Annotated in this window: 51 protein-coding genes and 1 tRNA gene (1 of these 52 running past the window's edge); 13 read left to right on the forward strand and 39 right to left on the reverse strand. The window is 70.0% G+C overall.

The features are described from left to right. On the forward strand, window positions 1-671 hold a 671-nt coding region (locus ACYVGD_RS07265), incomplete at its 5' end, for a transposase (protein WP_460742499.1). A 71-nt stretch (window positions 672-742) separates the two neighbouring features. Here the strand turns inward: ACYVGD_RS07265 and ACYVGD_RS07270 are convergent. The 4 genes from ACYVGD_RS07270 to rpsA form a co-directional block, all read right to left on the reverse strand. Then, a complete protein-coding gene (locus ACYVGD_RS07270) occupies window positions 743-1,681 on the reverse strand; it encodes a hypothetical protein (protein WP_460742501.1) in 939 nt (312 codons plus the stop codon). Next, entirely contained in the window at window positions 1,678-3,111 is a 1,434-nt protein-coding gene (locus tag ACYVGD_RS07275) for a PrsW family glutamic-type intramembrane protease (protein WP_460742503.1), read from the reverse strand. The genes ACYVGD_RS07270 and ACYVGD_RS07275 overlap by 4 nt, the downstream gene beginning before the upstream one ends. Before the next feature lie 97 nt (window positions 3,112-3,208). Beyond that, on the reverse strand, window positions 3,209-3,802 hold the full coding sequence (gene coaE / locus ACYVGD_RS07280) for a dephospho-CoA kinase (protein ID WP_460742505.1): 594 nt from the start codon (window positions 3,800-3,802) through the stop codon (window positions 3,209-3,211). An 86-nt stretch (window positions 3,803-3,888) separates the two neighbouring features. Further along, window positions 3,889-5,355, reverse strand: coding sequence for a 30S ribosomal protein S1 (gene rpsA / locus ACYVGD_RS07285; protein WP_460742507.1), 1,467 nt, complete (start codon window positions 5,353-5,355; stop codon window positions 3,889-3,891). A 242-nt stretch (window positions 5,356-5,597) separates the two neighbouring features. Here rpsA and ACYVGD_RS07290 point away from each other — a divergent pair, with 242 nt between their 5' ends. Genes ACYVGD_RS07290 through ACYVGD_RS07300 form a run of 3 tightly spaced genes read left to right on the forward strand, consistent with a single transcriptional unit; the run spans window position 5,598 to window position 7,455 of the window. Next, the gene (locus ACYVGD_RS07290) at window positions 5,598-6,011 is read left to right on the forward strand and encodes a hypothetical protein (protein WP_460742509.1); all 414 of its coding nucleotides are present in this window, start codon (window positions 5,598-5,600) and stop codon (window positions 6,009-6,011) included. Further along, entirely contained in the window at window positions 6,008-6,961 is a 954-nt protein-coding gene (locus tag ACYVGD_RS07295; protein WP_460742511.1) for a hypothetical protein, read from the forward strand. Before ACYVGD_RS07290 ends, ACYVGD_RS07295 begins: the two co-directional genes overlap by 4 nt. Continuing rightward, window positions 6,958-7,455, forward strand: a complete 498-nt coding sequence (locus tag ACYVGD_RS07300) for a WXG100-like domain-containing protein (protein WP_460742513.1) — start codon at window positions 6,958-6,960, stop codon at window positions 7,453-7,455. The genes ACYVGD_RS07295 and ACYVGD_RS07300 overlap by 4 nt, the downstream gene beginning before the upstream one ends. Before the next feature lie 327 nt (window positions 7,456-7,782). Here the strand turns inward: ACYVGD_RS07300 and ACYVGD_RS07305 are convergent, their stop codons facing one another. Beyond that, window positions 7,783-9,777 (reverse strand): acyl-CoA dehydrogenase family protein, encoded by a 1,995-nt coding sequence (locus tag ACYVGD_RS07305; protein WP_460742515.1) that lies wholly within the window; start codon window positions 9,775-9,777, stop codon window positions 7,783-7,785. A gap of 66 nt (window positions 9,778-9,843) precedes the next feature. Next, complete coding sequence (locus ACYVGD_RS07310) at window positions 9,844-10,476, reverse strand: TetR family transcriptional regulator (protein ID WP_460742517.1); 633 nt, start codon at window positions 10,474-10,476, stop codon at window positions 9,844-9,846. A gap of 110 nt (window positions 10,477-10,586) precedes the next feature. Between ACYVGD_RS07310 and ACYVGD_RS07315 the strand changes: the two genes are divergently transcribed. The 4 genes from ACYVGD_RS07315 to ACYVGD_RS07330 all read left to right on the forward strand — a co-directional run bounded on the left by ACYVGD_RS07315 (window position 10,587) and on the right by ACYVGD_RS07330 (window position 14,336). Continuing rightward, window positions 10,587-11,858: an acetyl-CoA C-acetyltransferase gene (locus tag ACYVGD_RS07315; protein ID WP_460742519.1), complete on the forward strand. Its 1,272-nt coding sequence runs from the start codon at window positions 10,587-10,589 to the stop codon at window positions 11,856-11,858. A 2-nt stretch (window positions 11,859-11,860) separates the two neighbouring features. Further along, window positions 11,861-13,207: a 3-oxoacyl-ACP reductase gene (locus tag ACYVGD_RS07320; RefSeq protein WP_460742521.1), complete on the forward strand. Its 1,347-nt coding sequence runs from the start codon at window positions 11,861-11,863 to the stop codon at window positions 13,205-13,207. A 4-nt stretch (window positions 13,208-13,211) separates the two neighbouring features. Beyond that, window positions 13,212-14,087: a MaoC/PaaZ C-terminal domain-containing protein gene (locus ACYVGD_RS07325; protein ID WP_460742523.1), complete on the forward strand. Its 876-nt coding sequence runs from the start codon at window positions 13,212-13,214 to the stop codon at window positions 14,085-14,087. Between the two features lie 114 nt (window positions 14,088-14,201). Continuing rightward, on the forward strand, window positions 14,202-14,336 hold the full coding sequence (locus ACYVGD_RS07330) for a hypothetical protein (protein WP_460742525.1): 135 nt from the start codon (window positions 14,202-14,204) through the stop codon (window positions 14,334-14,336). 43 nt (window positions 14,337-14,379) lie between these two features. On the opposite strand, the gene polA is transcribed toward ACYVGD_RS07330, so the two are convergent. Together polA and ACYVGD_RS07340 are read right to left on the reverse strand one after the other, a co-directional pair. Further along, a complete protein-coding gene (gene polA, locus ACYVGD_RS07335) occupies window positions 14,380-17,112 on the reverse strand; it encodes a DNA polymerase I (RefSeq protein WP_460742527.1) in 2,733 nt (910 codons plus the stop codon). Window positions 17,113-17,162: 50 nt separating this feature from the next. Further along, window positions 17,163-18,470, reverse strand: a complete 1,308-nt coding sequence (locus ACYVGD_RS07340) for a S1C family serine protease (protein WP_460742529.1) — start codon at window positions 18,468-18,470, stop codon at window positions 17,163-17,165. Window positions 18,471-18,554: 84 nt separating this feature from the next. Here ACYVGD_RS07340 and ACYVGD_RS07345 point away from each other — a divergent pair, with 84 nt between their 5' ends. Then, window positions 18,555-18,941 (forward strand): DUF6394 family protein, encoded by a 387-nt coding sequence (locus tag ACYVGD_RS07345; protein WP_460742531.1) that lies wholly within the window; start codon window positions 18,555-18,557, stop codon window positions 18,939-18,941. Window positions 18,942-18,948: 7 nt separating this feature from the next. Then, window positions 18,949-20,691 (forward strand): NAD-binding protein, encoded by a 1,743-nt coding sequence (locus ACYVGD_RS07350; RefSeq protein WP_460742533.1) that lies wholly within the window; start codon window positions 18,949-18,951, stop codon window positions 20,689-20,691. A gap of 84 nt (window positions 20,692-20,775) precedes the next feature. Here ACYVGD_RS07350 and ACYVGD_RS07355 read toward each other — a convergent pair whose 3' ends face one another. The 28 genes from ACYVGD_RS07355 to mraZ all read right to left on the reverse strand — a co-directional run bounded on the left by ACYVGD_RS07355 (window position 20,776) and on the right by mraZ (window position 50,342). Beyond that, complete coding sequence (locus ACYVGD_RS07355; RefSeq protein ID WP_460742535.1) at window positions 20,776-21,483, reverse strand: ABC transporter ATP-binding protein; 708 nt, start codon at window positions 21,481-21,483, stop codon at window positions 20,776-20,778. Next, window positions 21,476-22,510 carry an ABC transporter ATP-binding protein gene (locus ACYVGD_RS07360; protein WP_460742537.1) on the reverse strand — a complete coding sequence of 345 codons (1,035 nt, stop codon included), beginning with the start codon at window positions 22,508-22,510 and terminating at the stop codon, window positions 21,476-21,478. Before ACYVGD_RS07360 ends, ACYVGD_RS07355 begins: the two co-directional genes overlap by 8 nt. Beyond that, complete coding sequence (locus ACYVGD_RS07365; RefSeq protein ID WP_460742539.1) at window positions 22,507-24,249, reverse strand: branched-chain amino acid ABC transporter permease; 1,743 nt, start codon at window positions 24,247-24,249, stop codon at window positions 22,507-22,509. The genes ACYVGD_RS07360 and ACYVGD_RS07365 overlap by 4 nt, the downstream gene beginning before the upstream one ends. Then, window positions 24,246-25,202: a branched-chain amino acid ABC transporter permease gene (locus ACYVGD_RS07370; protein WP_460742541.1), complete on the reverse strand. Its 957-nt coding sequence runs from the start codon at window positions 25,200-25,202 to the stop codon at window positions 24,246-24,248. The genes ACYVGD_RS07365 and ACYVGD_RS07370 overlap by 4 nt, the downstream gene beginning before the upstream one ends. A 117-nt stretch (window positions 25,203-25,319) precedes the next feature. Beyond that, complete coding sequence (locus ACYVGD_RS07375) at window positions 25,320-26,540, reverse strand: branched-chain amino acid ABC transporter substrate-binding protein (RefSeq protein ID WP_460742543.1); 1,221 nt, start codon at window positions 26,538-26,540, stop codon at window positions 25,320-25,322. 175 nt (window positions 26,541-26,715) lie between these two features. After that, window positions 26,716-27,369: an ANTAR domain-containing response regulator gene (locus ACYVGD_RS07380; protein WP_460742545.1), complete on the reverse strand. Its 654-nt coding sequence runs from the start codon at window positions 27,367-27,369 to the stop codon at window positions 26,716-26,718. Window positions 27,370-27,429: 60 nt separating this feature from the next. Further along, window positions 27,430-27,512: transfer RNA gene (locus ACYVGD_RS07385), tRNA-Leu, on the reverse strand. A 150-nt stretch (window positions 27,513-27,662) separates the two neighbouring features. Next, a complete protein-coding gene (pyk, locus tag ACYVGD_RS07390; protein ID WP_460742547.1) occupies window positions 27,663-29,072 on the reverse strand; it encodes a pyruvate kinase in 1,410 nt (469 codons plus the stop codon). Window positions 29,073-29,143: 71 nt separating this feature from the next. Then, on the reverse strand, window positions 29,144-30,070 hold the full coding sequence (locus tag ACYVGD_RS07395) for an RluA family pseudouridine synthase (protein WP_460742549.1): 927 nt from the start codon (window positions 30,068-30,070) through the stop codon (window positions 29,144-29,146). Continuing rightward, window positions 30,067-30,630, reverse strand: a complete 564-nt coding sequence (lspA, locus tag ACYVGD_RS07400) for a signal peptidase II (RefSeq protein WP_460742551.1) — start codon at window positions 30,628-30,630, stop codon at window positions 30,067-30,069. The genes ACYVGD_RS07395 and lspA overlap by 4 nt, the downstream gene beginning before the upstream one ends. Continuing rightward, complete coding sequence (locus ACYVGD_RS07405) at window positions 30,627-31,094, reverse strand: TraR/DksA family transcriptional regulator (protein WP_460742553.1); 468 nt, start codon at window positions 31,092-31,094, stop codon at window positions 30,627-30,629. The genes lspA and ACYVGD_RS07405 overlap by 4 nt, the downstream gene beginning before the upstream one ends. Window positions 31,095-31,208: 114 nt before the next feature. Continuing rightward, window positions 31,209-32,102 (reverse strand): DivIVA domain-containing protein, encoded by an 894-nt coding sequence (locus ACYVGD_RS07410; protein ID WP_460742555.1) that lies wholly within the window; start codon window positions 32,100-32,102, stop codon window positions 31,209-31,211. Between the two features lie 131 nt (window positions 32,103-32,233). Next, complete coding sequence (locus tag ACYVGD_RS07415; RefSeq protein WP_460742557.1) at window positions 32,234-32,527, reverse strand: YggT family protein; 294 nt, start codon at window positions 32,525-32,527, stop codon at window positions 32,234-32,236. 30 nt (window positions 32,528-32,557) lie between these two features. Next, window positions 32,558-33,097: a cell division protein SepF gene (locus ACYVGD_RS07420; protein WP_460742559.1), complete on the reverse strand. Its 540-nt coding sequence runs from the start codon at window positions 33,095-33,097 to the stop codon at window positions 32,558-32,560. Between the two features lie 121 nt (window positions 33,098-33,218). After that, complete coding sequence (locus ACYVGD_RS07425) at window positions 33,219-33,986, reverse strand: polyphenol oxidase family protein (RefSeq protein ID WP_460742561.1); 768 nt, start codon at window positions 33,984-33,986, stop codon at window positions 33,219-33,221. A 337-nt stretch (window positions 33,987-34,323) separates the two neighbouring features. Then, window positions 34,324-35,625 carry a cell division protein FtsZ gene (gene ftsZ / locus ACYVGD_RS07430; RefSeq protein WP_460742563.1) on the reverse strand — a complete coding sequence of 434 codons (1,302 nt, stop codon included), beginning with the start codon at window positions 35,623-35,625 and terminating at the stop codon, window positions 34,324-34,326. 203 nt (window positions 35,626-35,828) lie between these two features. After that, complete coding sequence (locus ACYVGD_RS07435; protein ID WP_460742565.1) at window positions 35,829-36,548, reverse strand: cell division protein FtsQ/DivIB; 720 nt, start codon at window positions 36,546-36,548, stop codon at window positions 35,829-35,831. Continuing rightward, window positions 36,545-37,945: a UDP-N-acetylmuramate--L-alanine ligase gene (murC, locus tag ACYVGD_RS07440; protein ID WP_460742567.1), complete on the reverse strand. Its 1,401-nt coding sequence runs from the start codon at window positions 37,943-37,945 to the stop codon at window positions 36,545-36,547. Before murC ends, ACYVGD_RS07435 begins: the two co-directional genes overlap by 4 nt. A 12-nt stretch (window positions 37,946-37,957) precedes the next feature. After that, window positions 37,958-39,058, reverse strand: a complete 1,101-nt coding sequence (gene murG, locus ACYVGD_RS07445; protein ID WP_460742569.1) for an undecaprenyldiphospho-muramoylpentapeptide beta-N-acetylglucosaminyltransferase — start codon at window positions 39,056-39,058, stop codon at window positions 37,958-37,960. A gap of 20 nt (window positions 39,059-39,078) precedes the next feature. Next, window positions 39,079-40,362, reverse strand: coding sequence for a putative lipid II flippase FtsW (ftsW, locus tag ACYVGD_RS07450; protein WP_460742571.1), 1,284 nt, complete (start codon window positions 40,360-40,362; stop codon window positions 39,079-39,081). A 27-nt stretch (window positions 40,363-40,389) separates the two neighbouring features. Continuing rightward, a complete protein-coding gene (murD, locus tag ACYVGD_RS07455; RefSeq protein WP_460742573.1) occupies window positions 40,390-41,889 on the reverse strand; it encodes a UDP-N-acetylmuramoyl-L-alanine--D-glutamate ligase in 1,500 nt (499 codons plus the stop codon). After that, window positions 41,886-42,956 carry a phospho-N-acetylmuramoyl-pentapeptide-transferase gene (mraY, locus tag ACYVGD_RS07460; protein ID WP_460742575.1) on the reverse strand — a complete coding sequence of 357 codons (1,071 nt, stop codon included), beginning with the start codon at window positions 42,954-42,956 and terminating at the stop codon, window positions 41,886-41,888. Before mraY ends, murD begins: the two co-directional genes overlap by 4 nt. Continuing rightward, window positions 42,953-44,497, reverse strand: coding sequence for a UDP-N-acetylmuramoyl-tripeptide--D-alanyl-D-alanine ligase (locus tag ACYVGD_RS07465; protein ID WP_460742577.1), 1,545 nt, complete (start codon window positions 44,495-44,497; stop codon window positions 42,953-42,955). Before ACYVGD_RS07465 ends, mraY begins: the two co-directional genes overlap by 4 nt. Beyond that, the gene (locus ACYVGD_RS07470) at window positions 44,485-46,062 is read right to left on the reverse strand and encodes a UDP-N-acetylmuramoyl-L-alanyl-D-glutamate--2,6-diaminopimelate ligase (protein WP_460742579.1); all 1,578 of its coding nucleotides are present in this window, start codon (window positions 46,060-46,062) and stop codon (window positions 44,485-44,487) included. The genes ACYVGD_RS07465 and ACYVGD_RS07470 overlap by 13 nt, the downstream gene beginning before the upstream one ends. A 57-nt stretch (window positions 46,063-46,119) precedes the next feature. Further along, window positions 46,120-48,051: a peptidoglycan D,D-transpeptidase FtsI family protein gene (locus tag ACYVGD_RS07475; protein ID WP_460742581.1), complete on the reverse strand. Its 1,932-nt coding sequence runs from the start codon at window positions 48,049-48,051 to the stop codon at window positions 46,120-46,122. Further along, a complete protein-coding gene (locus ACYVGD_RS07480) occupies window positions 48,051-48,731 on the reverse strand; it encodes a hypothetical protein (RefSeq protein ID WP_460742583.1) in 681 nt (226 codons plus the stop codon). The genes ACYVGD_RS07475 and ACYVGD_RS07480 overlap by 1 nt, the downstream gene beginning before the upstream one ends. Next, window positions 48,731-49,693, reverse strand: coding sequence for a 16S rRNA (cytosine(1402)-N(4))-methyltransferase RsmH (rsmH, locus tag ACYVGD_RS07485; RefSeq protein WP_460742585.1), 963 nt, complete (start codon window positions 49,691-49,693; stop codon window positions 48,731-48,733). Before rsmH ends, ACYVGD_RS07480 begins: the two co-directional genes overlap by 1 nt. 208 nt (window positions 49,694-49,901) lie before the next feature. Further along, entirely contained in the window at window positions 49,902-50,342 is a 441-nt protein-coding gene (gene mraZ / locus ACYVGD_RS07490) for a division/cell wall cluster transcriptional repressor MraZ (protein WP_460742896.1), read from the reverse strand. Window positions 50,343-50,907: 565 nt separating this feature from the next. Between mraZ and ACYVGD_RS07495 the strand changes: the two genes are divergently transcribed. Genes ACYVGD_RS07495 through ACYVGD_RS07505 form a run of 3 tightly spaced genes read left to right on the forward strand, consistent with a single transcriptional unit; the run spans window position 50,908 to window position 55,323 of the window. Further along, a complete protein-coding gene (locus ACYVGD_RS07495) occupies window positions 50,908-51,825 on the forward strand; it encodes an AAA family ATPase (protein ID WP_460742898.1) in 918 nt (305 codons plus the stop codon). Window positions 51,826-51,832: 7 nt separating this feature from the next. Further along, the gene (locus ACYVGD_RS07500; RefSeq protein ID WP_460742587.1) at window positions 51,833-53,092 is read left to right on the forward strand and encodes a DUF58 domain-containing protein; all 1,260 of its coding nucleotides are present in this window, start codon (window positions 51,833-51,835) and stop codon (window positions 53,090-53,092) included. Beyond that, complete coding sequence (locus ACYVGD_RS07505) at window positions 53,092-55,323, forward strand: transglutaminase family protein (protein WP_460742589.1); 2,232 nt, start codon at window positions 53,092-53,094, stop codon at window positions 55,321-55,323. The genes ACYVGD_RS07500 and ACYVGD_RS07505 overlap by 1 nt, the downstream gene beginning before the upstream one ends. A 281-nt stretch (window positions 55,324-55,604) precedes the next feature. Here ACYVGD_RS07505 and ACYVGD_RS07510 read toward each other — a convergent pair whose 3' ends face one another. From ACYVGD_RS07510 to ACYVGD_RS07520, 3 genes are all read right to left on the reverse strand, one after another. Then, window positions 55,605-55,940: a hypothetical protein gene (locus ACYVGD_RS07510; protein ID WP_460742591.1), complete on the reverse strand. Its 336-nt coding sequence runs from the start codon at window positions 55,938-55,940 to the stop codon at window positions 55,605-55,607. A gap of 155 nt (window positions 55,941-56,095) precedes the next feature. After that, window positions 56,096-57,379, reverse strand: a complete 1,284-nt coding sequence (locus ACYVGD_RS07515) for a thymidine phosphorylase (RefSeq protein ID WP_460742593.1) — start codon at window positions 57,377-57,379, stop codon at window positions 56,096-56,098. Beyond that, on the reverse strand, window positions 57,376-57,671 hold the end of the coding sequence (locus ACYVGD_RS07520) for a methylenetetrahydrofolate reductase (RefSeq protein ID WP_460742595.1). Its footprint extends 607 nt past the window's final position; only the last 296 of its 903 coding nucleotides appear in the window; its start codon lies beyond the right edge, outside the window; the stop codon is at window positions 57,376-57,378. The genes ACYVGD_RS07515 and ACYVGD_RS07520 overlap by 4 nt, the downstream gene beginning before the upstream one ends.

Raw genomic sequence — 57,671 nt, forward strand, 5'->3', positions numbered from 1 at the left:
GGTTTGGAGGTCACCGATCACGAGTTCGCCACCACCACCGTCGGCTACCGCAAAGCCGTGGCCTGGCCCGACGCCACCAGTTCCTGCGCGCCGAACTCGACGACCTCGACGCGCAACTCGACACCCACACCACGGCAAGGAATCCCGGGCTGCGCGCCATCCATGGCATCGGCCCAGCCCTGGCAGCAGTCCTGCTCATCACTGCCGGAGACAACCCCGACCGGCTGCGCAGCCCCGCTTCCTTCGCCGCGCTCTGCGGAACCAGCCCCATCCCCGTCTCATCCGGCAAGACCCAACGCCACCGCCTCTCCCGCGGCGGCGACCGGCAGGCCAACTGGGCCCTCCACCAAGCCATCAAGGTCCGCATGAGCCACGACCAACGCACCCGCGACTACCGCGACAAGCACCTCGACGCCGGCTGGACCCTCGCAGCCGTCTACCGTTCCCTCAAACGAGCACTCGCCCAAGAGGTCTACCGCGCCCTGACCGGCCACTGCGAGATCCCGAACTACACCGACCTACGACCCGCCCGCCAAGCCAAGAACATCACCCTCACCAACGCCGCCGAAGCCTGCGGCACCTGGCCCGCACGAATCTCCGAGATCGAACTCGGCAAGAGACGCAGCGACGACCTCGCCCACCGCTACCGAGAATGGCTCACAGCAGCTTGACACCAGATAGGAGCATCAGATCCTGATCGCGGAGGGTGCGCCTGGTCTCGGCCGGCAGGCCGATCAGGACGTCACAGCGTGCCGACCGCGTCCGACAGCATCTCGTCGGCGTCCTTCACGGCCGACTCGTTCCAGACCCGCGAGGCGCCGATGAGCTCCGAGGCCAACGCCAGGTCGTCCGAGGTGCGCCGCGCGACAACCGCCGACAGCTTCATGTCGGTCGAGCCGTTACCGTCGGAGAAGGTCATCGAGGCCGACTGGACGGCACCCTCGATCTTTGACGACTTCATGTCGACCGACTTGGCTGGCGACTTCTGGACGTTGCTGCCCTTCTTCGTCATGCCGTCGACGAGGGTCGAGACGTCGGTGCGGGCATCGCCACGGCTGCGGCCCGTCGACATCGCGACGATGACGCCGTCGTCGTTGCGCAGGATGACGGAATTTGACGTCGAGGTGACCTTCGTCCACCCCGGAGCGATGTTGAAGCTCACCCCGTTGCCGAGCGAGACCGATCCGCCGCTCGATCCCGTGGGACGGGGCGACGACGAGCTCGACGGACGCGACGACGAGCTCGGGCGCGGCGAGCTGCTGCTCGACGGTTCGTTCGAGGGGGCGGCCGTGGACGGCGGCAGGGTCGGCGGCGGGATGTCGCCGCCGACCTCGTCCTTGCCGCCGAGCATCATCACGCCGCCCGCGATCAGGGCCAGCACGAGGATCGCCCCGACCACGATGCCGATGATCTTGCCGGCACCGCCCCCGGACGGCTGGCCGCCCCACTGGGGCTGCGGCTGACCACCCCGCTGCTGCTGCGGCCCTCCGAACTGCTGCTGGGCTCCGAACTGCTGCTGCGGCTGGCCCCACGGCTGCTGGGGCTGCTGCGGGGCCTGCGGCTGCTGACCACCCCACTGCGGCAGGGCCTGCTGGGGCTGGCCCCAGCCCTGCTGCTGGGGGCCTCCCCACTGGGGCTGTTGGGGCGGCTGGTTCCAGCCACCCGGGTACTGGTTGCTCATCGCTGCTCCCCCTCGGCGTCCTGGCCCGAGCTCGGCAGCAGCGTCGTTCGGCCCTCCGGCTGGTCCTGGGCGGTCTGGGCCGGCCGCGGCAGGAGCGTGGTCATGTCCTTCGGATCCGCCGGCTGGGGCTCGAACGTCTGGGCCGGCTGGTCCTGCGGCGCGTACCTCTGGTCCTGCGGCGCCATCGGGGCCGCCGCCTGCTCACCCTGCTCGGCGCCGGACGCAGCGGCCATCGCGTGCTCGCGGCGGAGCGTCACGCTGCTGGGCTCACGCCCGTGCTTGCTGCGCGTACGCGCCGCGGTGCCGCACGCATTGCAGAAGGACGCGCCGACCAGCAGCGGCATCTCGCAGCCCGGGCAGAACTCGATGCGCCCGTCCCCCGCGCCGGCGTGGTCGCCGATGCCCTGACGTGCGTGCGACTCGAGAGCGGCCTCCATGAGCCCGTGGTGCAGGACGTTGCGCACACGGATGATGAGCACGCCGAGGATGGCGAGGGCCCACAGCACCTGCACCATCACGCGCAGCGTGGCATCGGGCACGGCGACGAGCAGCTGCATGCCCAGGGCGTACGCCGCGTTGGCGGCGATCGCCTCGCCGACGCCGCGCAGCCAACGACCGCTGAAGCCGTCGTAGCCCTCGCCGAGCCCGGAGAACTCGGCGCAGGCGATGCCGGTGGCCGTGCCCATGATGAGGGGCTTCACGAAGCCCTCGAGGAAGATCAGGGACGCCCACAGGCCGGGATCGTTCTCGCTGACGAAGCCGCCGGTGAACAGCGCCCAGTGACGCACCATCGTGTCGGCGGTCGCGAACGCGACCCCCGAGACGATGCCGAACGTCAGCCCGTCCATCAGGTCGTCGAACGCCGGGCGCGAGGCCAGCACGAGCGGACCGATCTGACGGATCGCCTCCCCCACCACTGGCACGAGCAGCACCGCGACGAGCAGCGGGGCGGGCGCGGGCGCCCACGAGCCGACGCCGTCGAGACCGCCCGTGGGCGTCATCGCCACCTGGGGCAGGAAGGCGCGCACCGCCCAGAGGAACAGTGCCCCGAGGGCAGCGGTGAGCACGAAGGCCAGGGCCGTCACCGCGACCGGCTCGTCCTCCCACAGGTTCACGTCGTACAGGTAGACGATGTAGACGATCGGGATGGCGAAGGCCGCGAGGAGCACCGCGATCGGCAGGGCGCCGAAGATGGCCGCCAGAAGCGCCGCCGTCAGGGAGATCATCAGCGCGAGCCGATAGGTCTGGGGGCGATCGGACGCCCCGCGGGGCATGATCGTCGACACCAGGGCGAACGACGCCACCGGTTCGTCGGGCTTCACGGCGAAGGTCTTGCGGCGGGCCAGGTCCGGGGAGCGCAGGTCGTTGCCACATCGCTGGCAGAAGTGCGCCACCTCCGGGGTCGAGGCCCCGCAGCGCGGGCAGTCCATGGGTCCTCCTCGGTCGGGTCTTCACCAAGGGTTCCCGAAGAAGGGCCCACTACGCCATCGCAGACGGGAAGGTTCCCGTTGCGATTCGGTAAATCCGTCAGTCCGCGGTGATCTCGGCCCACACGCGGTCGGCCTCGGCCAGCAGCGTCTCGAGGTCGCCGTCGTTGTCGATCACGCGTGTGGCCGCGGCGAGACGCTCCTCGCGGTTGGCCTGCGCGCGCAGCCTGGCGTACGCCTCGTCCGCGGTGAATCCGTCCCGCGTACGCATGCGCGCGACCTGCGTCTTCGGCGGCACGTCGACCACCACGACCTCATCGAAGTCGCCGGCCCGACCGGTCTCGACCAGGAGCGGGATGACGTGGACCACCACCGCACCCGGATCGGCTGCCCGCTCGAGCTCGGCCGAACGCGTACGCACCGCCGGGTGGACTATCGCGTTCAACGCGTTGCGGGCCTCGTCGTCGCCGAACACCAGCCGGCCCAGCGCTGGCCGGTCGAGGCCTCCGTCGCCGTCGACCACCCCGTCACCGAAGCGGGCGCGGATCGCCTGCAGCGCCGGCGTCCCCGGCTCGACGACCTCCCTGGCCAGCACGTCGGCGTCGATGATCACCGCCCCGTGCTCGGCCCATCGTCGGGCCACGGTCGTCTTGCCCGAGGCGATGCCCCCGGTGAGTCCCACGCGTCGTCGCATGGGTCCATCCAAGCAAGAGTCCGGGTACGCAGCGACCCCCGCGCTCCGGGGAGCGAGGGGGTCGTCGCGTGGTCAGCGGTTGTGGATCAGCTCGCGCCGCCGGTCAGCTTGTCACGGAGCGCCTGCAGCGCCTCGTCTGAGGCGAGCGAGCCCTCGACGGCGTCCGACGCGGTGTCGTCGTCGCCACCCGAGGAGTAGGAAGTCCCGGCCGAGACCTCGGCCTGGGCATCGGCGTGCTCGGCCTGCTCGACCTGCTTCTTGTGTGCCTCCCAGCGGGCGTGGGCCTCGGCGTACTGCTGCTCCCAGGCCAGACGCTGCTCCTCGTAGCCTTCCTTCCACTCCTGTGTCTCCGGATCGAAGCCCTCGGGGTAGAGGTAGTTGCCCTGGTCGTCGTAGGACGCGGCCATGCCGTACAGCGTGGGGTCGAAGTCATCAGCGGCGACGTCGACACCCTCGTTGGCCTGCTTGAGCGACAGCGAGATGCGGCGACGCTCGAGGTCGATGTCGATGATCTTGACCATGACGTCGTCGTTGACCGTGACGACCTGCTCGGGGATCTCGACGTGACGCTCGGCGAGCTCGGAGACGTGGACCAGGCCCTCGATGCCCTCCTCGACGCGGACGAAAGCGCCGAACGGGACGAGCTTGGTGACCTTGCCCGGGACGATCTGACCGATCGCGTGGAGGCGGGCGAACGCCTGCCACGGATCTTCCTGGGTCGCCTTCAGCGACAGCGAGACGCGCTCGCGGTCCATGTCGACGTCGAGGATCTCGACGGTGACCTCGTCACCGACGGCGACGACCTCGGACGGGTGGTCGATGTGCTTCCAGGACAGTTCGGAGACGTGCACGAGGCCGTCCACGCCGCCCAGGTCGACGAACGCACCGAAGTTGACGATCGACGAGACGACGCCCTTGCGGATCTGGCCCTTCTGGAGCTGGGTGAGGAAGTTCTGGCGGACTTCCGACTGGGTCTGCTCGAGCCACGCACGCCGGGACAGGACCACGTTGTTGCGGTTCTTGTCGAGCTCGATGATCTTGGCCTCGAGCTCCATGCCCACGTAGGGCTGGAGGTCGCGGACACGACGCATCTCGACAAGCGACGCCGGGAGGAAGCCGCGGAGGCCGATGTCGATGATCAGGCCGCCCTTGACGACCTCGATGACGTGGCCGGTGACGACGCCGTCCTCTTCCTTGACCTTCTCGATCGTGCCCCAGGCGCGCTCGTACTGAGCACGCTTCTTGGACAAGATGAGGCGCCCTTCCTTGTCCTCCTTCTGCTGGACCAGAGCCTCGATCTCATCACCGACGGACACGACCTCGAAGGGGTCGACGTCGTGCTTGATCGAAAGCTCCTTGGAAGGGATGACACCTTCGGTCTTGTAACCGATGTCGAGGAGGACCTCGTCACGGTCGACCTTCACGACGGTGCCGGTGACCAGGTCGCCGTCGTTGAAGTACTTGATGGTCTTGTCGATGGCCTCGAGGAAGGCTTCGGGCGAACCGAGGTCGTCGACTGCAACCTGCGGGGTGGCCTCAAGGGAGGACGTCATGTAGTAGGGCTCCGATGGATGGATATGGTCTCTGCACGCAGCGACCCTGACGAACTCGAGATGGTGATCCGACCCCGCCCACGGCTCCTGCTCCGTCCGAGGAGCACGCAGGCCACAGCGCTGGTCAAGACTAGCCGCGCGGCGGGGCGAGGGTCAACCGGGATCGTGCACGCAAGGGTTCACCTCCCGTTCACGCGAACCATGTGACGCAGCCCACCATGGATTCACTATCCTCAGGCTCCATGAGCACGATTTCCCAGTCGCTCGACGCGCTCTCCGAGGCCGTCCGCACAGCGACTGAGCCCCAGAAGGTTCCACCCACCCGCCCCGACGTCACCGTCACGGGTGCATCCCCCACCCCCGGCGTCTCCGTACGCATCACGCGTGGCCGCGTCTCGGCCGTCGACCTCCGCGACTCCGTCCTCGACCGGGACCCCGCCGACATCGGCGGGTTGGTCGCAGAGGCGGTCAATGCGGCACTGGACGCGTACGACGCCGCCGTCGTCGCCCACCTCAAGGCGCAGGAGCAGACCGACACCAACAAGCTGGCCCGCGAGCTCGAGCAGATCGGCACCCAGGCCCAGCGCACCCTCGACGAATACCTGTGGACCATGCAGAACATGCTCCGCCGTGCCTCCGACGAGGCGAACGGATGAGCCCCGCCGACACCCATGTGGCCGATGACGTCACCGATGTCGAGGCCTACCGACGCGGCGCGCAGGACACCGGCGCCGCCGCCGGGACCCTGACCGAGCAGGTCGAGGACTTCCTGGCACACTGCTCCGACCCCGGCGTGCTCGGGACCAACGACCTGGTCGGCCGGTGCGCCAATCCGATGTACGCGGTGGCCATCACCTGGGTGGGCAAGTGCCTGCGCGAGCTGGCCGGCGCGTACGACGACCACGCCCAGGCGCTCCGGCAGACCGCAGAGCAACACGCCGAGACGGAGGCCCGCAACACCGCCACCGCCCGCCGCATCGACACCTCCGGCGGGCCCGGGGAGGTGGGCGAGTTCGAGGCGCCCCAGGTGTCCCGCACCACGGCCCCCGACCCCCAGATCACCGACCGGCCCGGCCCGGGCGAGGCTCCCGACGAGCTGCCCGATCCCTTCGCCGACGACAACGCCGCGGACGGCTACGACGAGGCAGACGGAACCGACGGATTTGACGGGACCGACGAGACCAGCTCGATCGACGGGACGGACGACCCGTCGGCCACGAAGGACACCGACGCCTCCGTCGACCCCGGCACCGGGGCCGCGGGCATGGATGCCGCACCGATGACCGGCCCGCCCCCCACCGGACCGCTCTCCACCGGCCCCGGCTCCACCGCGCCGACCGCAGCACCAGCCGGCGCGACGCCCACCCCCCTCAACGGGGCGCTGCGTACGTTGAGCCTCGGCGCCCCCACGTGGGCGACACCGGCGACGGAGACGGGCTCGGCCGCGGGCCCGATGGGCATGCCGATGTCCGGAGCCGGCCGCGACGACCGCCGTGCCGCCGGCACGGTCGTGGTCAAGGAGGCGGCGGACGAGGACACCGACGAGGAGCAGGAGAAGTCGGTGTGGGCCGGGCTCGCCCCCGCCGCGAAGGAGGACGACCGATGAGCATCATGCTTCCCGACGCCCTGGTGACGTTGCTGAACCAGCTGAACATCAAGTGGCCCGAGGGCGACGAAGGCAAGGTCTTCGAATACGCCAGACGCTGGCAGCAGATGGGTGAGCAGGTGCGCGACGTGAGCAACGAAGCCGATGCGAGCGCGCGCCGCGTCTTGGAGGCCAACTCCGGCGAGAGCGCGGAGGCCTACCGCAAGAACGTCGTCGCGCTCGACGGCCCCTCCCGGACCGCCTCGCGCACGGCGACGGGCCTGCAGATCGGCGGCGGCGTCCTCGTCGTCGCGGCGGCGGCCATTTTGGCCCTCAAGGTCTACGCGATCATCCAGCTCGTCATCGAACTGGTGAAGGAGATCCAGGCGTACGCGGCGGCCGCGGCCACCTTCGGGGCATCCCTCGCACAGATCCCCATCTGGCGGGCCCTGACGAAGGCGGCCATCGAGGCCTTCATCGCCAAGACCATCAGCACCGTGGAGGGCAACGAGTGACCACGCAGCAGGGCAACCCCATGTACGGCCTGTTCGGCAAGCGCATCCAGGGTCTGGTCGCGCCGCCGCGGCGCCTGAGGCCAGACCGACCGGCGCCGACAAATTCGGAGCGTCCATCTTCCGATCACCCACGCGTCTCCTGACGGTGGTTGGTCTCGTCGATCCTCCTCCGGGTCGACAAGACCCACCACAGAAAAGGGCACGTACGCACCGTCTGTGCACGGCGGGATTGGCCGTCGCCGCCGCTGCCCGGTGCGCGTGGGCTGGATGGCATCCACCACGGCGATCCCCACCCCGACCGGGGCGGCCCTCGCCGTCCCAGCCCGCTCAGGCCTGCGGGATCTCCACTCGCAGCCAGCCGTCGGGGATGCCGAAGCCCTCGACGAGGTCGAGCGCGTGCGGTCGCAGGTCGGCGCACAGCTGGTTGACCAGCGTGATCAGACGCTTGGAGCGGTCGGGGCTGAGACGGTCGTGCTCCATGTACCAGGCGCGGTGCTTCTCGATGGTCGACAGCGCGTACAGGTCACACAGGCGGCCGAGCATCTCCTTGGCCTCCGGGTCCCCGCACCGCTCGATGCCCTCGACGAACGACTCGAGGACGACGCGCTCGACATGGGCGGTGGCAGTGTCGACGAGGTGGTCCTGGGCGCCGTTGAAGACGGCGAACGCGTCGGACTTCTGGTCACCGGCGCGGCGCATCCGACGGACGAGCGTCTCGAGGAGGTGGGTCTCACGCTCGGTGATGAGGCGGACCTGCTCGGAGCGGTCGGTGAGGGCGTGCTCCGACTGCCAGGTGTCGCGCAGACGCTGGACGAGCCCGCGCGCCGACGTGACCTCGACCACGGTCTCGGCGACCATGCGTGAGCCGAAGCGCACCATTTCGACGGGGTCCATCGAGCCGAACGCCCGCTGGAAGTTCGTCAGCAGCGACTTGGCCACGAGCTGGAGCAGGACCGTGTTGTCGCCCTCGAACGTGGTGAACACGTCGGTGTCGGCCTTCAGCGCGACGATGCGGTTCGCCGACAGGTAGCCCGCGCCGCCGCAAGCCTCGCGACACATCTGGATCGTGTCGGTCGCCCAGCGCGTCGTGTAGGCCTTCAGCCCCGCGGCGAGCGTCTCGAGCTGACGCTGGGCGTCCTCGCCGGCCGCCGGGTGGTCGTCCTCTCGCGGCGGTGCGGCCGGGTCGTCGACCTCGCTCTGGCGCGTCTGCACGTCGTGCATGTCGGAGACCAGGTCGTTCTGGGCGAACATCAGCGCGTACGCTGTGGCGATCTCGGGCATCAGCTTGCGCTGGTGGGTCCGATAGTCGAGCAGGGTCACCTCGGTGTCGGTGCCCGGTGCGTCGAACTGGGTACGGGTCAGCGCGTACTTCGTCGTGATCTCGAGCGCGGACCGGGTGGCGGCGCCGGCACCGGCGGCGACGGAGACACGGCCGCGGACGAGCGTGCCGAGCATGGTGAAGAAGCGGCGGGAACGCGACTCGATGGGCGAGTGGTAGGTGCCGTCCACGTCGAGGTCGCCGTAGCGGCCGAGCAGGTTCTCGCGCGGGACGCGCACCTGGTCGAACATGATGCGGCCGTTGTCGACACCGAGCAGGCCGCCCTTGGAGCCGCAGTCGGACAACGTGACGCCGGGCAGCGCCTCACCGGAGTCGTCACGGATGGGCACGAGCACGCAGTGGACGCCGTGGTGCTCACCCTCCCCCCCGTCGGCCCCGGGCACGACCAGCTGGGCGAACACGGCGGCCATGCGGGCCGAGGCACCGGCACCGCCGATGTAGTCCTTGCGTGCCGACGGGGTCGGCGAGTGGACGACGATCTCGTCGGTCTCGCGGTCGTAGGTCGCGGTCGTCTGGAGCGACTGGACGTCGGAACCGTGACCCGTCTCGGTCATGGCGAAGCAGCCCGGCAGCGACGCGTCGATGATCGACGGCACGAGGTGGGCGTGGCGCTCGAGGCCGAGGTTGGCGACGGCTCCGCCGAACAGGCCCCAGTGGACGCCGGCCTTGACCATGAGCGACAGGTCACCGTGGCCGAGCATCTCGAAGCCGGTCACCGACGCACCGACGTCACCGGTGCCGCCGAGTCGAGTCGGGAAACCGTCGGCGGCCAGACCGGTGGAGGCGATCCAGTCGATGCCCTCGTCGACCCAGGCGCGGTGCTCGGCCAACGACAGCTGCTCACGGGGCGTTGCGGGTGCCTCGTCGCCGAGCTCGCGGAGCCGCTCGCGGGTGGCGGCCCAGCGACCACCCGTGGCGGCGATGAGGGCGTCGGCGAGTGGCGTGTTGGGCAGCGACGTGCGGGGCAGTTGGGTCTCGGTCATCGGAGTTCCTTTCACTTCGTCGTGCGGCGGCTCTGCAGGATCGGGATCTTCAGGGTGGTGTCGGGGTCAGGTGCGGGCGGCGCCGGCGAGGCCGCCCCAGGCCAGCTCCGTGAGCTGTTCGATGAGGCGCGGGCGGGTGGTGGAGGCGGGGTGGGCCATCCACTGGTTGGCGCAGGCGTGGACCGAGCCGACGACGGCGGTCGCCCAGGTGGGCGCGCGGGCGGCACCGATCACGGGTTCGAGCCGTTCGGCGAGCACCTCGGCGACGCGACCGGTGATGCCGAAGACCTCGGCGTCCGCGACCGGCCCCTCGACCAGCGGCGGCCTCAGGACGAACCGGTAGACCTCGGGGTCAGCCTCGACCAGCGAGAGGTATGCGTCGGTGACGGCGGCGATGAGGGCGCGCGTGTCGTCGTGCTCGTCCAGCGCGGCACGGATCTGGCGGGTGATGCGCCGCTCGACCTTCGCCGCGACGGCGCGGTAGAGGCCGGCGCGGTCGCCGAAGTGGCGATAGACCACGGTCTTCGACGTCTGGGCCTCGGCGGCGATCTCGTCCATGCCGACGCCCGCACCGTGGGCCCGGATGGCGCGCAGGGCGGAGTCAGCGAGCTCCTTGCGCCGCGCCTCGTTGTGCTCGGCCCAGCGCAGGGCACGTCCGTCGGCGCGGGGCCCCTCTGCGGTGGTGTCGGCGTCGACCATGACAGCCAATTTATCAGGTACGCAGGGTTCCGGCTACTGCCCGTATCAGATACATTGGTCCCGGATCGGTGCACAGGAGCACCGGCGACCTCGACCCAGGGAGCACTCTGATGACGAACCGCGTGGCCATCCTCGGTGGCAACCGCATCCCGTTCGCCCGTTCGAACGGCAAGTACGCGAAAGCGTCCAACCAGGACATGATGACCGCGGCACTCGACGGCCTGGTCGCCCGCTTCGGCCTCGGTGGCGAGCGCCTCGGCGAGGTCGTCGGCGGCGCTGTGATGAAGCACAGCCGCGACTTCAACCTCGTGCGCGAGTCGGTGCTCGGCACCGCACTCGACCCCCATACCCCCGCCTGCGACCTCCAACAGGCATGCGCGACCGGCCTCCAGTCGGCCAACTACGTCGCCAACAAGATCAAGGTCGGTCAGATCGAATCGGGTATCGCCGGCGGCACCGACACCGCCTCCGACGCCCCGATCGCCGTCAGCGAGGGCCTGCGCCAGGTCCTGCTGGAGCTCAGCCGGGCCAAGACGCCGCGCGACCGCGCGATGGCCCTGCTGAAGCTGCGCCCGAAGGACATCGCCCCGCTGGTCCCCCAGACCTCGGAGCCCCGCACGGGCCTGTCGATGGGCGAGCACATGGCGATCACCGCCAAGCAGTGGGGCATCAGCCGCGAGGAGCAGGACGAGATCGCGATGAACTCCCACAACAACCTCGCCGCCGCCTGGGAGCGCGGGTTCTTCGACGACCTCGTCACGCCTTACCTCGGCCTGACGACCGACGGCAACATGCGCCCCGGCTCCTCGATGGAGAAGCTCGGCAAGCTCAAGCCCGTCTTCGGCAAGGGCGAGGACGCCACCATGACCGCCGGCAACTCCACGCCGCTGACCGACGGCGCGTCCGCCGTGCTGATGTCGAGCGAGAAGTGGGCCTCCGACCACAACATCGAGCCGTTGGCCTGGTTCGTCGACGCCGAGACCGCCGCGGTCGACTTCGTCCACGGCGCCGAGGGCCTGCTCATGGCCCCGACGTACGCCGCCGCGCGCCTGCTCGAGCGCAACGGCCTCACCCTGCAGGACTTCGACTTCTACGAGATCCACGAGGCCTTCGCGTCGACCGTGGCCTGCACGCTGAAGGCCTGGGAGTCCGAGGAGTTCTGCCGCGAGAAGCTCGGCCTGCCGGGCGCACTCGGCCCGATCGACCGTTCGAAGCTCAACGTGAACGGCTCCTCGCTCGCCGCCGGCCACCCGTTCGCGGCGACCGGCGGCCGCATCGTCGCCTCGCTGGCGAAGATGCTGAAGGAGAAGGGCTCGGGCCGCGGCCTGATCTCGATCTGCGCCGCCGGCGGCCAGGGCGTCGTCGCGATCGTGGAGGCGTGATCATGGCGACCGATCCGTACACCCAGTTCGTGTCCGAGGGCTTCGGCAAGAAGCTCGCCACGCAGCTCGGGCTGCCCTCCCCCGTCGAGCTGCGCCGCCATACCCCCGGCGCGCCGCTGTGCGACGGCCCGGTGCTCGTCGCCGGGTCGGGCCACCACGTCGAGGGCATCGCCTCGATGGTCCGCGGCCACGGCGTCGAGGTCGTCGCGACTGCTGACGAGGCCGGCGACAGGCGCCTCGGCGCGGTCGTGCTCGACATGTCGGCGCTGCGTGACCCGGCCCAGCTCGAGGAGCTTCGCGCCCTCGGCGCGCCGGCGGTCAAGAAGCTCGGCCGCAACGGTCGGGTCGTGCTGGTCGGCACCGATCCCGACCTGCTGACCGCGCCAGCCGAGGTCGCCACCCAGCGCGCGCTCGACGGCATCGTCCGCTCGATCGCCAAGGAGCTCCGCGCCGGCGCCACGGGCAACCTCGTCTACGGCCCCCTTGACGGCGGCACCGACTCGGTCGTCCACGCCGTGGAGTGGTTCTGCTCGGGTCACTCGGCGTTCGTGGACGGCCAGAACGTTCGCATCGACGAGAACCCGTCGCCGGCCGCGACGGGCGATCCCGAGAAGCCGCTCGCCGGCAAGGTGGCAGTCGTGACCGGTGCCGCCCGCGGCATCGGCCGTGCCATCGTCGAGGTGCTGGCCCGGGACGGTGCGACGGTCGTCGGCCTCGACATCCCCGCCGCGGGTGACGCGCTGGCCAAGGTCGTCAACGGGGTCAACGGCTCGGCCCTCATGGTCGACGTGACCGCCCCCGACGCGGGGGCGAGGATCCTCGCCCACGCGCGCCGCCGTCACGGTGGGCTCGACATCGTCGTCCACAACGCGGGCATCACCCGCGACAAGCTGTTCGTCAACACCGATGAGCAGCGCTGGGGCTCGGTCATTGACGTCAACCTGCGCTCGATCCTGCAGATGAACGAGACGTTCCTCGGCCCCGACGGCCTCGGCGAGGGTGGCCGCGTGGTCTGCCTTTCGTCGCAGTCGGGTTTCGCGGGCAACCGCGGACAGGCGAACTACTCGGCGACGAAGGCAGGAATCATCGGCATGGTCGACGCACTCGCCGACGAGGTCGCCGACCGCGGCATCACCGTCAACGCGGTGGCGCCCGGCCTGATCGAGACCGAGATGACCGGCAAGATGCCGTTCGCCACCCGTGAGGCAGCCCGCCGCCTGAGCTCGCTGCAGCAGGGTGGTCAGCCCGTCGACGTCGCCGAACTCATCGCGTTCCTGGCGCGCCCGACCTCCGCCGCGATCACGGGCCAGACGATCCGCGTCTGCGGCCAGAACATGATCGGCGCGTGAGCCGATGACCGACACCGCGAAGTCGCCGGAATTCCAGACGCCGAGCCTCGCCCGCGAGTTCGGCCGTGCGGTCCTCACCTCGCGCGGCCGGGCGGGCGGGAAGGGCACGCTGCCCGACACCCATGTCACCCAGTCGAAGGTGCGCGTCGACACCGACCACCTGGCGCGCTACCAGCGCCTGTGCGGTTATCCCCTGTCGCACACGCTGCCGCACACCTACCCCCACCTGCTGGGGTTCCCGCTGCAGGCGAAGCTGATGGCAGCCCGGGCGTTCCCCCTGCCACTGGCGGGTCTGGTCCACGTCCGCAACGAGACGACGCTCCACGCGACGATGACCGCCGATGAGCGCTTCGACGTGGAGGTGTGGGCCGAACGGCTCGTGCCGCACACCAAGGGCACGACGGTCGACCTGTGCGCCCGCGTGACGCTCGGGGGCCAGCCCCAGTGGGAGTCGCGCTCGACCTACCTCCACCGCGGCAAGCCAGCCGGTGACGCGGCACCCGAGGTGGAGGCGCCCGCCGTCCCGACCGGCCACCCGTCGGCGCAGTGGCGCCTGCCCGGGGACCTGGGGCGGGCGTACGCGGCGGTCTCGGGCGACATCAACCCGATCCACCTCCACCCGTGGACGGCGAAGGCGATGGGCTTCCCGACCGCGATCGCGCACGGCATGTGGACGTATGCCCGAACGCTCGCCGCGCTCGGCCCGGCCGTCAACGAGCCGTGCACGTCGCGGGTGTGGTTCCGCAAGCCGGTGCTGCTGCCGGGCAAGGTCGCGCTGGTGGTCGACAAGGGGGCGAAGCCCGGTGTGACCACCGCCGCGCTCGTCTCGCCGAAGGACCCGTCGAAGGTCCACCTGGTGCTCGATCTGACGACCGCCTGACGAGCTTGACCACCGGACACCCGCCCAGCCTGCTGGGCGGGTGTTCTGTCATGTGGAACCCACCGCAGTTGGTCGACAAGGTCCACAGCGCGCGAGCGCGCCGAGTCCGGCGAGGTGGCGGAGGCACGCGCCGCCACAGTGTCGTGGGGCCGACTCGGCGAGCTCCACGGGCTGACCAAGCAGGGAGCCCAGCAGCGCTTCACGTCGCGCACCGCCAGGACGGCCGTTCCCGCGACCGAGGACGCCTGACCCACCGGTCGCCCTGTGACCGGCCGCTCTGTGTAGCAGTCACTCAGTGAGCGGCGTCGTGCCAGCTGTGGCCCACACCGACGGAGACGTCGAGCGGCACCATGAGGTCGACGGCATGGCCCATCTTGTCGCGCACCAGCGCCTCCAGCGCCTCGCGCTCCCCCGCCGCCACCTCGAACACGAGCTCGTCGTGCACCTGGAGCAGCATGCGCGAGCGCAGCCCCCCCTCGGCCAGCGCCGACTCGACGTCGAGCATGGCGACCTTGATGATGTCGGCCGCCGAGCCCTGGATGGGTGCGTTCAGCGCCATGCGCTCGGCCATCTCCCGGCGCTGACGGTTCGACGACATCAGGTCAGGCAGGTAGCGGCGACGACCGAGGATCGTCTCGGTGTATTCGGTGCGCCGCGCCTCCTTCACGATGCCCTGCAGATAGTCGCGCACGCCGCCGAACGACTCGAAGTAGTCGTCCATCAGCACCTTGGCCTCGGAGGTTTCGATGCCCAGCTGGTTGGACAGGCCGAACGCCGACAGACCGTACGCCAGCCCGTAGTTCATGGCCTTGATCTTGGCGCGCATCGCCTGGTCGACGTCGCCGGGTTCTACCTCGAAGACCTTGGCCGCGGTGACGGTGTGGAAGTCGATGCCCGAGCGGAACGACTCGATGAGCGCCTCGTCGGCCGAGACGTGGGCCATGATCCGCATCTCGATCTGGGAGTAGTCGGCCGTCATGATCGACTCGAACCCCGAGCCCGCGACGAAGGCCTCGCGGATGCGGCGACCCTCCTCGGTGCGGATCGGGATGTTCTGGAGGTTCGGCTCGGTCGAGCTCAGGCGGCCGGTCGCCGCGATCGTCTGGAGATAGGTCGTGTGGAGGCGGCCGTCGTCCTGGACGGCGGCCAGCAACCCGTCGACGGTCTGGCGCAGGCGGATCGAGTCGCGATGGGCCAGGAGGTGTTCGAGGAACGGGTGGCCGGTCTTCGCGTACAGCCCCTGCAGCGCGTCGGCGTCGGTCGTGTAGCCGGACTTCGTCCTGCGCGTCTTGGGCATCTCCAGCTCGTCGAACAGCACGACCTGAAGCTGTTTGGGTGAGCCGAGGTTGATCTGCTTGCCGAGCACCGCGTACGCCGCGTCGGCCGCCGCCTGGACCTTCGTGTCGAACTCGTCGCGCAGCCTGTCGAGAACGTCGGTGTCGACGGCGATGCCGGAGGCCTCCATGCGGGCCAGCGTGCGCTGCAGGGGCAGCTCGATGTCGGACAGCAGGTGGAGCTGGTGGCGGTGGATGAGCTCGGCGTCGAGCGCCTCGGCGAGGTCGGTGACGGCGCGGGCGCGCACCATGGCGGCCTCGTCGGCGGTCGGACCGGCCGCGGGGTCGTCGAACAGGGCGAGCTGGTCGTCGCCGTCGCCCTCGGCGCCGGACTCCTCGACGCGCAGCTCACGCTTGAGGTGGCGGATCGCCAGGTCACCGAGGTCGAACGTGCGCTGGTCGGGGCGCAGGATATAGGCGGCCAGCTGGGTGTCGCAGTCGAGGCCGCGCAGGTCCCACCCACGTGACCAGGCGGCGAGCAGCGGACCCTTCGCGTCGTGGAGCGCCTTGAGCGCCTCGGGGTCGGCGAGCCAGTCGGCGAGGATCTTCTCGTCGGCCGGCTCGAGGTCGGCGACGTTGATCCAGGCCGCGGAGCCGTCGGACGACGCCAGGGCCAGACCGGTGACGTCTCCTGCGCCGGACGACCAGTGGCCGACCACGTCGAGGCCAGTGCGCTTGTCGCCAGTGGTGTGGTCAGCCAGCCACGACTCGAGCTCGCCCGCGCCGAGCACGGCACCTTCGACCTGGAACCCGCCCTCGGGCTCGGTCTCCTCGGGCGGGAGGGTCTCGAGCAGGCGGTCGCGGAGCACGCGGAACTCGAGCGCGTCGAACAGCTCGTGGGTCTTCTCGCGGTCCCACGGGACACGCGTCAGGTCGCTGATCGATACCGGCAGTTCGAGGTTGCGCACCAGCGCGTTGACCTCGCGGTTGAGACGCACCTGGTCGAGGTGGTTGCGCAGGTTCTGTCCGGCAACGCCCTTCACCCCGTCGGCGTTGTCGAGGAGGTTCTCGAGGCCGTCGTATTCCGTCAGCCACTTGGCGGCGGTCTTGGGGCCCCACTTGGGGACACCGGGCAGGTTGTCGGAGGTCTCCCCGACGAGCGCGGCCAGCTCGGGGTAGCGCGCGGGCGGCACGAGGTATTTCTCCTCGACCGCCGTGGGCGTCATGCGGGCCAGGTCGGAGACGCCCTTGCGGGGGTAGAGCACCGTCACCTGGTCGGTGACCAGCTGCATGGCGTCGCGATCGCCGGTGCAGATCAGCACGTCGATGTCCTGCTGGGGGGCCTGGGTCGCCAGCGTGGCGATGACGTCGTCGGCTTCCCACCCGTCGAGCTCGACGTGCTGGATGTTCAGCGCGTCCAGCACCTCCTTGATGAGCTGGACCTGGCCCTTGAACTCGTCGGGCGACGCCGAACGGTTGGCCTTGTAGTCGGCGTACTTCTCGGTGCGGAACGTCTGACGAGACACGTCGAACGCGACGCCGACATGGGTCGGCTGCTCGTCGCGCAGGACGTTGATCAGCATCGAGGTGAACCCGAACACCGCATTGGTGTGCTGGCCCGTCCGCGTCGTGAAGTTCTCCACGGGCAGCGCGAAGAACGCACGGTAGGCCACGGAGTGTCCGTCGATCAGGAGCAGTCGCGGGCGCTGCTCGGTCTCGGGCACGGCAGGGGTCGTCGTCGGTTTCGCCACGAAGCCACCCTATCGACCACCTCTGACAGGCCCGCTCACGGACGAGGTGCTCAGCCCGGCTGGTTCGCCAAAGTGACCTCGGTCTCGACGCGCTTGCCGTCCCGGATGTACGCCACCTTCACCGCGTCGCCCACGGCGTGGTCACGGATCTGGGCCATGAGCGACTCCGAGCTGGTGACGGGGTCGCCGTCGAGCCCGACCACGACGTCGCCGGTGCGCAGCCCCGCCTGCATGGCGGGTGTGCCGCCGGAGACGCTGCGTACCTGGGCGCCGAGCACGGTCGTCCCGTCGACGGTGCCCGTGCCGTCCGCGGTGGCCACGCCGAGGTACGCGTGCGTCGCGGTCCCTTTGGTCACGAGCTCCTCGGCCACGCGCTGGACCTCGTTGGCGGGGATGGCGAATCCGATGCCGATGTTGCCCGACTCCCCGCTCGACGACGACCCGAGCGTCGCGATCGACGACGTGATGCCGATGAGTCGGCCGTCGGCGTCGAGCAGCGCGCCGCCCGAGTTGCCGGGGTTGATCGCGGCGTTGGTCTGGATGGCGTTGGCCACGGCCTGCTGGGACTGGGAGGCCGTGGAACGGGCGTTGCCGCCGGACTGCTGGGTGATGACCGGGCGGTCGAGGGCCGAGATGATGCCGGTGGTGACCGTCTGCGACAAGCCGAGCGGGTTGCCGAGGGCCATGACGGGCTGGCCCACCTTCAGCTTCGTCACGTCACCCATGGCGATGGGATGCAGATCGGCGGGCGGGTCAACGAGACGGATGACGGCGAGGTCGGTCGCCGGGTCGGCTCCGATCAACTTCGCGGCGTACACCTGGCCGCCCGACAGCGTCACCTGCAGCGCGCCGCCGGTTCCGAGGGCGGTGGCGACGTGGTTGTTCGTGACGACGTTGCCGGCCGTGTCGAGCACGACGCCCGAGCCCTCGGCCTCGCCCTGCGAGCCGGTGACGCGGATCGACACCACCGACGGGCCGGCCGCCTGCGCGGTGACCGTCCAGTCGGGGGCGGAGGTCTCGCCCTGCACCACCCGCGTGGTGGTCGTCGCCGTCTGGCCGGCGGCGGCAGGGTGGGTCGCGGTCACGGCGGCGGCGGACACGCCACCGCCCGCCAGCGCCGCGACGAGCGCGACCGCGGCCAGCCGGACGACCCCGTTGCTCCGGCGTGCGGGCGACGCGGGCGCGACGGTCGGGGCCGGGTGGGCGGTGTACTGCTCGCGCGGCGCACCGTAGGAGGCGTACGCGTCGTTCACCTCGCCAGCGGGCTGGTGCACCCACTGGTTGGGCGCGGTGTAGCCGCTCGGCTGGTCGAAGCTGGCGCGCTGGAAGGGGAACTCCTGCGAGGGGGGGTGGCTCATGATGGCTCCTATGTGGGTCTCGTTACGTGACCCAGTCGACTGTGGAAGCCTGTGCCCACACTGTGGGGGCGTTAGGGTCGTGGTGTGAACCTTGAGAAGGTGGTTTTCGGATTCTTCGTGCTGCTCGCCGCGACGCTGAACTTCGGCTTCGTCATCGGCGACCTCACCGATCCGGCCCAGCACAACGTCTACGAGCTGTACGCGGCCGTGGTGGTCAACGTCATCGCCACGATCCTCAAGTTCGGTGACCGCACCCAGATCGGCGCGATCCACCTGGCGACGAGCCTCGTGGCTTGCATGCAACTCATCGCCGCGACGGTCGTGTGGGTGTGGGCCGAGCAGGGCACCCGGGCCGGCCTGACCCCCCACATGATGTCGAGCGTGGTGTCGCTGGCCGCCGGAGCATGCCTGGCCAACGTCGTCTCCGTCGTCCTCATGGTGATCGAGACCGTCTCCTACCAGCGTCGCTGATCCGCCGATGGTCAACCCCCTGCAGCTGCTCGCCCACCACACGCGCGCGCAGCGCCATGTGGCCACCACCCTGCGCCGGGTGGAGGTCGAGGTGCCCACCCAGGTCGCCGGCACGGACGCGATCTTCCTGGTGCTGCGGCGCATGCGTACGCCGCTCATCATCGTGGTGGCCATCTTCGCCTTCTGCGTGGCCGGCCTGAGCCTCATGCCCGGCACGGACAGTGACGGCAACCCCCACCACCTCTCTCTGTTCGACGCGTTCTACGTGATGTCCTACACGGCGACCACGATCGGCTTCGGCGAGATCCCCTACTCGTTCTCGTACGCGCAGCGCATGTGGGTCACGCTGTCGATCTACCTGACGGTCACGGGCTGGGCGTACGCGATCTCGGCGCTGTTCGGGCTGCTGCAGGACTCCGGCTTCCAAACCGCCATCGCCGCGCAACGGTTCCGACGCAAGGTGTGCGGCATCGGCGAGCCGTTCTGGATCGTGGCCGGCTACGGCGACGCCGGGCGCATGGTGGCGGCCAGGCTCGACGCGCTGGGGCGCCGCTTCGTCGTGCTCGACGACGACGCGCAGCGCATCGACAAGCTCGCCATCGACCAGCTCACCACCGAGGTGCCGGCCCTCGACGGAGATGTCCACAACCCGTCGCTGCTCGGCATGGCGGGCCTCGACAACCCCCGCTGCCAGGGCGTCATCGCGCTGACGACCGACGAGGCGAACCTGGCGGTGGTGATGGCCGTGAACCTGCTCAGGCCCGACGTGCCCGTGATCGCCCGCGCCGACGACCGGCAGGTGATGCGCCGCATGCGCAACTTCTCACCCGAGGCGATCATCAACCCCTACGACCGCTACGGCGCCTACCTTTCGCGCTCGATGGAGAGCCCTAAGTCGTTCCAGCTGACGCAGTGGCTGATGGCTGCCGACGGGTCGGAGTTCCGGCCCCGGCCCGAGGGGCTCGACGACGGCACGTGGCTGGTGCTCGGCGACGACAGGTTCGGCGAGGAGGTCGCCCACGACCTGCGCGAAAACGGTCTGGAGGTCGTCCAGCTCGACCCGGCCGACGGCGACCCCGACGTCTCCGAGGCCGTCGGGCTGGTGGCGGGCTCCCACAACGACGTGGTGAACCTCGCCCTCGCCGCGCACGCCCGGCTGGAGAACCCCGACATCTTCATCGCCGTCCGCCAGCGGGAGAACCGCCAGGCCTCCGCGATGCGGGCCTTCGACGCCGACTCGGTGTTCGTGCCCAGCGAGCTCGTCGCCCGCGAAGTCATCGCCCGCATCATGGCCCCGGCGTTCTGGGACTTCATCGAGCATGTGTTCTCGACCGACGACGAGCGCTGGTCGGGGCAGGTCCTCCACGACCTGCACGAGCGCGTCGGGCTCCTGTCCCCCACCGCGCGACGGGTCCCCGTCGACCATGCCCAGGCACCCGCGATCGCCCGCTGGCTCGCTCGCGGCCGCGAGCTGACGCTCCACGACGTGCTGCGCGACCCGCTCGACCGCGAGCGGCCGCTGCAGGTGTACTGCCTGTCGCTCATCCGGGCCGGAGAGTCCACCCACGCCCCCGCGGAAGACACCAAGATCGAGGCCGGTGACGAGCTGGTGCTCGTCGGAACCCCGGAGGCCCTCCGCCAGCTCCACGGAGCGCTCGACGAGGACCCGACGCTCGAGCACCTCGTCACAGGCGAGAAGGTCCCGGCCACCTGGCTGTGGCGTGAGCTCACCCGGCACAGGAGGGCCTAGCTGTGCCCGGCCGTCCGGACGCACCGAGGGGCCGCCCGCACCGGCGATGGTGTGGACGGCCCCTCGTCGCCGCCGGCGTACGGCTCAGTCGGCGCCCAGATAAGCGCGCTTGACGCGGTCGTCGCCGAGCAGCGCCTGACCGGTGTCGGAGAACGCGATCGACCCGACCTCGAGCACGTGGCCCTGGTCGGCCAGCGAGAGCGCGGCCTGGGCATTCTGCTCGACCAGCAGGATCGTGACCCCCTCGCGCTGGAGCTCGGAGATGGTGTCCATGATCTTCGTCGTCATCAGCGGCGACAGGCCCATCGACGGCTCGTCGAGCATCAGCATGCTCGGCCGGCTCATCATGGCCCGCCCGATGGCGAGCATCTGCTGCTCACCACCGGAGAACAGGCCGGCCGGCTGATTGCGTCGCTCGCGGAGGATGTCGAACAGGCCGAAGACCCGGTCGAGGTCCTCCTTGATGCCCGTCTGGTCCTTGCGGGCGAACGCGCCCAGACGCAGGTTGTCCTCCACCGTCATGCGCGGGAAGATCCGGCGCCCCTCCGGGGAGTGGGCCAGTCCGCGCGTCACGATCTCGTGGGCGGGCCGGCCGTCGATGCGCTCGCCGTCGAACCAGATCTCGCCCTTGACGGGCGTGATGAGGCCCGAGATGGTGCGCAGCGTCGTCGTCTTGCCGGCACCGTTGGTGCCCAGCAGGGAGACGACCTGCCCCTTCTCCACAGTGAAGGAGATGCCCTTGACGGCCTTCACGCGGCCGTACGCCACCTCCAGGTCCTTGACCTCAAGCATCGCTGTCCTTCCGGGGATCGAGGCTATCGACGTGGTCGTCCTGGCGCGTGTCGTCGGGTTCGGATCGCCCATCGGTCGGGTCGACCGGCTGGACGCCCTCCGCGTTGACCCCGGCCGCGGCGGAGGCGGAGGCGCCGCTGCGGCCGCCCGTGCCGGTGGCCGTCTCGAGGTGTTCCGGCGGGGCGCCGATGTAGGCCTCGATGACGCGCGGGTCCGACTGGACCTCGTGGGCGGTGCCCTCGACGAGGACCTCGCCGCGCACGAGGCAGCACACGCGGTCGCACAGGTTGAAGATGAAGCGCATGTCGTGCTCGATCACGAGGATCGCCATGCCGAGGTCGCGGATCCTGAAGATCAGGTCCTCGGCCTCCTTCGTCTCCTGCGGGTTCATGCCGGCCGTGGGCTCGTCGAGCAGCAGCAGCTTCGGATCAGTCGCCAGGGCGCGGGCGATCTCGAGGCGGCGCTGGTCGCCGTAGGGCAGGTTGCGCGCCAGGTGGTCGGCCGTGCCGCCGAGCCCGACGAAGTCGAGCAGCTCCTGCGCCCGCTCGCGCGACTCCCGCTCCTCGCGCCGGTGGCGCGGGAGCCGGAAGATCGCATCGAACGCGTTGGTGTGCGTCCGCGAGTAGGTGCCCACCATGACGTTCTCGAGCGCCGTCATGTTCTGGAACAGGCGGATGTTCTGGAACGTACGTGCCATGCCGGCCAGTACGACCCTGCGAGGTTTCGGCGGCAAGACCGAGCCGTTGAAGACGACCTCTCCCGAGGTCGGCTGGTAGAGGCCGGTCAGGCAGTTGAAGAACGTCGTCTTGCCGGCGCCGTTGGGGCCGATGAGCCCCATGATCTCGCCGCCGTTGACGTGCATGTTGACCTTGTTGACGGCCGTGAGGCCGCCGAACTGCATGGTCACGTCACGTGCCTCGAGCAGCTTCTCGCCCTTGGCGACAGTGTCGAACTGCGGGACGCGCTCGGTGGCACCGTCGGTGCGGGCAGTCGGGTCGGTGTGGGAGTCGTTCACCGCGTGGCTCATGCGGTCCCCCTCTTCGGGTCGGGGCTGAGGTGGTTGTGGAACACCGTGAGTTCGTCGTCGACCTTCTCGGCCAGCTCGTCGTCATCGTCGTGGAACTCGAGCTGACGGCGCTCGTCGGCGATGAGGCCCTCCGGCTTGAAGCGCATCATGACGACGAGCAGCAGGCCGAACAGCAGCAGGCGGTAGTCCTGGAAGAAGCGCAGCTTCTCAGGCAGGAGCTTGAGGATCGTCGCGCCGGCCAGGACACCGAGGATGGTGCCCATGCCGCCCAGCACGATCGCGGCGAGCAGGAACGCCGACTCGAGGAACAGGTACTGGTCGGGGGTGACGGAGACGTCCTGGTGGGCCTTGACCGTACCGGCGACACCGGCGAGGAACGCGCCGCCAGCGAAAGCCAGCAGCTTCAGACCGAACACGTTGACGCCCATGGCCTCGGCAGCCTTCTCGTCCTCGCGGATCGCGACCCACCCGCGGCCGATGCGTGAGTTGTTGAGGTTCGCGAACACCAGGATGATCAGGCCCATCACCAGCAGCATCAGCCAGTAGTAGTTGCCGAACTTGCCAACTTCGATGCCGAAGAACTCGTGGGCCTCGCCGAAGTCGAACGAGCCGACCTTGAGGTCGGGGATCGACGGGATGCCGTTCGATCCGTGCGTGATGTCGGGACCGTCGTTGCCGTCGAGGTTGTTCATGCCGATGCGGAAGATCTCACCGAACGCCAGCGTCACGATGGCCAGGTAGTCACCGGAGACGCGAAGCGTCGGAGAGCCGATGATGAGACCCATGATCGCCGAGACGATGCCGGCGATCAGCACGATCACCAGGAACGGCGGCTTGAATCCGGGCAGGAACGTCGCGAAGGCCGACTTCGACAGCACGGCGGCGGTGAAGGCACCGGCACCGAGGAACGCGATGTAGCCCAGGTCGAGCAGGCCGGCGAGGCCGACGACGATGTTCAGGCCCATGGCTGTCGCGGCGAAGATCAGCACCTGCGAGGCGATCGACATGTTCGCGTCCGAGCCGTTCTGGGTGAACGGGAACAGGTACGCCACGACGAACGCCGACAGGATCAAGACGGTCTTGTTGTCGTTGGCCGCGACCCGCAGCCAGTTGGCGAGCCCGGTGCGGACGAAGACCGCGATGACGCCGGCGACGAAGACGCAGAACACCAGGAAGGCGCCGCCCTCGTCCTGGGCGAGGCCGAACGCCGCCGCGACCAGAGCCAGACCCATGGCCACCACGATGGCGAGGATCTGGATCCACCGGCGCGTACGCAGGACGCCGAGGACCGGCTCGGTGCCGGCCGGCAGCATGCGGGTGCCCAGCCATGCCACCAGCGCGGCTGCCACGGCGACCCAGCCACCCGGCTCGACGTTGATGAGGCCACCGAGCTCGAGGGCGATGGAGACGACCGCGGCCAGCACGTACAGCAAGGCGAAGCTGGCCGCCGCCTTGGCGCCGCGGTTGGGGCTGAACCGCCGACCGAAGCGGCCCGAGAAAGCCATCTTGAACGCCAGCGGTGCGATCAGGAGCAGGAGCAAGATGACGCCGAGGGCGAGGAACAGGAACTGCAGGGGCGACGGACCGCCCATGTAGGTCATGTCGTCGAGGGCCGAGGCGGCGTACGCCCACTTCAGGTAGGGCGCCGCGATGATGGCGACCGCACCCACGAGTGCGACGATGCGCCCCGTGCCCTGCAGGCGGTTCTGCTGCTCTTCCGAGAAGATGTGGAGGTTCATGCGCGGTCGACCACCCTTGCACCGAGGAGACCCTGCGGGCGGAAGACCAGCACGAGGATCAGGATGACGAAGGCCCAGACGTCCTTCCAGGCCGAGGAACCGAACTGGCCGGGGATGTAGGTCGTGGCGAAGACCTCCACGATACCCAGCACGAGGCCACCGAGGACGGCACCGTTGATGTTGCCGATGCCGCCGAGCACGGCCGCGGAGAACGCCTTGAGGCCCGAGATGAAGCCCATCTTGAAGTCGATGTTCGAGTAGCGCAGGCCGTGGGCCACGCCCGCGACGGCCGCGAGCGAGGCGCCGACGGCGAAGGCGACCATGATGACCCGGTCGACGTTGATGCCCATCAGGCGGGCGGTGTCCGGGTCCTGGGACGTCGCCTGCATGGCGCGGCCCATCTTCGTGCGGTTGACGAAGAACCACAGGAACGCGGTGCACACGGCCAGCGCGATCAGGGTGAACAGCGCCGAGTTCTCGATGTGCACGTTGCCGAGGGTGACGGCCTTGCCCGAGATCCCGTCGATGGCCGGGAACGGGATGGCGCGCTTGGCGTCCGGGAAGCCGGGGATGTGGCCGTAGAACAGGCGGACGAGCTCTTGCAGGAAGATCGAGATGCCGATGGCCGAGATGAGCGGTGCCAGGCGTGGCGCGCTGCGCAGCGGCCGGTAGGCCAGCCGCTCGGTCAGCAGCGCGGTGCCCACTGCCGCCAGGACGCCGCCGACGATCATCGCGAGGAGCACGAGGATCGCGATCGGGATCGACATCTTGTCGGGCTTGCCCATGAGCAACCACGTGGTGAACGCCCCGAAGGCGCCGACCATGAAGATCTCGCCGTGAGCGAAGTTGATGAGCTGGACGATGCCGTACACGACGGTGTAGCCGACCGCGATGAGGGCGTACAACGCCCCCAGCGACAAGCCGTTGATCAGCTGTTGGAAGAACAGGTCCACAAGGTCCTCCTGCCATGGCGACACGGGGCGGGGGATCTCCCCTGCCCCGTGTCGACGTCACGGGCGGTAGGTCACGGGCGGTTACCCATGAGCCGGGTGGTCAGACGTGCTGTCGGGTCACTTGAAGTCTTCGGTCTTGTCGGCGGCCCACTTGCCGCCGGTGACCTTGTAGACGGTGAGGACGCGCGACTTGGAGTCGCCGTACTCGTCGAAGCCCACCGAGCCGGTCGCGCCCTCGAACGACACCGAGCCCAGGGCCTTGAGCGTGTCCTTGCGGGCCGACTTGACGTCCTTGGCGTCCTTGAGCGAGGTCTTGGCGGCCTCGATGATCGCCTTGGCACCGTCGTAGGCGTAGGCGCCGTACGCGCCGTACGGGTCCTTGTAGCCACCCTTGTTGTAGGCCTCGACGAACTTGGCACCCGAGGGCAGCTTCTCCGGCGGCGCACCGACCGACGTCGACAGGTCGTTGTCGGACTGCGGGCCGGCGAGCTGGATGAAGCCCGGGTCGTACAGGCCGTCGCCGCCCATGAGCGGCACGTTGAGGCCGGCGTTCTTCATCTGTTGCGACATGGGACCGCCCTGCGGGAACTCACCGCCGTAGTAGACGGCCTTGGGGTTGGCGGCCTTCACCTTGGAGATGACGGCCGAGAAGTCCTTGTCCTCGGGGTTGATGGTCTCGGCCGAGGTGATCTTGCCGCCACCAGCCGTGAACGCCTCAGAGAAGGCCGAGACGAGGCCCTGACCGTAGGACTTCTTGTCGTGGATCGTCGCGACTTCCTTGATGCCCTTGTCAAGGAGGTATTTCGCCGCGAACGGGCCCTGGACCGCGTCGGTGGTGCAGGTACGGAAGTAGTTGTCGTACGTGCGCTTCGGGTTCTTGAGGTCTGCGCCCTTGGTCAGCGTCGGGTTGGTGTTGGCCGGCGAGATCAGTGCGACGTTCGCCGACTGGAAGATCGGCTGGACGGCCTGGCCGACCGAGGAGTTGAGGGGGCCCACCACGCCGAGGACGTCGTCGTCACCGGTCAGCTTGGTGGCGGCGTTCTTGCCAGAGTCGGGCTTGGCCTCGTCATCGGTGGCGACGATCTCGAACTTCCAGCCGGCGACGGCGTTCGACTCGTTGGCCTCCTTGACGGCGAGGTCGACACCGTTGCGGATGCCGACGCCGAGGGCGGACAGATCGCCCGACAGCGGGGCGACGACACCGATCTTGACGGTCTTGGTGGAGCTACCACTCTGGCCGCCGTTGTTGCTGCCGCTCTCGGCGCGCGAGCCGCACGCGGTGAGAGCGAGGGACGTGGCCAGGACCGAGGCCCCTGCGATCACGAATCGACGATTCACTGATTCCTCCTGGATCAACTCCCGCGTGGCGGGTGCCCGCGGTGCTGCGAGCATGCTGAACAGTAGGCCCTCAATGGGGTTGAGGTGTGAGCGAAGACACACACCTGTGATGAGGTCGTAACATTCGTGTTCGATCCGGCGTCATCGAGCCGCCCCGCCGACGTTGTGGATCGTCCTATCTCTTGTTCTTTTTGGCGTGGTCGATCACGCCGTCGGCCACCTCGCGCATCGACTTGCGCATGTCCATCGCGCTCTTCTGGATCCAGCGGAAGGCCTCGGGCTCGCTCATCTTGAACTGCTGCTGGAGGATTCCCTTGGCCTGGTCGATCGCCTTGCGGGACTCGAGGCGCTCCGTCAGGTCGGTGACCTCCGACTCGACGGCCCGCAGCTCCGCGTACAGCGCCATCGCGATCTCGATCGCCGGCACGACGTCGGAGGCGTCGAACGGCTTCACCACGTAGGCCATCGCCCCGGCCTCACGGGCCTGTTCGACGAGCTCACGCTGGCTGAACGCGGTGAGCATGACCACGGGCGCTATGCGCTCCTCCGCGATGACCTTGGCAGCCGAGATGCCGTCGCGTCGGGGCATCTTCACGTCCATCACGACCAGGTCGGGGGCGTGCTCGCGGGCCAGCTCGATCGCCTGCTCGCCATCAGCGGCCTCGGCCACGATCTCGTAGCCCTCATCAGTGAGGAGCTCGACGAGGTCGAGACGGATCAGCGCCTCGTCCTCGGCCACGAGGACGCGGGGGCGCGTGCGCTCCGGGCTGGTCTGGGTGTCGTTCTCCGGGACTTCGTCGGCCTTGGGGTCACTCACAGGAATCACCATAGTGGGTCGACAAAGCGTGGTGGAACGTGATGTGTCGCGCAACGGACGATGCGGTCGCAGTACCGGGAAGGGGATTCGAACCCCTACGGCCGTGAGGCCAGACGGGTTTGAGCCGTCCGCGTATACCGTTCCGCCACCCCGGCAGGTGTGTAGTGGAGTGTACGCGCGGTGCACGTCCGGGCGAAACCGTCCGTACGACGGCTCCACACACGGGGACGCCGCGCGGGCCCGGTGACGTTCTCCCGGGCTCCGCGCGGCGTCTGTGCGGTGCTGCTGTGCGGCGTACAGCGCTGCTAGACCGGCTTGATCTTGTGGACGCGCAGGGCGTTCGTCTTGCCCGGGATGCCGACCGGCGAGCCGGACACGATGACGACACGGTCACCCACGGCGACCCGGCCCGACTCGACGAGCGACTTGTCCACGATGCCGACCATCTCGTCGGTGGTGTCGACCTCGGGGATCTTGAACGTCTCGACGCCCCACACGAGGGTGAGGGTCTTGCTGGTCTTCTCCTCGGGGGTGAACACCAGGATCGGCGTCTCGGTGCGCAGCCGCGCGAGACGGCGGGCGGTGTCGCCAGACTTGGTGAACGCGACCAGATACTTGGCCCCGATGCGCTCGGCGACCTCGGCCGCGGCCTTGGCGATGACGCCGCCGGTGGTGTGGGGGTCCCAGTCGATGTGGGCCACGTGGCTGATGTGGGTCTCGGTGGTGGTGACGATGTCGGCCATCGTGCGGACCGTCTCGATGGGATAGGAGCCCACCGACGTCTCACCCGACAGCATCACGGCGTCGGCGCCGTCGAGCACCGCGTTCGCGACGTCACCTGCCTCGGCGCGCGTGGGGCGGGGCGCCGAGATCATCGACTCGAGCATCTGGGTCGCGACGATGACGGGCTTCGCCCAGCGGCGCGCCGCGGCGATGATGCGCTTCTGGACGATGGGCACCTCCTCGAGCGGCAGCTCGACTCCAAGGTCGCCGCGAGCCACCATGATCGCGTCGAACGCGTCGACGACCTCGTCGATCTGGGCCACGGCCTGGGGCTTCTCGACCTTCGCGATGACCGGGACGCGTCGCCCCTCCTCGCTCATGATGGCGCGGACCTGCTCTGCATCCTTCGCGTCACGGACGAATGAGAGGGCGATCATGTCGAAGCCCTTGCCGAGCGCCCAGCGCAGGTCGGCGATGTCCTTGTCGCTCATGGCGGGCACGGAGACGGCCACGCCTGGCAGGTTGATGCCCTTGTTGTTGGAGATCGGGCCGCCGACCTTCACGCGGCAGTGGACGTCGTTGCCGTCGACCGACTCGGCCTCCAGCATGATGCGGCCGTCGTCGATGAGGATCGCGTCGCCGGGGCTCACGTCGCCCGGCAGGCCCTTGTAGGTGGTGGAGCAACGCTGGCCGTCGCCCTCGATGTCGTCGGTGGTGATGGTGAACTTCGCGCCGTAGGCCAGGGTCTCCTTGCCGTCGGCAAACTTGCCGAGACGGATCTTGGGGCCCTGGAGGTCGGCGAGGATGCCGACGCTCTTGCCGGCCCGTTCCTCGGCCTCGCGGAGGTTGTCGAGGCGCTTCTGGTGTTCGGCGTAGTCGCCGTGAGACATGTTGAAGCGGGCGACGTCCATGCCGGCTTGGATGAGTTCGGTCAGTTTTTCGACGCTGGAGACCGAAGGGCCCAGCGTGCACACAATCTTGGCTCTACGCACAGATAGGACCCTACCGGTCCCGGCCACGTCTTCCGATCTCGGGGGGCGGCATCCCGACCGATCGGTCACCCTCAGGCGTTGCGCAGCACCTCCAGCGCATGGGCGAGGTCGTCGGGGTAGTCGGAGCTGAACTCCACCCACTCCCCCGATCCGGGGTGGGTGAAGCCCAGGCGTACGGCGTGGAGCCACTGCCGCTCGAGGCCCAACCGCTCGGCGAGGCGCGGGTCCGACCCGTACAGGGGGTCCCCGACGCAGGGATGCCTGATGGCGGCCATGTGGACGCGGATCTGGTGCGTGCGGCCCGTTTCGAGGTGGATCTCCAGCAGCGTCGCCCCCACCATGGCCTCGATGGTCTCGTAGTGGGTGACGGAGTGTCGGCCGCCCTCGACGACCGCCATCTTCCAGTCGTGGCCGGGATGGCGCGCGATGGGCGCCTCGATGGTGCCGCTGAACGGGTCGGGGTGGCCCTGGACGACGGCGTGGTAGGTCTTCGAGACCGTGCGGTCGCGGAAGGCCTGCTTGAGGACCGTGTACGCGTGCTCGGACTTCGCGACGACCATGAGGCCGGAGGTGCCGACGTCGAGGCGCTGGACGATTCCCTGGCGTTCGGGCGCACCGGAGGTCGAGATGCGGAACCCGGCGCCAGCGAGGTGCTCGACGACCGACGGCCCGTCCCACCCCAGGCTGGGGTGGGCGGCGACCCCCACGGGCTTGTCGACGACGACGACGTGGTCGTCGTCGTGGACGATGCGTACGCCCTCGACGACCCGGGGCGTGACATGGAGCCCGTCGTTGTCGGGGAGCTCGACCTCGAGCATCGCGCCCGACCGGACCCGGTCGCTCTTGCGCACGGCTTGGAAGTCGAGACGCACGTGCCCCGCCTCGGCGAGGTCAGCCACCTGGGAGCGGGAGAGTCCGAGCATGCGGGCGGCGGCGGCATCGACACGCTCGCCGTCCAGCCCGTCTGGGACGAGGAGGATGCGCGACTGGTTGCTCACGACCGTTCCTCGACCTGGTCGGGGACGGGGTCGGCCTCAGCCCCGTCGGGACGCCCGTCGAAACCGACGCCGCTGCGGAACATGATCAGCATGACCCATGCGGCGCCACCGGTGACGCACATGTCCGCCACGTTGAAGATCGGCCAGTGCGGCAGCTGGAGGAAGTCGACCACGTGACCCACGGCGAAGCCCGGTGGACGAGTGAGTCGGTCGACGAGGTTGCCGGCGATGCCGGCGGAGACCAGTCCGACCCCGATTGCCCAACCGCGGTGGCGCAGTCGGGGCACGACCCCCACCAGCAGCGCAGTCAGGACGGAGGCGGCGAGCACCGTGAAGATCCAGGTGTGCCCCTCGCCCAGCGAGAACGCGGCACCGGGGTTGCGGATCAGGTACAGGCGCAACAGGTCCCCCACGACGCGGATCGGCACCTCTGGCTCGAGTTTGGCGACCGCCCAGACCTTCGTGGCGACGTCGAGTGCGAGTCCTGTGGCGAAGCATCCCGTGAAGATGGCGACGGCGGTGCGCCTGGAGACCAGGCCCCGGATCGGCGTGGCCGTCATCGCCTCTCGTGCCGCTGCTTGCAGGACAGGCACATCGAAGCTCGCGGATAGACCTGCAGCCGGCCCTTGCCGATCGGCTCGCCGCAGCTGACGCACACCCCGTAGGTCCCGTTGTCGATGGCCTTCAGCGCCTCCTGTGCCTGAAGGAGCATCTCGCGGGCGTTCGCCGCGAGGGACATCTCCTGGTCACGCTCGAAGTTGGCCGACCCGACGTCGGCAGGATCACGGCCGGCACCGTCGGCACCGTCGTGGAGCATCGCCTGGAGGTCGGCCTCGGACTGCTCGATCGCGCGCTCGTGCTTGCGGATCTCGTCTTCGAGGTCGTTGCGCAGCTCGGCGACCTCCTCGTCGGTCCAAGGCTCCTCGCCCTCACGCACCGCGAGCCGCTTGGCGAGGTCTCGCAGACCGCTGACCGCGTCGCGGTCCTGCTGGAGTGCGGACGTCGACTTCTTCGCAGTCGGCATGATTTCTCCTTCGGGACGGCGCGCTGACGTGAGCGGAACCATACACGAAGGAGGCCCCGCCGTCGCGGGGCCTCCTCCTGTGATCACGGCGACGGTCTCGTCGACCGCCCGGGCTCAGTGCTGGTTGTTGTCTCCCAGCAGCGCGTCGAGACGCGGGGTGTTCGATGACGAGCTCGAAGAGCTCGAGCTCGACGAGCTCTGGTCGTTGTTGCCGAAGCTGCGGCGACCGCTCGGGGCGGCCTCGTTGTCCTTGGGCTTGTCGAGCAGGTTCGGCTTGTCGTTCGGCTCGAAGCGACCGGACTCGATGTTGGAGATGGCCTGCTTGAGGTGAGTGGTGAAGTTCTGTCGGTAGCTCGACTCGAAGCCACGCAGCTGGGACACCGACTCGCGCAGGCGGTCACGCTCCGACTCGAGGTCGGCGAACAGCTGGGTCCGGCGTGCGGCAGTCTCGCGTTCGAGGCCGTCGGCCTTCGCCTTGGCCTCGGACGTCATCTTCTCGGCGTTGACGCGGGCCTCGGACTCGACCCGGTCGGCCTTGGTGCGGGCGTCGGTGGTGATCTGGTGGGCCTTCTGGTTGGCCTCGTCGACCTTGCGCTTGGCGTCGGCCTCGGCCTCGTTGACGAGGTTCTCGGCCTGCTCGGTGGCCATCTGGACCAGACGGACGACGGCCGGCGAGGCCTCGGCGCTGGTGGTGACGACGATCTTGTCCGAGCCGCTGCCCGCGTTGGCGACCGGGGCGGCCACGGGCTGAGGGGTGGGGCGCTGGGCGACCTGCTGCTTGGCGAGATCCTCGCTGGTGGGCTCGCGGCGGTCCTCGCGCTGCTGGGCGTTCTGCTGGGCCTGCTTGAGAGTCTCCACCTGCTGCTTGAGCATCTGGTTCTCTTCGGTCAGCTGGGCGAACGACGCCTCAACACGATCGACGAACAGGTCCACCTCGGAGACCTCGTAGCCCGTGCGGCGGGCCATGTGGAACTTCGTCTTGCGGACTTCGTCCAGGGTCAGGGTCATCGTTCACCTCGTTGGTCGGGAGCTGGCGCTCCAACGTTTCGCGTGGAGGGCACAGGTCACACCCGTACCTCGACTCCCGAGCGTATCAGGAAGTCACTCCACGAACAGAGCCGGAGGTCATTCGACCCGCGTCAGCGCAGGAAGACCTGGGTGGTGACCCACTGCAGGAGGATGACGATGAACCACAGCGCCATGAAGCCGACGTCGAGCATCACGCCCCCCATCCGGACGGGCGGGATGACGCGCTGGAGGGCCTTCAGGGGCGGATCGGTCAGCGTGTAGATCAGCTCGGCCATCACCAGGAGGGGCCCCTTCGGCTGCCACCCCGGGCTGAACAGGGGGATCCAGCTCATGATCATCCTGGCGATGAGGACGAACAGGTAGATCGAGAGGGCGTAGTAGATGATGGTGCCGGTCAGGACCACGGTGGCGCGTCTCCTCGTCGTGCCGCAGGCTCAGCTCTGGTTGAAGAACCCGCCTGCGATGCGCTCCTTGTCCTCCGCGGTCACGTTGACGTTCTGCGGCGACAGCAGGAACACCTTGCTGGTGATGCGCTCAATGGTGCCATGGAGGCCAAAGGTGAGCCCTGCCGCGAAGTCGACGAGACGCTTGGCCTCGTTGTTCTCGAGCTCGGAGAGGTTCATGATGACCGGCACGCCGTCACGGAAGTGTTCGCCGATGGTGCGCGCCTCGTTGTAGGTGCGCGGGTGGACGGTGATGATGCGGGACATGTCGGCCGTCCTCTGGTCGTTGGCGGTCTTGTCTTTGGTGGCGCGGGCGGAGGGCTCGGGGTCGGAGGTCTCCTCGACGCGCTTGCGCTCCACCACCCGGGGCTTGCGGCGGGGATCGAGCTCATGGACCGAGGCGGTGTCCTCGGCGTCGTCCAGATCGACGTCGGCCGTCAGCTCGTTGTCGGCCTCGTAGTCGTACTGGGAGTCGTAGCGGTCGCTCGTGGTGAGCCCCAGCCACTCGGCGGCGCTGCGCAACTTCGACATCTAGTTTCCTCCCGGACGTGGATCTACGCGGCCAGACTACGCGGCGGGTCCTGCAGCGGAGCGGGCGACACGCGCGCGATCGCGCGCATTTGGACGGTGATACGAGGTGGGCGGGGCCGGGTCAGGCGAGCCAGGCGTACGCGGCGAGGCGGCCAGCCTGTGCACCGTCGCGGCGGTGGGAGTGGAGCCGCTCATCCTCGCGCGTGCAGGGGGCGACGCGCGTGACGCGGCAGCCGAGCACCTCGAGCTGGCGGTGCGCCGCCTCCCCGAGGTCGAGCGCGGGTGTGCCCCAGGTGGTCTCGGCGTACGCGCCGGGGAGACCTGCGGCGACCTCGGCACGCATCTGGTCGGGCACCTCGTAGCAGCCGCCGCAGATGTGGGGGCCGATCCAGGCCTGCAGGTCTCGGGCGCCGAGGGCCCGCATCGCCTCGATGGTCGCGGGCAGCACGCCTGCGGCGAGCCCGACCCGGCCCGCGTGTGCGGCGCCCACGACGCGGCGGTCGGCATCGACGACGACGGCGGGCAGGCAGTCGGCGACACGGATGCACAGGGCGGTGCGCGGCTGGTCGGTCACCAGCGCGTCGGCGTGGGTCAGGGAGCGGCCCGTAGCCGCCGATCCGAGGTGCTGGTCGTCGGCCCAGCCGGCGACGAGCTCCTCGTCGACGACGACCACGTCGGGCCCGTGCACCTGGGAGACGGTGATGACGCGGTCCACGTCGAGGTCGCGGCGTACGCGGTCGTGGTTCTCCCGCACGTGAGCGAGGTCGTCGACGTCGGTGCGCCCCAGATTGAGCGGCCCCATGGTCCCGGGGGTCACTCCCCCCTCCCGGTCGGAGAACGCCACACCGAAGCCATGCGCACCCTCGGGACGCAGGATGAAGGAGAACACAGGGAGAGACTAGGTGAAGGACGCACGCAAAGGCCCGAACGGCGCGGTGGTCCTCCTCTCGCCCTCGCGCCACCTTGCTCGGTGAACGGACCGAGCAGGAAGCGGACCTCCCTCCGCGCGTCGGAAGCGAGGCGCCCCCTGTCGTGATGAGCACCAAGGAGAGGCCTCGCGGCGAGCCAGGCGACAACAAGCGTGAGATGCCGCGAGGCTTCGGCGACTGCGACGAGGACAGGGGACCCCGCGCCTCGCGCGGGAAAAGGACCAGCGACTGCGAGAAGAACTCCGGACTCCGGCGCGAGGGGATGACCAGCGCGGGCGCGAGGAGGACCAGCGACTACTACTTGAGGAAGTCCGGGATGTCCAGGTCGTCGTCGCCGGCGGGAGCCGAGGTCTGCTGCGGGCGCGGGGCGGGCGGACGGATCTGCGTACGCTCGTCGGGGCGCTGGCTGACCGGGTTGGTGGGCTCCTGGGAGTCCTGGGGCTGGTGTCCCCAGCCTCCCTGGTTGCCCTGGCGCGGGTCGCTGGTGTCGGGCTGGCCGTGGTGCGGGGGCTGGGCCGGGTGGGAGGTGCTCTGCGACTGGTTGCCCTGGGAGCCGGACTGGGCCTGCCGGGCGACCTGCTGGGCCTGTTGGGCGACGACACCGGGCTGGGAACCGTGGCGCGACACGCCGGGCTGGCGGCGCGGGGGCTCTCCCCCGGCGAAGCCTGCGGCGATGACGGTGACGCGCACCTCGTCGCCGAGCGAGTCGTCGATGATGGTGCCGAAGATGATGTTGGCGTCGTCGTGGGCGCTGGCCTCGATGAGGTTGGCGGCGGCCGACACCTCGAACAGGCCGAGGTCGGAGCCGCCGGCGATCGAGAGCAGAACGCCCTGGGCGCCGTCGATGGAGGCCTCCAGCAGCGGCGAGCTGACGGCCATCTCGGCGGCGGCGCGGGCACGCTCCTCGCCGCGGGCCATGCCGATGCCCATCAGGGCGGAGCCGGCGTTCGACATGACCGACTTGACGTCGGCGAAGTCGAGGTTGATCAGGCCCGGGGTGGTGATGAGGTCGGTGATGCCGGAGACGCCCTGCATGAGGACCTGGTCGGCCTGCTTGAATGCGTCGAGGATGGCGACCTGGTGGTCGGTCATCTCGAGGAGCTTGTCGTTCGGGATGACGATGAGGGTGTCGACCTCGTCGCGTAGCGCGTTGATGCCGGTCTCGGCCTGGGTCGAGCGGCGGCGCCCCTCGAATCCGAAGGGTCGGGTGACGACGCCGATGGTCAGGGCGCCCAGCGAGCGGGCGATGCGCGCCACGACGGGCGCGCCGCCGGTGCCGGTGCCGCCACCCTCACCGGCGGTGACGAAGACCATGTCTGCTCCCTTGAGGACCTCCTCGATCTCCTCGGAATGGTCTTCCGCCGCTTGGCGGCCCTTGTCGGGGTCGGCTCCGGCCCCGAGGCCGCGGGTGAGCTCACGACCGATGTCGAGCTTGACGTGGGCGTCGGACATGAGCAGGGCCTGAGCGTCCGTGTTGACGGCGATGAACTCCACCCCGCGCAGGCCGGACTCGATCATGCGGTTGACGGCGTTGACACCGCCGCCGCCGACGCCGACGACCTTGATGACAGCGAGGTAGTTCTCGGAAGGATTGACCACGGGGGCTCCGCCTTTTCTCCTGCGTACGGACATCTGAACAGCCCAGCCTGTGTCCGCGGTAGTCCGGGGAAGGAACGGCCTCGACCAGGGCATTCGCAAGGCTATGAGACCCGTGAGACGCGAGGCAACAAATGGGACTCAAGGGGCCGATAACGCCTCGACCCCTACTTGAGGGTCGGTCGAGGGTTGTCGGTCACGGGCCGTCATCGTGTGGCGGGGTGTCCGGGCGCGGTGACGTCGATCCACTTGGCGGGGGTGGCCTGGAGCAGCGTCGCGGCCACCTTCATCTTCAGCTCCAGCTCGTCGGCGGAGCCGACGACCACCTCGCGACCCTCCTTCAGCTTCAGGGTGATCGTGTCGCCGCTCTTGGCCTCGACCTTCTCCAGCCGGTCCCGCAACTGCGGGGGCAGGCCGTTGACGACCTGACCGACGGCCTTCAGGAGCGCGCCGTCCTCGCTCCCGGCGAAGGCGGGGACGAGGGCCTCGGGCTTCTCGTTCACCTCGAGGTACGGGATTCCCTTGGGGTCGACCAGCGCCCAGCTCGTGCCCCGGGCGACAGCGAAGACGGGTTCCCGCTCGACGACGGTGATCTGGAGGGCGTGCGGGAGACGACGCGAGACGGTCACGTGGTCGACGGGCGCGAGCCCCGCGACGCGTTCGGCCACCGGCCGCTCCTGGACGCGGAGCAGCGAGCGTCCCATCGGCGCGGCCGCGGCAGTCCGGACCTCGTCGGCCGACACGGCGTGGGTGCCCTCGACGCGTACCTCGGTGAGGGCCAGGAGGCTGGAGAACAGCAGCGCCCACGTGGCCACCCCGACCAGGACCAGACCGAGCAGCCCGCCGAGGAGGGTCCGCAGGCGTCGACGCGCCCGCCGGCGCCGCTTGTCGGCCAGGAGGGACGTGGCGTCGTGGACCGAGCTCATCGGTTCTCCAGCGCCGCCACGACGTCGGGGGCGAGGCGCGTGACGTCGCCGGCACCAAGCGTGAGGACCACGTCGCCTCGGCGCGCCAGCGCGGCGGCGGTCGGGGCGACCGCGGCCCGGTCGTGGACCTCGTGGACCGTCCCGCCCGCGGCGCGGCACGGCTCGGCGATCAGCGCGCTCGTGACCCCATCCATCGGCTGCTCACGGGCACCGTAGACGTCCATGAGGACGACCTCGTCGGCGAGTGCCAGGGCCTGGCCGAACTCGGTGGCGAAGTCTTGCGTACGTGAGTAGAGATGGGGTTGGAAGATGGCGACGACGCGTCCCCCGCGGCCGGCGACGCCGGCGCGGGCGGCCCCCAGGGTCGCCTCGAGCTCGGTCGGGTGGTGGGCGTAGTCGTCGAAGACCTCCACCCCGTCGACCGCACCCACGGGGGTGAAGCGCCGGTCGGTGCCGCGGAACGACTCCAGGGCCGCGCACGCGTCCGCGACCGTGAGGGTCGGATCGGCGGCCACCGCGGCGCCGACGGCGGCCGCGGCATTGAAGACGTTGTGCCGGCCGGGCACGCGCAGCACGAGCCGCTCCCCCGCCAGTGTCGACGTCGTGCCGAACCCCTCGCTGCGGATGTCAGCGATGCGCAGTCGTGCCGTCGACGAGGTGCCGAAGCCGTCCCGTTGTGCACCGAAGAGCCGGGCGGTCTCCGGGTCGTCCAGGTTGAGCAGGGCGTGATCGGCCCGGGACACGAACTCACGGAACCCGTCCGCATATCGCTCCGGGGTCCCCCAGTTGTCCAGGTGGTCGGCCTCGATATTGGTCACGACGGCCACCGAGGCCGGGTACTGCAGGAACGACCCGTCCGACTCGTCGGCCTCGACCACGAACGGGGCTCCCGGATCACCGAGCGCCGACGACTCCCCCGTCGTCGCCAGGGGCGCGCCGACGACGAACCCGGGACGACGGCCGGTGTTTCGCAGGATGTGGGCGACCATGCCGGTCGTGGTGGTCTTGCCGTGCGTGCCGCCGACGGCGATGCCGGGTCGACCGAGCATGAGCGCGCCCAGCGCCGCCGATCGGTGCCACACGCGCAGCCCGCGACGGCGCGCCTCGACGAGCTCGGGGTTGTCGACGCGGATCGCGGACGACACGACGACGGTCTGCGCGTCGCCGAGCTGGTCGGCCTCGTGGCCGACGTGGACGCGTACGCCGCGCGCGGCCAGCCGCTGCAGGGCCGGCGAGTCGGCCTGGTCGGAGCCGGAGACGGGGACGCCGAGGTCGGCGTAGGCATGGGCGATGCCGGACATGCCAGCACCACCGATGGCGATGAGGTGAACTCCGCCGAGGTCGCCAGGAGCGATGAGGTCGACCGGCGGGACGAGGGATCCGAAGACGCTGCTCAACTGCGACCCCGCTCAGGCGCGCTGGGCCGCGACGGCCAGGATGCGCTCGGCGAGGACGTCGGCCGCGTTGCCGGGCATGATGTCGCGCGCCGCGCGCGACATCGCCGCGAGTTTCTCCCGGTCGCCGATCAGCGCCGGGACCTCGTTGGCGACCCACGTGTCGGACAGCGCGTCGTCGGCGAGGAGGCGGGCACCGCCGGCGTGGACGAGCGACTCCGCGTTGCGGGCCTGCTCCCCGTTGCCGTGCGGCAGTGGGACGAGGATCGTGGGCAGGCCGACGACGGCGGTCTCGACGACCGTGCCGGCGCCCGAGCGCGCGATCATGAGGTCGGCGGCCGCGTACGCGTCCTCCATGGCGTCGACGTAGGCGACGGGAAGGTACATCGCGCCGGTATTCTCGTCGGTGACCGACATCATGTCGTCGGTGAAGTTCTTCTGGCCGAGGACGTGGAGCACCTGGATGTCCTGGGCGATGAGCCTGTGGTACGCGCCGCGCACGGCCTCGTTGATCGAGCGTGCACCTTGGGAGCCACCCGAGACGAGAAGCGTCGAACGATTCGGGTCGAGGCCGAACTTCTTGCGGGCCTCGGCGCTGCGGGCCACCCGGTCGAGCCCGGAGATGGCCGGGCGCACGGGCAGGCCGATGCACGTGGAGTTCTTCAGCGGGGTGCCGGGGAACGTCGTGAAGACCTCATCGGTCAGGTTCGCGGCGGCTTTGTTGGCCAGGCCCGGGACGGCGTTCTGCTCGTGGATGACGATCGGCAGGCCCAGGGCCCGTGCCGCCAGGTAGGCCGGCATCGACACGTAGCCGCCGAACCCGACGAGCACGTCGGCGCCGCGGCGCTGCAGCAGGGAGCGGGCCTCGAGGACGGCCTTGGTCAGGCGTGGGCCGACCATGGCGAGGTCGACCGACGGCTTGCGGGGCATGGGCACCGGCGGGATCATCTCGAGCTCGAGCCCCGCGGCGGGCACGACGCGCGACTCGAGGCCCTTGGGCGTGCCGATGGCGAAGAGCCGGGCCGCCGGGTCGGCGGCGCGCAGGGCGTCCGCCGTCGCGATCAGCGGCGAGGTGTGGCCGGCGGTGCCTCCGCCGGCGAGTGCGATGGTCACCATGGTTCGTCCTGTCCTGTCTCTCAGGCGTGGGTTGAGCCGCGGCGGCTGCCCACCACGGTTGTCATCTTCGGCTGCGGCGTACGCCGCCTCGCCCCGACCAGCGCACGGGCCTCCGGCTCGTGGTGGGCGCACGCCACCAGCAGTCCGAGGGCCATCATGTTGGCCAGGAGCGCGGAACCACCGTACGACACCATAGGCAGGGGCACGCCCATGACCGGCAGGAGCCTGAGCACGACGCCGAGGTTCACCATCGCCTGGAACATGAACCACGTCGTCACGCCGGCGGCGGCGAGACGACAGAACAGCTCGTCCGAGCGCAGCGCCACACGGTAGCCTGCGAAGCCCAGCACGAAGAACAGGAACAGCACGACGAGCGAGCCGACGAGGCCGAGCTCCTCACCGATGACGGCGAAGATGTAGTCGGTGTGGGCCTCCGGGAGGGCGCCCCACTTCTGGCGCGAGGCCCCCAGCCCGACGCCCCACCAGCCACCGGTGGCCAGCGCGTACACGCCGACGGTGGCCTGCATGTTCGCGCCGAGCTGGTCGTGGGAGGGGTTGAGGAAGGCAAGGAGCCGACGCATCCGGTTGGCCGACGACATCGTCATGATCGCCACACCGGTCAGGCCGACCAGGGCGATCGCGCCCAGCACCCGCCACGGGGTGCCGACGGTGAACAGGATGCCGGCGAGGATGCCTGCCATGATCACTGCGGTGCCCATGTCGCCCTGGAACACGACCAGGGCCACCATGAGCCCGGTCAGCGGCAGGAACGGCACGAGCAGGTGGGCCGTCTGGTCGAGCACCTTCTCCTTGCGCGCCAGGATGTCGGCGCCCCACAGGATCATGGCGAGCTTGGCGAGCTCGGAGGGCTGGAGGCTGAAGCCTCCGATGACGATCCAGTTCTGGTTGCCGTTGACGCTGGTGCCGACGACATAGGTCGCCATGACGAGCAGCGCGGCGAGGCCGAGGGCCGGCCAGGCCAGCGCGCGCAGACGCCGGACGCCCAGCCAGACCACGACGACGGCGGCCACGAGTCCCACGCCTGCGAACAGCGCCTGGCGCTTGACGAAGTAGTAGGAGTCACCGCCGTACTTCGTGTAGGCCGTCACGCTGGAGGCCGACAGCACCATCATGATGCCGAGCCCGATGAGCAGCGCGGCCGATCCGATGATGATGTAGAAGTCGGCCAGCGGCATGTTCAGCACGCCCGACAGCAGGCTCGAGGACGCGCTCGAGGCGGGGCGGCTCTTCCTGCCCGCCCGGGCGCGCTCGGTCGGCGCTCCCGGGGAAGAGAGGATCGCCACCAGGCCTCCTAGGTCAATCGTTCACGTTCAGTCGTCGCCCTCAGCGGGGGTGTCGAGCGTACGCACGGCCGCGGCGAACGCGTCGCCCCGCGCGCCGTACCCGGCGTACATGTCGAGCGAGGCGCATCCCGGGGCCAGCAGCACCACGTCACCCGGTCGGGCCATGGACGCGGCCGCCTGCACGGCCTCGGTCATGGCTCCATCATCGACGGCATCGACGACGACGACCGGGACATCGGGCGCGTGTCGGTCAAGTGCGTCCTTCACCACGTCGCGGTCGACGCCGAGCAGCACAGCACCACGCAGGCGCTTCGCGACCGACGGCACGAGCTCGTCGAACGACGTGCCCTTGGCCTGTCCCCCGGCCACCCACACGATCGACTCGAAGGCCTTCATCGACGACGCGGCCGCCGCCGGGTTGGTCGCCTTGGAGTCGTCGACGTAGGTCACTCCGTCGACCTCGGCGACGGTCTGGATGCGGTGCCCCCCCAGCTGGAGATCACGCAGGCCCTGCGCGACCGCGGCCGCGGGTACGCCCAGGCTGCGCGCCAGTGCGGCCGCAGCGAGGGCGTTGGCGACGTTGTGGGGGGCGTACGGCTGGACGTCGTCGACCTTCGCGAGCTCGAGCGCCGAGCTCTTGCGCTGCTCGATGAACGCCCGGTCGACGAGCATGTCGTCGACCACGCCGAGCATGGACATGCCGGGGGTGCCGAGGGTGAAGCCGATGGCCCGCGCACCCTCGGTGACGTCGGCCTCCTCCACCATCCGCTCGGTGGCCGGGTCCTCGACGTTGTAGACGCACGCATGGGTGACGCGCTCGTAGATCCTCGCCTTGTCGGCGGCGTACTCCTCGTAGGAGGCGTGCCACTCGAGGTGGTCGGGCTGGAGGTTCAGCACGGCCGCCGAGTGGAGCTGCATGGTGTGGGTCGAGTGGAGCTGGAAGCTCGACAGCTCGACGACGTACGCGTCATAGCTGGTGTCGGTGTCGAGGACGGCCTCCATCACCGGCCGGCCGACGTTGCCGACGAGCGCGACCGACAGGCCCGCGGCGCGCAGGATCGAGTCGGTCATCTGGACCGTCGTCGTCTTGCCGTTGGTGCCGGTGACGCCGAGCCACGGCGTACGCTCCTCGACCGGCAGGTGGGCCGCCGACAGCTGCCAGGCGAGCTCGACCTCCGACCAGATCGGCGTGCCGGCCTCCCGGGCCTGGGCGAGGATCGGCGTGACGGGCCGCAGGCCGGGCGAGGCGACGACGAGGTCGGTCCCCTCGGGAAGGGACGCCGTGGCGCCCGCCCCCAGCGTGACGCGCGCGCCCAGCTCGGTGAGCAGGTTGGCCTTGTCGGTGTTGGCCGGCGAGGCGGAGTCGTCGAGCACGGTCACGGTCGCACCGGCCTCGAGGAGCCCGTCGGCCGCGGCCATGCCGGAGCGGCCCAGCCCGACCACGACCACGTGGCGCCCCTCGACGGGGGCGCGGTTGAGCTGGGGGCGGTTCGCCGGGTCGAGCGGCGAGGAGGGCTGGTCGCTCACTGGGCCGCCACCCACTCGGCGTAGAAGATGCCGAGCCCGGCACACACGCAGATGCCGGCGATGATCCAGAACCGGACGACGATGGTCGACTCGCCCCAGCCCATCAGCTCGAAGTGGTGCTGCAGCGGTGCCATCTTGAACAGGCGCTTGCCCTTCGTGAGCTTGAAGTAGCCGACCTGCAGGATCACCGACAGCGTGATGAGGACGAACAGGCCGCCGATGATGACCAGCAGGAGCTCGGTGCGGGTGAAGATCGCCAGCCCGGCGAGCGCGCCGCCGAGCGACAGCGAGCCCGAGTCGCCCATGAAGATCTTGGCCGGCTTCGTGTTCCACCACAGGAAGCCGAAGCAGGCGCCGGCCAGCGCGATGGAGACCACCGCGAGGTCGTAGGGGTCGCGTACCTCATAGCACTTGGGACCGGCGGTCTCGAACGACGCGCACGACTGATTGTATTGCCAGATGTTGACAAGGGTGTAGGCGCCGAACACCATCGTCGACGCGCCGGTGGCGAGGCCGTCGAGGCCGTCGGTCAGGTTGACGGCGTTGGAGGCGGCGGCGATGAGCAGCGCGATCCAGGCGATGGCGAGCAGCCACGGCAGCTTCAGCAGTGGGATGTCGTCGAGGAACGAGATGAACTGCGAGGCCGGCGTGATGCCACGCTCGTCGGGGAAGCTCAGCGCCATCCAGCCGAACGAAACGGCCACCAGGGTCTGGCCGATCAGCTTGGCCTTCGAGTCGAGGCCGAGCGAGCGCTGCTTCGAGATCTTCGTCCAGTCGTCGAGGAAGCCGACGAGGCCGGTACCGAGGAACAGATAGAGCACGAGCATGCCCGACGCCGTCGGCGGCGACCAGGTGAGCAGATGGGCCAGGAAGTACGCGAGCACCACCGCGATCATGATGACGATGCCGCCCATCGTCGGCGTACCACGCTTGGTGTGGTGGCCGGTGGGGCCGTCGTCGCGGATGAACTGGCCGTAGCCGTGCTTGACGAGGATGCCGATCGCGATGCGCGTCCCCAGGAGGGTGAAGACCATCGCGAGCGCTGCGGCGAGCAGGATCGTCTTCATCGGGGTTCGCCCTTCGTGTCGTCTGCGTCGGCGGTGACCTCCTCGGTCACCGCGTTGTCGTCGGCCAGCACAGCCTCGGCCACCTTCTCGAGGCCGACCGCGCGGGAGGCCTTGACGAGCACGAGGTCGTCTGGCCCCAGATCAAGCATGCCCATGACGGCATCGCGATCGGTGGCGACACGCGCGTCAGGGCACCCGGCCGCCCGCGCCCCGGCGACGACCTCGGGCGCGTTCTCACCGAGCGCGACGACGTGGTCGACCTGCAGCGAGCCGGCCGCCCGCCCGGTCGCCTCGTGCTCGGCGGCGGCGGTCTCGCCCAGCTCGAACATCTGGCCCAGGACGGCCCAGGTGCGGGCCTGGGGGCGCGTACGCCGGCGTGCGCGGGCCACCGCGGCCAGCGCCTCGATCGCGGCGATCATCGAGTCGGGGTTGGCGTTGTAGGCGTCGTTGATGACGACCACGCCGTCGGCGCGCTCGCTGAGCTCCATGCGCCAGCGCGAACGGGCCCGCGCGTCGGTGAGGGCCCGGGCGACGGCTTCGGGGTCGACGCCGGCGGCGATGGCGGCGGTGGCGGCTGCCACGGCGTTCGCTACCTGGTGGCGCCCGACGAGGGCGAGGCGTACGCCGGCTGTGCGCGGTGTGTCAACACCCGGCAGGCGCACGTTCATCGTGAAGGAGTGGCGGTCGAGCTCGTCGGCGGTCACGTCGGAGGCCCACACCGCGAGCTCGGCGTCCTCGACGGCCTGTTGGCCGCCGCCCGCGGCGAACATGGCGACCCGTGCCCGGGTGCGGTGGCGCATCTCGCGCACCAGGGGGTCGGTGGCGTTGAGGACGGCCCAGCCGTCGGCGGGCAGGGCCTCGACGAGCTCGCCTTTCGCCTCGGCGATGCGTTCCTGCGAACCGAACTCGCCGACGTGGGCCTGGCCGACGTTGAGGACGATGCCGATGCGCGGCGGCGTCAGCCCGCACAGGTAACTGATATGGCCGATGCCGCGCGCGCCCATCTCGGAGATGAGGAAGCGCGTCGAGAGTCCGACGCCCGTGGCCGTCAGGGGCAGCCCGATCTCGTTGTTGAAGGACCCGACGGGGGCGACGGTCTCCCCGGCGGGTTCGAGGAGCTGGGCGAGCAGGTCCTTCGTGGAGGTCTTGCCGGCCGATCCGGTGACGCCGAAGACGGTCAGCGCCTCCTCGCCGCGCGCCGGGTCGGCGGCGCGGTCGACGACGTGGCGCGCGAGCCGGCCGAGGGCGGCCTGAGCCGAGTCGACGACGAGGCACCCGGCCGCGACCTCGGGGGCAAGGCCCTCGGGGACGCGCTCGCAGAGCGCAGCGGCCGCGCCGGCGTCCGCCGCGGCAGCGATGTAGTCGTGGCCCTCCACGTGCTCGCCGTCGAAGGCGACGAACAGCGAGCCGGCGGTGGCCTTCCGCGAGTCGATGCACACGCCGGGGCCGACAAGGCGGTCGCCAGCGTCGTGGAGGAGGTCGCCCTGCGGCGGCCGCGCGCCCACGGCGCTGGCGAGCTCGGCGAGGGTCAACGGTTCCACGAGTCCTCTTCTCTCCCCGGTCGGGGTGTGTTCGAACGGAGTGCCGCCCACTGCTGCGCGACCACGGTCGCATCGTCGAAAGGTGTGACGACGCCACGGATGTCCTGCCCCTGCTCGTGGCCCTTGCCGAGCACGAGCACGATGCCGTCGGGCCCCGCCTCGCGCAGGGCGAGCCGGATGGCGGCCCGCCGGTCGCCGCCGTCGACGACGACTCCTCTGGCCTCCCGCGCGCCGTCGAGCACCTCGGCACGGATCGCGGCGGGTTCCTCGGAGCGCGGGTTGTCGTCGGTGATGACGGCCAGGTCGGTGCCCGTGACGGCGGCCCGCCCCATCGGCACCCGCTTGGTGCGGTCGCGGTCGCCACCGCAGCCCAGCACGACGACCAGGCGGTGACCGTCGGCCCGGCGCGGGGCGAACGAGGCGACGGCGGCGGTCACGGCGTCAGGGGTGTGGGCGAAGTCGACGTACACCTCGGGCGCGCGCTGCCCCGTCGGCGTGGCGTCGAGGAAGACCCTCTGCATGCGCCCGGGGACCTGCGCCTCGTCGAGCCCGCGGGCGGCGGCGTGAAGGTCCAGACCCGCCAGGTCGACCATTGCCAGCGCGGTCGCGGCGTTGCGCACGTTGTGGTCGCCGGGCAGGCCGAGCACGAACGTGACGTCCCCCGACGGAGTGGCCAGGGTGACCTCGGGGCGCCCGTCGGCAACTGAGGCGACCTCGCGTACCCGGTAGTCGGCCGCGGACTCCCACCCGAAGGTGCGGATGTCGACGTCACCGGCGGCGCGGACGCGCTCGAGGAGGCGGACGCCCCAGGGGTCGTCGGCGTTCACGACCGCGGCGCGGGTGTGGTCTGCCGTGAACAGCGACGCCTTGGCGTCGAAGTAGGCGTCCATCGTGCCGTGGAAGTCGAGGTGGTCGCGGCCAAGGTTGGTGAAGCCGGCGACGTCGAAGTCGATGGCGTCGGCGCGGTGGAGCGCCATGGCGTGGGACGAGACCTCCATGGCGACCCAGTCGGCGCCCCGCTCGGCCATGATCGCCAGCAGGGCCTGCAGCTCGGGCGACTCGGGGGTCGTGACGGTCGTGCGCGCGACGTCGAGGGCCTGCCCGTCGAGCCGGAACCCGATGGTGCCTATCGTGCCGGTCCGGTGGCCGAGCGCGCGCAGCGCGTACTCGAGGAGTAACGCCGTCGTGGTCTTGCCGTTCGTGCCGGTGACACCGAACATCGCGAGCCGCTCGGCCGGCCGACCGTAGACGGTCGCGGCGACCTCCGCCATGGCCCGACGCGGGTCGTCGACGACCACCACGGGGACGTCGACGTCGAGTTGGGCGGCACCGGCGGGATCGGTGAGCACCGCGGCCGCACCGGCGGAGACGGCACCTGACGCGTACGCCGCGCCATGGGCCCGCGCCCCCGGCAGGGCGACGTAGAGGTCGCCCGGCTGCACGAGCCGCGAGTCCAGCGTCGCCCCCGTGAGGTCGGCGGTTCCGGGGTCGGGTACGCCAAGACCCGCGACGGCCGTGGCGAGGGCCACGGGTCGCGGGTGCGGGCGGGAAGGTGCAGCGCTCACGACGTCGACGTTATCCAAGTCGGCACGTCGTTCGCATCGTGCGCGCGGAGGGGCGGCTCACCAGTCGTATCCCTTCAGCGTGCGCGCCGGCGGCGGCGTCGTCTGCAACGGCACGCCGTAGCGCGGCAGCGCCGTGCGCATGATCTCGTACTGGGGCCATCCGGCGATGGCGCCGCCGGTGTGGCCGTTCTTCGGGTCGTCGACGACGACGTAGGTGAGGATCTGCGGGTCGTCGGCCGGGGCCATGCCGACGAAGGACGCGGTGTAGCCCGAGTACTTGCCGAGCTTGGCGTCGAAGTTCTCCGACGTACCGGTCTTGCCGCCGATGCGGTATTCGGCCATCTTGAACTCCTTGGCGAACCCGTCGGGGCCGACCACGGTCTCCATCATCGAGGCGACGTCCTTGCTGGTCGCCTCCGACACGACCCGCCGCTTCTCGCGCGGCGGCAGCGGGACGGCGTTGCCGTTGGCGTCGGTCGCCGACTTGAGGATCGTCGGCTGGTTGTATACGCCCCCGTTGAGGACGCCCGACAGCGCGGCGGCATTCTGCAGCGCCGTCACCGACAGGCCCTGGCCGAAGGAGATCTGGTCGCGCACGGCGTCGTTCATGTCGGCGGGCGGGAGGAAGCCGGTGCCCTCACCGGGCAGCTCGATGCCCGTCGGCTGGCCGAGGCCGAAGTTCTTCAGGTATTCGCGGTACTGCGCCGTGGGCATCTGCCGCGTCAGCATGATCGTGCCGATGTTGGACGAGTACATGAGGACGCCGCGTGCGGTCGCGTTGGCGTAGCCGTGGTACCAGACGTCCTTCACCACGCCACCGCCGGACTTGATGCTGGGGGGCACCACCAGCTTCGTGTCGGGGGTCGCGTGGCCGGAGTCGATGAGGGCGGCCATGGTGAGGACCTTTTGGACCGAGCCCGGTTCGAACGCCTGGGTGATGGAGCGGTTGAACATGTCCTCCGAACGGGCGGTCGCCGGCGTGTTCGGGTCGAACGTCGGGACGTTCGCCATGGCCAGGACCTCGCCGGTCTTGATGTTCATGGTGATCGCGGTGCCCGAGCGGGCGTTGGCCTGCTTGACCTGCGCGGCCAGCGAGCGCTCGGCCACCTGCTGTAGCTCGGTGTCGATCGTCAGCTGGTAGCTGGTGCCGTCGGCCGGCGGCGTGACGACGTTGGAGCCGAGCGGGATGCGGTAGCCCTTGGAAGCCTCGAAGATCTCCTTGCCGTCGGTGCCAGCCATCTCCTTGTTCATCGACAGCTCGACACCGCCCAGACCCTTGTTGTCGGCTCCGACGAACCCGATGAGCGCGGCGGCCGTCTCTTTCTCCGGGTAGGTGCGGATCGGGTCGGACTCGCGGGCCACACCGTAGATGTCACGGTCGTTGAGATCGGCGGCCAGCCGCTGGTAGGTCGCGGCGGGCACCTTGCGCGCCAGCACCGAGTAGCGCGAGGGCGCCGGCTTGGTGAGCGCCTTGACGTAGTCGTCACGCACTCCGCCGATGTGCTTCATCAGCAGGTCGGCGACCTCGTCGACGTGGTTCGGCATCTCCTTGCCGTTGGGGCCCTTCGTGCCGGGCGGGGGGTTGATGAGCTGCGGGTCGCAGAAGACGAGCACGGCGGGGGCGGTCTCGGCGAGGATCGTCCCATAGCGGTCTGTGATCTGTCCGCGGGTCGCTGGCAGCTTCATCGTCTGCGTCATGCGGCGGGCTGCCTCGGCCGCGTTCGCCTGGGAGTCGAAGCCCTGCAGCTGGAGCAGGCGCGCACCGCAGAACGACATGATGACCGCCAGGGCCAGCACGACGACGCGTACGCGGCGGCGGCCATCGGCGAGCGGGATGCGCAGCGGCGGACGCTGGCCTCGCCGGGCGGAGCGTACGCGGGCGGCCGCGCGCGGGTCACGCCGCGTGCGGCCGCTCTGGGGGCGCGCGGGGCGGGATGTGCGGGATGTGCGAGAGGTCGGGCGGGAGCCGTTGCGGGGCTTGTCGTCCATCATCGGGCACCATTCGGGTTCGCGGGCTGGGCGTTGGTGTTCGAGCCGGGGTTCTTCCTGGCGTCCGCCTCGGCCTTGGCCTTCGCGTCCGCCTCGGCCTTGGCCTTCGCGTCAGCCTCGGCCTTGGCCTTCGCGTCGGCCTCCGCCTGCGCGCGGGCGTCGAGGATGCGCTGCTTGGCATCTGCGGCGGCCTTCACCTCGGCGTTCTCACGGTGCTCGGCGGCGTTGACGGCCTCGGCACGGTTGTTCGCGGCGATCTCCTGCGGCGACAGCGTGAGCGCCTCGGGCAGGTAGTAGGGGTCCTGGGCCTGCGGCTTGCCGGACACCTTGCCATCGACGAGGCTGACGTACGCGATGCCGTGGTTCGGGCGCAGTCCGATCGCCGTGGCGCGCCGGTTCAGCTCGCGCGCCGACGAGGCCTCGATGACGTTCTGCTGGAGCTCACCCTCGGTGTAGGCCAGGTCGGCCGCGTGACGCTTGAGGCGGTTGGCCTCGAACGCCTGGTTCTGCAGCGTGGTGTTCAGCAGGAGGAGCCCCACCATGCCGACCGCGAGGATCGACGCGACGAGGATGAGGAAGGGGATGCGCCCGACGCGCGCGGTCCGCGGGCGCGGCACGATGCGCAGGCGGCTGGAGCCGGTGCGTTCGACGTCGTGCTCGGTCTGCTGCAGGGCGCTCATCAGGCCTCCTCGATCCGTTCGGCGACGCGCAGCCGGGCCGAGGCTGCGCGGGGATTGGTGGCGATCTCTTCTTCGGCGGGCTTCTCGGCACCCCGGGTGACCAGGCGCAGCTCGGGGCCCATGCCGGCCGGGACGACGGGCAGGTCACGCGGTGCGCGCGACTCCGAGGCCCTGCGCAGCACGTGCTTGACGGCCCGGTCCTCCAGCGAGTGGTAGGCAAGCACGGCGATGCGACCTCCCACGGCCAGGCGCGAGACGGCGGCGGGGAGCATGCGGTCGAGCACCTCCAGCTCGCGGTTGACCTCGATGCGCAGCGCCTGGAAGGTCCGCTTGGCCGGGTGTCCCCCGGTCTTGCGGGCCGCGGCGGGGATCGCGTCGGCGACGACCTGGACGAGGCGGGCCGAGCTGGTGAAGGGGCCGTCGGCCTCGCGGGACGCGACGATGCGGCGGGCGATCCGGTCGGCGAAGCGCTCCTCGCCCCACCACTTGAGGATGCGGGCCAGCTCCCCCGCCGACCAGGTATTGACCAGCGTGGCGGCGGTGACGTCCTGCTGGGTGTCCATGCGCATGTCGAGCGGCGCATCGGTGGCGTACGCGAAGCCGCGGTCGGTGCGGTCGATCTGCAGCGAGCTCAGGCCGAGGTCGGCGAGGATGCCCTGGACGCGGCGCACGCCGAGGTCGTCGAGCACGTCACCGATCTCGTCGTAGACCGCCTCGACGGCGGTGAACCGGTCACCGAAGCGCTCGAGCCGTGCGGTGGCGTGGGCGATGGCCTGGGGGTCGCGGTCGATGCCGATGACCCGGGCCTGCGGGCAGCGCTCGAGGACGGCCTCCACATGGCCGCCGAGGCCGAGGGTGCAGTCCACGTGGATCGAGCCCGGCGCGGTGAGGGCGGGCTCGAGGAGGTCGGCGATCCGGGCACACATGACGGGCACATGACGTGCCGTGGGCTGCTGCTCCATCTCGACCCTCCCCGAAATGCTCCGGCCCGGTCCCGGGCTCGCGTACTTCTCTTCGTGTCTCTCGCCCCTGTCGGGCCCCGACCGTCGTGCGACGGGCCGTGGGGCCAGGTTTCGCCCCGAGAGGCGGCGGGAAGTGTGACCTGGCACCGGGGAAGGTGCGCCAGCTCACTCGCCTCTCGGGCCGAAGCCTCGTCCCACGGACCGTCCGTCACTCGCCCAGGGCGAGCGGCGGGACGATCTCCTCGTTCATCTCTGCGAACACCGATTCCTGCTCAGCGGAGTACTGCTCCCACGCGGCGGAGTCCCACACCTCGACCCGGTCGATGGCACCGACCACGACGATGTCCTTGTCCAGCCCGGCGTACTGCCGGAGCTGGGCGGGCACCGTGATGCGGCCCTGCTTGTCCGGGACCTCGTTCGAGGCACCCGCGGCCAGCATGCGCTGGTAGTCGCGGACGCCCTTTACGGTCGAGGGACCGGACGCCATCCTCCGGGCCATGTCCAGGAACGTCGCCTCGGGATAGATCGCCAGACAGCGGTCTTGACCGCGACTGATGACCAAGCCCTCCGCGAGCTGTTCACGGAACTTCGCCGGGAGGAAGAAACGACCCTTCTCGTCGAGCTTCGGTTGGTGGGTCCCCAGAAACATCGCTGAGGTCACCTCCCCGCTCCCCGAGTCGAGCCATTTCGCTCCACTGCGCTCCACTGTACTCCACTTCCCCCCACTTGGGGCAAGTCATCGCTCCCTTTTCGCCGTGTGTCGCGCCTTCCTCCGTGTGCGTCGCAACCGCAGGGATGCCCCGGGGAGCGATGTGGAGAAGGCGGTGGAGCAGCCGGGCGGCATCGGGAGGCCCCGCGGCGCGCGGCGGGGAGGACGGTGGAGCAGGGCGGGGAGGAAGGTGGGTGACCCGAGCCGGCCGGTGATGGGGCGTCCAGGTGGTGGGGCGTGGTGGAGCACGTGGTGGGGCGTGACCGGCCCCTCGCGTACACCCTCCCCCCTCCGCCGATCCCGAATCGTTATCTTTGCCGCAGACGCGTAAGGTGTGCCTTCGGGTGTCGTCGCTGCGCGGCCGCCTGCACATTCGAAGACCCACACGGAGGACGAGTTGAGTTCCACCCACCACGAGTCGGGCCCCCACACGGCGTCGAACCCCATCGTCGGCCGTCGCGGCGCGGGCCCCCGTCAGGGCAGCATCCAGGACGTCGTGACGACGATGGGCAAGGTGCGCGCCGCGATCGAGTCCGTGATCGAGGGGAAGCGTGAGCCCATCGACCTGGCCCTCGTCGTGCTGCTGGCCGAGGGCCACCTGCTGCTGGAGGACGTCCCCGGCGTCGGCAAGACGATGCTGGCCAAGGCGATCGGCCGCTCCATCGACTGCTCCGTGCGACGCATCCAGTTCACCCCTGACCTGTTGCCGTCGGACATCACCGGTGTCTCCGTCTACAACCAGGAGAGCCGCGAGTTCGAGTTCAAGCCGGGTGGCATCTTCGCAAATGTCGTCGTCGGCGACGAGATCAACCGCGCCTCGCCCAAGACCCAGTCGGCCCTCCTCGAGTCGATGGAAGAGCGCCAGGTGTCGGTCGACGGCATCACCTACGAGCTCGAGCTGCCGTTCATGGTGGTCGCGACCCAGAACCCGATCGAGATGGAGGGCACCTACCCCCTCCCCGAGGCCCAGCGCGACCGCTTCATGGCCCGCATCCAGATGGGTTACCCGACCAAGTCCTCCGAGCTCGACATGCTCGAGCACCACGGCTCGAAGGATCCGCTGGCCGCACTGCGTCCCGTCACCGACTCCGCCACGATTCAGGGCCTCATCGAGGCCTGCAAGACGGTCTACGTCGCCCCCGCGGTGAAGGAATACCTGATCAACCTCGTCAACGCCACGCGCGAGTCGCGTGACCTTCGCCTCGGTGCGTCGCCGCGTTCGTCGCTGCAGCTGCTGCGCGCCTCACGCGCCCACGCCGCCATGCAGGGCCGCGACTACGTCAACCCCGACGACGTGGCCTTCCTCGCCGGCCCGGTGCTGTCGCACCGCGTCCTGCCCTCGACCGACGCCCAGCTGGCGCGCCACACGGTGAACGACATCATCGCGGCGATCCTCCGCTCGGTCCCGGTCCGCGACAAGTGAGTCGCCGTTGAAGCGCAACCCGTGGAACCTACTCACCGCCCGGGGGAAGTTCTTCCTGCTCGCCGGCCTCGGCATCGTCCTCGGGGCGATGCTGCTCGGCGAGCGTGACGTCCTCTGGCTCGGTGCCCTTCTGGTGCTGCTGCCCGGCGTGGCGCTGTTCCTGATCACGCGCACGCGCCTGCGTCTCGCGTGCGAGCGCGGCTTCGAGCACGGCCAGATCGAGATCGGCCAGTCGCTCGAGGGCCAGCTCACGCTGACCAAGCGTGGCTCGCTGCCCGCGGGCCTGCTCAAGTTCGAGGAGCACGTGCCGCCGGCGCTGGGACGCCGCCCACGCTTCGCCGTCAACAACACCACCGGAGCCTGGGAACGGACGATCAACTACCCGATCATCGGACACCAGCGCGGCCGCTTCCGCATCGGCCCCCTGCTGGTGCGCTCGACCGACACGTTCGGCTTGGTGAAGTTCGACCGCCAGTTCACGGCGACCTCCGAGGTGATGGTCACCCCCACCATCCACTCGCTGGGCTCGATGAACAACATCGTCGGCGGCGGGTCGTCGGGCGAGTCCCGCCCCCAGAAGGTCGGCGTCGTCGGCCACGACGACGTCCTCATCCGCGAATACCGTCAGGGCGACGACGTGCGGCGCGTCCACTGGCGGTCGACCGCTCGCCGCGGCGAGCTCATGGTGCGCCGTGAGGAGCAGGCCTGGGATCCCGCGGTCACGCTCATCCTCGACTCGCGCAAGTCCGCCCACGGCGGCGTGGGCCGCGACTCGTCGTTCGAGTACGCGGTCTCGGCCGCCGCCTCGGTTGCCCTGCACTTCATGGAGGACGGCTTCCGCGTCGAGCTGTTCGACGCCGACGGATCGATGCTCCCCCACAGCGACACCCCCACCGGCCGCCAGCAGACGTTGACGACCTTCACCGACGCCGAGCTGTCCACCAACAGGCTGCTGGCCGACGGGCTGAGCCACTCGATGCTCGGCACCCAGGGCCAGCTCGTCGTCGCCGTCACCGGGCGCCTGACCCCGCAGGACGCCGAGATGCTGCTCCGCGCCCGCCGCCAGAAGTCCCAGGGTCTCGCGATCGTCGTCGACGCCGACTCGTTCGTGCCCCGTCGCGACCGTGCCGACGCCGATACCCAGGCCGACCACGACCAGGCCGTTGCCACACTCAAGGACCACCTTTGGCGGGTCGTCGAGGTGAGCCGCACCACCGACTTCGCCGAGGCCTGGCGGGATCTCGAACGGATCGGGGCGATGATCTGATGGCACTCTCCCTGAAAGTCTCCGACCGGTCAGCGATCGCGACCGTCGTCGCCGTCTCCCTCGCCGCGGCCACCATCAAACCGTTCACGCAGGACTGGACCTACCTGATCCTGTCGGTCGTGCTCTGCATCGCCCTCGGTGCCGCGTCCGCCGTGCTGCGACGCCTGCGCCTGGGTGAGCTCGTCACGTTCGGCGTCAACCTGCTGCTGCTGGTCGGCTTCCTGTTCTCGATGGCGCTCGGGCTCGGCGGCGAGGGCAGCAACGTCTTCACCCGAATCGTCGGCCTCTATGTCAGCGGCGTCGAGCACATGGCTACCCAGGCGCCGCCGATGAGCGACCACCCCGGCGTACGTCTGATGTTCGTCACCGCGGTGGGCCTGATCTACCTCGTCACTGACATGGTGGTCCAGGCGATCGAACGACCCGTCTGGGCGATCGCTCCCCTGTCGTGCCTCTACCTCGCCCCGGCGCTCGGCCTGATGGGCGAGGACGTCGGCATGATCCCGTTCGTCCTGCTCGTGGTCGGCTACATGGGGATCCTCCTCGCCGAGGGCATCAATACCTCCGAGCGCTGGCCGCGCGGCGTACGCCGCAGCTCGGCAGACCGCGCCTCGGCGCCGCTGGCGTGGCGCCTCGCCGCGCTCGTCGCGATCCCGGCGACGATCCTCGCCCTGACGCTCGGCAGCTTCGTGCCGATCCGGACGTCTCAGGGCTGGGGTCTGAGCAAGCCCCGGGGCAACGAGGGCCCGCTGACGCTGCAGGACCCGACCCAAGACCTGCGCCGCAACCTGAACCAGCCCGAGAACCGTACGGTCATGACCTACAGGACCGACCAGCCCGAGGGCACCTACCTGCGCATGGCCTCGCTGCCCGTGTTCAGCGCGGCCGGCTGGCAGAACGCGTCGATGCAGCTCACCGGCGGCAGCGACCTGCCCCCGGCACCCGGCTACAGGATCAAGCCGGGACAGAAGCAGCGCACCACCGAGCTCCAGGTCCTCGACTTCCGCGCCGAATACCTGCCGCTGCCGTACGCCGCCGACTCGTTCAACGCGCGCGGCGAGTGGAGCTATGACCGCGACTCGCTCGTGGTGCTCGCCACCGGCGGCGACCGCATGAATCAGCTGCCGAACCTGCAGTACACGGCGAAGTCCTACGACGTCGTCCCCGACGGTCCCGGGCTGGCCGCGGCCAACTCGACCAACCCGCCGGACGCCCAGCTCACGATGCCGATCCCCCAGGACCTGCCCGACTCGATCGTCAACAAGGCGCTCGAACTGACCCGTGACCAGCAGGCGCCGGCACTGAAGGCGGCCGCGATCCAGGCTTGGCTGCGCTCGCCCGAGTTCCAGTACTCCACCGAGCCCCAGCCCGGTTCGGGATACCAGGCGATCGAGAACTTCCTGTTCAAGGACAAGAAGGGATACTGCGAGCAGTTCTCCACGTCGATGGCGATGATGGCTCGCATCGTCGGCATCCCGTCGCGCGTCGCCGTCGGCTTCCTGCCCGGAGAGCGCGTCGGCGACCACTACGAGGTCCAGATCCGCGACATGCACGCCTGGCCCGAGCTGTGGTTCGAGGGCTATGGATGGGTGCGCTTCGAGCCCACCCCGTCGGTCGCCTCTCCCCCGGCATGGACGATCGCGGCCCGTGGCACCGGCGAGAGGCCGATCACCGGCAACACCCCGACCCCGCAGCCCGAGCAGACGGTCGCCCCCACCGAGGAGCCGACCCCGACGCCCGAGCCGGAGCCGACGCAGGTACCGGTCCCGCCGGCCGGCCCGCAGTTCCCCATCTGGCAGGCACTCGCCGCCGCCGGTCTCGTGGCACTGATCGCACTCCTCGCGGCCAGCCCCATGCTGATCCGCAACCGTCGCCGTGACATCCGCCTCACACCGGCTGCCGACCCCGGCCTGCGCGTCGAGAACGCTTGGGACGAGGTACGCGACTCAGTCATCGACCACGGCGGCAAATGGCCCGTGGGCTCTCCGCGCGTCATCGGCGCGCTCATGGCCCACGACCTCGACCCGACCTCGGGCAAGGCCATGAAGGCGCTGTCACTCATGGTCGAGCGGGCCCGCTTCGCCCAGACCCATCACCCCGCCGACGACCTCACCCCCCTGGTGCTGCAGATCCGCGAGGGCATCCTCAACGGCACCGAGTGGGACGACCGGTTCATGGCCACATGGTGGCCGAGGTCGCTCTGGATGCGCCTGTTCCGCAAGATCAAGTAGGGGGATTGGTCCGGCTCGCGCCCGCGCGTGGCCCGCGCCCTGATCAGTTCGATCAGCGGGCGCGTCGCGCGGGCTGCGGGCGATGCCGCCGCGTCGGCGCACCCCACCCCTTCACCAAGGGCGACCGGGTCGGCCACAACCTGCACAGTGCCGCGCACGCCGCCCTGACCCGCGAGGCGCACGGGAGCTCCACCCTGCTCTACTCCCTCAGGCGCCCACACAACGGATCATTCTGCTGATTCAGCACGCTCCTCGGCCCGGGGCCGCGAGCGGGTCAGGCCTCAACCCGCGTGTGTGCAGGTGGCGCAGGTGCAGCTGTCGCAGGCGCAGTTGACGCAGGCGTCGTTGCAACCCTCGCACTCGCACTTGTTGTGGTTGCAGGTCGGACAGGAGCAGCCGTCGCAGGCGCAGGTCGCGCAGACGCAGCCCTCGCACTGGCCACACGAGCATGTGGCGCACTCGTCGTAGTGGACGCCGCCGTTGGCGTCGACGTGCTCGCGGTGGGCGTGGCCGCCGTGGATGTAGTCGACGTGGTCGAGGTGGATGACCGCCTCGTGGCCACAGCCGGGCCCGTGGGTGTGGGTGTGGGACTCGGCCTGGGTGTGCGTTGCAGTCATGGGAAGTTCTTCTCGTCGATTCGGATTCCTTCATTTGACCACGAGAAACAGAAATTCCAAAGGTGGAACGGATTTCCAGAACACTTTCTCAATGCGCTGGAAACCGTTTTCGAACCACGTGGGAATGGATTCCGGAACGGGTCCGACAAGGCGGGTCAGTCGACCCGGTCCAGCACGATGGGCTTGGCGTCCACTGGCCGGTCGGACACCGCGTACGCCCCGTCCAGCGCAGCCAGCGCGCGCTCGAAACGCTCGGGAGTGTCGGTGTGCAGCGTCAGCAGCGGTGCTCCCTCGGAGACCTGGTCACCCGGCTTGGCGTGGATCTCGACGCCGGCACCGGCCTGGACCGGGTCTTCCTTGCGTGCGCGACCGGCGCCGAGGCGCCAGGCCGCGACGCCGACGGCGTACGCGTCGAGCGATTGCAGCACTCCCGAGGCGGGGGCGGCCACCACGTGGCTCTCGCGGGCGACGGGCAGCTGGGCGTCCGGGTCGCCGCCCTGGGCGGCGATCATGCGCCGCCACGTGTCCATGGCGCGGCCGTCGGCGAGCGCGGCCGCGGGGTCGATGTCGGGGCGTCCGGCAGCCGCGAGCATCTCGCGGGCCAGCGCCACGGTCAGCTCGACCACGTCGGCCGGTCCCCCGCCCGCGAGCACCTCGACCGACTCGCGGACCTCGAGCGCATTGCCCGCGGTCAGGCCTAGCGGCGTGGACATGTCGGTCAGGAGCGCGACGGTGCGTACGCCGGCATCGGTGCCGAGGTCGACCATGGTGCGGGCCAGCTCGCGGGCGTCGTCGAGGTCCTTCATGAAGGCGCCGGAGCCGACCTTGACGTCGAGGACGAGCGCGCCGGTGCCCTCGGCGATCTTCTTGCTCATGATGGAGCTGGCGATCAGCGGAATCGCCTCGACGGTCCCGGTGACGTCACGCAGCGCGTACAGCTTCTTGTCGGCCGGGGCCAGGCCCGACCCGGCGGCGCAGATGACGGCGCCGACGTCCTCCAGTTGGCCGAGCATCTCCTCGTTCGACAGGCCCGCGCGCCAGCCGGGGACCGACTCGAGCTTGTCGAGCGTGCCGCCGGTGTGGCCGAGCCCTCGCCCGGACAGCTGCGGCACGGCGACACCGCACGCCGCGACGAGCGGGGCGAGCGGCAGCGTGATCTTGTCGCCGACACCGCCGGTGGAGTGCTTGTCGGCGGTGGGACGCGACAGCGACGAGAAGTCCATGCGCTCGCCCGAGGCGATCATCGCGGCGGTCCAGCGGGCGATCTCGTCGCGCGACATGCCGTTGAGCAGGATCGCCATCGCGAGCGCCGACATCTGCTCGTCGGCGACCACCCCGCGTGTGTACGCGCCGACCACCCAGTCGATCTGGGAGTCGGTCAGGGTCTGCTTGTCGCGCTTGGCGCGGATGATCTCGACGGCGTCGTGCTGCTCACTCATGCCACGAGACTATCGACCACTCCCCTGGCGACGAGGCGCTCGTAGATCTCGCGCGTCGCGCGCGACCGGTTGAGGGTGAAGAAGTGCAGCCCGGGCGCGCCGAGCTCGACGAGCCGCTCGCACAGCTCGGTGGCCAGGTCGAGGCCCACGGCACGCACGGCTGACGGGTCGTCACCGGCGGCCGCCACGCGCTCCAGCATGGCAGCCGGGAGCGGGGCACCGGCCAGGTGTTCGAACCTGGCGACCTGCCTGAGCGACGTGAGCGGCATGATGCCCGGCCAGATCGGGATGT

Source organism: Mariniluteicoccus endophyticus (assembly GCF_054780035.1).

Coding starts and splice junctions, on each gene's coding strand:
- ACYVGD_RS07270 (WP_460742501.1), bottom strand. CDS start 1,681: ATGAGCAACCAGTACCCGGGTGGCTGGAACCAGCCGCCCCAACAGCCC.
- ACYVGD_RS07275 (WP_460742503.1), bottom strand. CDS start 3,111: ATGGACTGCCCGCGCTGCGGGGCCTCGACCCCGGAGGTGGCGCACTTC.
- coaE (WP_460742505.1), bottom strand. CDS start 3,802: ATGCGACGACGCGTGGGACTCACCGGGGGCATCGCCTCGGGCAAGACG.
- rpsA (WP_460742507.1), bottom strand. CDS start 5,355: ATGACGTCCTCCCTTGAGGCCACCCCGCAGGTTGCAGTCGACGACCTC.
- ACYVGD_RS07290 (WP_460742509.1), top strand. CDS start 5,598: ATGAGCACGATTTCCCAGTCGCTCGACGCGCTCTCCGAGGCCGTCCGC.
- ACYVGD_RS07295 (WP_460742511.1), top strand. CDS start 6,008: ATGAGCCCCGCCGACACCCATGTGGCCGATGACGTCACCGATGTCGAG.
- ACYVGD_RS07300 (WP_460742513.1), top strand. CDS start 6,958: ATGAGCATCATGCTTCCCGACGCCCTGGTGACGTTGCTGAACCAGCTG.
- ACYVGD_RS07305 (WP_460742515.1), bottom strand. CDS start 9,777: ATGACCGAGACCCAACTGCCCCGCACGTCGCTGCCCAACACGCCACTC.
- ACYVGD_RS07310 (WP_460742517.1), bottom strand. CDS start 10,476: ATGGTCGACGCCGACACCACCGCAGAGGGGCCCCGCGCCGACGGACGT.
- ACYVGD_RS07315 (WP_460742519.1), top strand. CDS start 10,587: ATGACGAACCGCGTGGCCATCCTCGGTGGCAACCGCATCCCGTTCGCC.
- ACYVGD_RS07320 (WP_460742521.1), top strand. CDS start 11,861: ATGGCGACCGATCCGTACACCCAGTTCGTGTCCGAGGGCTTCGGCAAG.
- ACYVGD_RS07325 (WP_460742523.1), top strand. CDS start 13,212: ATGACCGACACCGCGAAGTCGCCGGAATTCCAGACGCCGAGCCTCGCC.
- ACYVGD_RS07340 (WP_460742529.1), bottom strand. CDS start 18,470: ATGAGCCACCCCCCCTCGCAGGAGTTCCCCTTCCAGCGCGCCAGCTTC.
- ACYVGD_RS07350 (WP_460742533.1), top strand. CDS start 18,949: ATGGTCAACCCCCTGCAGCTGCTCGCCCACCACACGCGCGCGCAGCGC.
- ACYVGD_RS07355 (WP_460742535.1), bottom strand. CDS start 21,483: ATGCTTGAGGTCAAGGACCTGGAGGTGGCGTACGGCCGCGTGAAGGCC.
- ACYVGD_RS07360 (WP_460742537.1), bottom strand. CDS start 22,510: ATGAGCCACGCGGTGAACGACTCCCACACCGACCCGACTGCCCGCACC.
- ACYVGD_RS07365 (WP_460742539.1), bottom strand. CDS start 24,249: ATGAACCTCCACATCTTCTCGGAAGAGCAGCAGAACCGCCTGCAGGGC.
- ACYVGD_RS07380 (WP_460742545.1), bottom strand. CDS start 27,369: ATGGTGATTCCTGTGAGTGACCCCAAGGCCGACGAAGTCCCGGAGAAC.
- lspA (WP_460742551.1), bottom strand. CDS start 30,630: ATGACGGCCACGCCGATCCGGGGCCTGGTCTCCAGGCGCACCGCCGTC.
- ACYVGD_RS07405 (WP_460742553.1), bottom strand. CDS start 31,094: ATGCCGACTGCGAAGAAGTCGACGTCCGCACTCCAGCAGGACCGCGAC.
- ACYVGD_RS07410 (WP_460742555.1), bottom strand. CDS start 32,102: ATGACCCTGACCCTGGACGAAGTCCGCAAGACGAAGTTCCACATGGCC.
- ACYVGD_RS07420 (WP_460742559.1), bottom strand. CDS start 33,097: ATGTCGAAGTTGCGCAGCGCCGCCGAGTGGCTGGGGCTCACCACGAGC.
- ACYVGD_RS07435 (WP_460742565.1), bottom strand. CDS start 36,548: ATGAGCTCGGTCCACGACGCCACGTCCCTCCTGGCCGACAAGCGGCGC.
- murG (WP_460742569.1), bottom strand. CDS start 39,058: ATGGTGACCATCGCACTCGCCGGCGGAGGCACCGCCGGCCACACCTCG.
- mraY (WP_460742575.1), bottom strand. CDS start 42,956: ATGAAGACGATCCTGCTCGCCGCAGCGCTCGCGATGGTCTTCACCCTC.
- ACYVGD_RS07475 (WP_460742581.1), bottom strand. CDS start 48,051: ATGGACGACAAGCCCCGCAACGGCTCCCGCCCGACCTCTCGCACATCC.
- ACYVGD_RS07480 (WP_460742583.1), bottom strand. CDS start 48,731: ATGAGCGCCCTGCAGCAGACCGAGCACGACGTCGAACGCACCGGCTCC.
- rsmH (WP_460742585.1), bottom strand. CDS start 49,693: ATGGAGCAGCAGCCCACGGCACGTCATGTGCCCGTCATGTGTGCCCGG.
- mraZ (WP_460742896.1), bottom strand. CDS start 50,342: ATGTTTCTGGGGACCCACCAACCGAAGCTCGACGAGAAGGGTCGTTTC.
- ACYVGD_RS07495 (WP_460742898.1), top strand. CDS start 50,908: ATGGGCAAGGTGCGCGCCGCGATCGAGTCCGTGATCGAGGGGAAGCGT.
- ACYVGD_RS07505 (WP_460742589.1), top strand. CDS start 53,092: ATGGCACTCTCCCTGAAAGTCTCCGACCGGTCAGCGATCGCGACCGTC.
- ACYVGD_RS07510 (WP_460742591.1), bottom strand. CDS start 55,940: ATGACTGCAACGCACACCCAGGCCGAGTCCCACACCCACACCCACGGG.
- ACYVGD_RS07515 (WP_460742593.1), bottom strand. CDS start 57,379: ATGAGTGAGCAGCACGACGCCGTCGAGATCATCCGCGCCAAGCGCGAC.